Origin of the sequence: Staphylococcus rostri, assembly GCF_002902145.1 — a bacterium.
Classification (GTDB): domain Bacteria; phylum Bacillota; class Bacilli; order Staphylococcales; family Staphylococcaceae; genus Staphylococcus; species Staphylococcus rostri.
The window spans coordinates 1-57,242 of record NZ_PPRF01000004.1 but is presented as its reverse complement, the minus strand read 5'-3'; the positions used below and the strand labels follow the sequence as shown (position 1 = coordinate 57,242).

52 protein-coding genes are annotated in these 57,242 nt (G+C 39.1%); 17 read left to right on the top strand and 35 right to left on the bottom strand.

Annotated elements, in window-relative coordinates; translation table 11 throughout:
- A partial coding sequence (locus CD122_RS00810) for a Rib/alpha-like domain-containing protein (protein WP_142381165.1) occupies positions 1–3,301 on the bottom strand: 3,301 nt, incomplete at its 3' end.
- 449 nt (positions 3,302–3,750) lie between these two features.
- Here CD122_RS00810 and CD122_RS00805 point away from each other — a divergent pair.
- From CD122_RS00805 to CD122_RS00795, 3 genes are all read left to right on the top strand, one after another.
- Positions 3,751–4,878: a sugar diacid recognition domain-containing protein gene (locus CD122_RS00805; RefSeq protein ID WP_103357130.1), complete on the top strand. Its 1,128-nt coding sequence runs from the start codon at positions 3,751–3,753 to the stop codon at positions 4,876–4,878.
- A 438-nt stretch (positions 4,879–5,316) separates the two neighbouring features.
- Positions 5,317–7,347: a helix-turn-helix transcriptional regulator gene (locus CD122_RS00800; protein ID WP_103357129.1), complete on the top strand. Its 2,031-nt coding sequence runs from the start codon at positions 5,317–5,319 to the stop codon at positions 7,345–7,347.
- A gap of 468 nt (positions 7,348–7,815) precedes the next feature.
- Positions 7,816–8,214: a hypothetical protein gene (locus CD122_RS00795; RefSeq protein ID WP_103357128.1), complete on the top strand. Its 399-nt coding sequence runs from the start codon at positions 7,816–7,818 to the stop codon at positions 8,212–8,214.
- Between the two features lie 64 nt (positions 8,215–8,278).
- On the opposite strand, the gene CD122_RS00790 is transcribed toward CD122_RS00795, so the two are convergent.
- From CD122_RS00790 to CD122_RS00770, 5 genes are all read right to left on the bottom strand, one after another.
- A complete protein-coding gene (locus CD122_RS00790) occupies positions 8,279–8,662 on the bottom strand; it encodes an NUDIX domain-containing protein (RefSeq protein ID WP_103357127.1) in 384 nt (127 codons plus the stop codon).
- 49 nt (positions 8,663–8,711) lie between these two features.
- A complete protein-coding gene (locus tag CD122_RS00785; RefSeq protein WP_169926444.1) occupies positions 8,712–9,869 on the bottom strand; it encodes an FAD/NAD(P)-binding protein in 1,158 nt (385 codons plus the stop codon).
- Between the two features lie 208 nt (positions 9,870–10,077).
- The gene (locus tag CD122_RS00780; protein ID WP_103357125.1) at positions 10,078–10,959 is read right to left on the bottom strand and encodes an SDR family oxidoreductase; all 882 of its coding nucleotides are present in this window, start codon (positions 10,957–10,959) and stop codon (positions 10,078–10,080) included.
- 95 nt (positions 10,960–11,054) lie between these two features.
- Positions 11,055–12,203 carry a dicarboxylate/amino acid:cation symporter gene (locus CD122_RS00775; protein ID WP_103357124.1) on the bottom strand — a complete coding sequence of 383 codons (1,149 nt, stop codon included), beginning with the start codon at positions 12,201–12,203 and terminating at the stop codon, positions 11,055–11,057.
- A gap of 286 nt (positions 12,204–12,489) precedes the next feature.
- Positions 12,490–16,218: a putative mucin/carbohydrate-binding domain-containing protein gene (locus CD122_RS00770; RefSeq protein ID WP_103357123.1), complete on the bottom strand. Its 3,729-nt coding sequence runs from the start codon at positions 16,216–16,218 to the stop codon at positions 12,490–12,492.
- Positions 16,219–16,456: 238 nt separating this feature from the next.
- On the opposite strand from CD122_RS00770, the gene CD122_RS00765 reads away from it, so the two are divergent.
- Positions 16,457–16,663, top strand: coding sequence for a hypothetical protein (locus CD122_RS00765; protein WP_103357122.1), 207 nt, complete (start codon positions 16,457–16,459; stop codon positions 16,661–16,663).
- A 56-nt stretch (positions 16,664–16,719) separates the two neighbouring features.
- Here CD122_RS00765 and CD122_RS00760 read toward each other — a convergent pair whose 3' ends face one another.
- The 4 genes from CD122_RS00760 to CD122_RS00740 form a co-directional block, all read right to left on the bottom strand.
- On the bottom strand, positions 16,720–17,934 hold the full coding sequence (locus tag CD122_RS00760; protein ID WP_103357121.1) for a Bcr/CflA family efflux MFS transporter: 1,215 nt from the start codon (positions 17,932–17,934) through the stop codon (positions 16,720–16,722).
- A 42-nt stretch (positions 17,935–17,976) separates the two neighbouring features.
- The gene (locus CD122_RS00755; protein WP_103357120.1) at positions 17,977–18,591 is read right to left on the bottom strand and encodes a cyclase family protein; all 615 of its coding nucleotides are present in this window, start codon (positions 18,589–18,591) and stop codon (positions 17,977–17,979) included.
- Positions 18,592–19,111: 520 nt separating this feature from the next.
- Positions 19,112–19,996: an alpha/beta fold hydrolase gene (locus CD122_RS00745; RefSeq protein WP_103357118.1), complete on the bottom strand. Its 885-nt coding sequence runs from the start codon at positions 19,994–19,996 to the stop codon at positions 19,112–19,114.
- 109 nt (positions 19,997–20,105) lie between these two features.
- A complete protein-coding gene (locus tag CD122_RS00740; RefSeq protein WP_103357117.1) occupies positions 20,106–21,524 on the bottom strand; it encodes a phosphate--AMP phosphotransferase in 1,419 nt (472 codons plus the stop codon).
- A 486-nt stretch (positions 21,525–22,010) separates the two neighbouring features.
- Between CD122_RS00740 and CD122_RS00735 the strand changes: the two genes are divergently transcribed.
- The 3 genes from CD122_RS00735 to CD122_RS00725 all read left to right on the top strand — a co-directional run bounded on the left by CD122_RS00735 (position 22,011) and on the right by CD122_RS00725 (position 24,691).
- Entirely contained in the window at positions 22,011–22,721 is a 711-nt protein-coding gene (locus CD122_RS00735) for a transglycosylase SLT domain-containing protein (RefSeq protein WP_103357116.1), read from the top strand.
- Between the two features lie 369 nt (positions 22,722–23,090).
- Positions 23,091–23,948, top strand: coding sequence for a CHAP domain-containing protein (locus tag CD122_RS00730; protein WP_103357115.1), 858 nt, complete (start codon positions 23,091–23,093; stop codon positions 23,946–23,948).
- A 185-nt stretch (positions 23,949–24,133) separates the two neighbouring features.
- Positions 24,134–24,691 (top strand): M23 family metallopeptidase, encoded by a 558-nt coding sequence (locus tag CD122_RS00725; protein ID WP_103357114.1) that lies wholly within the window; start codon positions 24,134–24,136, stop codon positions 24,689–24,691.
- A 50-nt stretch (positions 24,692–24,741) separates the two neighbouring features.
- Here the strand turns inward: CD122_RS00725 and CD122_RS00720 are convergent, their stop codons facing one another.
- Both CD122_RS00720 and CD122_RS00715 read right to left on the bottom strand, forming a co-directional pair.
- The gene (locus CD122_RS00720) at positions 24,742–25,446 is read right to left on the bottom strand and encodes a GTP pyrophosphokinase (protein ID WP_103357113.1); all 705 of its coding nucleotides are present in this window, start codon (positions 25,444–25,446) and stop codon (positions 24,742–24,744) included.
- A gap of 139 nt (positions 25,447–25,585) precedes the next feature.
- Positions 25,586–26,215 carry a nitroreductase family protein gene (locus tag CD122_RS00715; protein ID WP_103357112.1) on the bottom strand — a complete coding sequence of 210 codons (630 nt, stop codon included), beginning with the start codon at positions 26,213–26,215 and terminating at the stop codon, positions 25,586–25,588.
- 126 nt (positions 26,216–26,341) lie between these two features.
- Between CD122_RS00715 and CD122_RS00710 the strand changes: the two genes are divergently transcribed.
- Positions 26,342–26,803: a MarR family winged helix-turn-helix transcriptional regulator gene (locus CD122_RS00710; RefSeq protein WP_240624096.1), complete on the top strand. Its 462-nt coding sequence runs from the start codon at positions 26,342–26,344 to the stop codon at positions 26,801–26,803.
- Between the two features lie 56 nt (positions 26,804–26,859).
- Here CD122_RS00710 and CD122_RS00705 read toward each other — a convergent pair whose 3' ends face one another.
- From CD122_RS00705 to cidR, 9 genes are all read right to left on the bottom strand, one after another.
- Positions 26,860–27,738: a hypothetical protein gene (locus tag CD122_RS00705; protein ID WP_103357110.1), complete on the bottom strand. Its 879-nt coding sequence runs from the start codon at positions 27,736–27,738 to the stop codon at positions 26,860–26,862.
- 239 nt (positions 27,739–27,977) lie between these two features.
- Entirely contained in the window at positions 27,978–29,018 is a 1,041-nt protein-coding gene (locus CD122_RS00700; RefSeq protein ID WP_103357109.1) for a ferrated catecholamine ABC transporter substrate-binding lipoprotein SstD, read from the bottom strand.
- Complete coding sequence (locus tag CD122_RS00695) at positions 29,018–29,839, bottom strand: iron ABC transporter ATP-binding protein (RefSeq protein WP_103357108.1); 822 nt, start codon at positions 29,837–29,839, stop codon at positions 29,018–29,020. The genes CD122_RS00700 and CD122_RS00695 overlap by 1 nt, the downstream gene beginning before the upstream one ends.
- Positions 29,836–30,732 carry an iron chelate uptake ABC transporter family permease subunit gene (locus CD122_RS00690; protein WP_373694269.1) on the bottom strand — a complete coding sequence of 299 codons (897 nt, stop codon included), beginning with the start codon at positions 30,730–30,732 and terminating at the stop codon, positions 29,836–29,838. The genes CD122_RS00695 and CD122_RS00690 overlap by 4 nt, the downstream gene beginning before the upstream one ends.
- Before the next feature lie 52 nt (positions 30,733–30,784).
- Positions 30,785–31,753: an ABC transporter permease gene (locus CD122_RS00685; RefSeq protein WP_103357106.1), complete on the bottom strand. Its 969-nt coding sequence runs from the start codon at positions 31,751–31,753 to the stop codon at positions 30,785–30,787.
- A gap of 443 nt (positions 31,754–32,196) precedes the next feature.
- Positions 32,197–32,364 carry a hypothetical protein gene (locus CD122_RS11845; protein ID WP_169926443.1) on the bottom strand — a complete coding sequence of 56 codons (168 nt, stop codon included), beginning with the start codon at positions 32,362–32,364 and terminating at the stop codon, positions 32,197–32,199.
- Positions 32,365–32,517: 153 nt separating this feature from the next.
- Positions 32,518–33,204, bottom strand: coding sequence for an LrgB family protein (locus tag CD122_RS00680; RefSeq protein WP_103357105.1), 687 nt, complete (start codon positions 33,202–33,204; stop codon positions 32,518–32,520).
- Positions 33,201–33,593, bottom strand: coding sequence for a CidA/LrgA family protein (locus CD122_RS00675; protein ID WP_103357104.1), 393 nt, complete (start codon positions 33,591–33,593; stop codon positions 33,201–33,203). Before CD122_RS00675 ends, CD122_RS00680 begins: the two co-directional genes overlap by 4 nt.
- Before the next feature lie 93 nt (positions 33,594–33,686).
- On the bottom strand, positions 33,687–34,598 hold the full coding sequence (gene cidR, locus CD122_RS00670; protein WP_103357103.1) for a cidABC operon transcriptional activator CidR: 912 nt from the start codon (positions 34,596–34,598) through the stop codon (positions 33,687–33,689).
- A gap of 91 nt (positions 34,599–34,689) precedes the next feature.
- Here cidR and CD122_RS00665 point away from each other — a divergent pair, with 91 nt between their 5' ends.
- Entirely contained in the window at positions 34,690–35,061 is a 372-nt protein-coding gene (locus tag CD122_RS00665) for a DUF488 domain-containing protein (protein ID WP_103357102.1), read from the top strand.
- A gap of 95 nt (positions 35,062–35,156) precedes the next feature.
- On the opposite strand, the gene CD122_RS00660 is transcribed toward CD122_RS00665, so the two are convergent.
- The 5 genes from CD122_RS00660 to CD122_RS00640 all read right to left on the bottom strand — a co-directional run bounded on the left by CD122_RS00660 (position 35,157) and on the right by CD122_RS00640 (position 39,822).
- The gene (locus tag CD122_RS00660; RefSeq protein WP_103357101.1) at positions 35,157–35,579 is read right to left on the bottom strand and encodes a universal stress protein; all 423 of its coding nucleotides are present in this window, start codon (positions 35,577–35,579) and stop codon (positions 35,157–35,159) included.
- A 234-nt stretch (positions 35,580–35,813) separates the two neighbouring features.
- Positions 35,814–36,758, bottom strand: coding sequence for a cation diffusion facilitator family transporter (locus CD122_RS00655; RefSeq protein ID WP_103357100.1), 945 nt, complete (start codon positions 36,756–36,758; stop codon positions 35,814–35,816).
- A gap of 151 nt (positions 36,759–36,909) precedes the next feature.
- A complete protein-coding gene (locus tag CD122_RS00650) occupies positions 36,910–38,085 on the bottom strand; it encodes an ABC transporter permease (RefSeq protein WP_103357099.1) in 1,176 nt (391 codons plus the stop codon).
- Positions 38,078–38,764 carry an ABC transporter ATP-binding protein gene (locus tag CD122_RS00645; protein WP_103357098.1) on the bottom strand — a complete coding sequence of 229 codons (687 nt, stop codon included), beginning with the start codon at positions 38,762–38,764 and terminating at the stop codon, positions 38,078–38,080. The genes CD122_RS00650 and CD122_RS00645 overlap by 8 nt, the downstream gene beginning before the upstream one ends.
- The gene (locus CD122_RS00640) at positions 38,761–39,822 is read right to left on the bottom strand and encodes an efflux RND transporter periplasmic adaptor subunit (RefSeq protein WP_103357097.1); all 1,062 of its coding nucleotides are present in this window, start codon (positions 39,820–39,822) and stop codon (positions 38,761–38,763) included. The genes CD122_RS00645 and CD122_RS00640 overlap by 4 nt, the downstream gene beginning before the upstream one ends.
- 195 nt (positions 39,823–40,017) lie before the next feature.
- Here CD122_RS00640 and CD122_RS00635 point away from each other — a divergent pair, with 195 nt between their 5' ends.
- On the top strand, positions 40,018–40,629 hold the full coding sequence (locus CD122_RS00635; protein WP_103357096.1) for a YIP1 family protein: 612 nt from the start codon (positions 40,018–40,020) through the stop codon (positions 40,627–40,629).
- A gap of 55 nt (positions 40,630–40,684) precedes the next feature.
- On the opposite strand, the gene CD122_RS00630 is transcribed toward CD122_RS00635, so the two are convergent.
- Together CD122_RS00630 and CD122_RS00625 are read right to left on the bottom strand one after the other, a co-directional pair.
- Positions 40,685–41,140 carry a DUF1648 domain-containing protein gene (locus tag CD122_RS00630; RefSeq protein ID WP_103357095.1) on the bottom strand — a complete coding sequence of 152 codons (456 nt, stop codon included), beginning with the start codon at positions 41,138–41,140 and terminating at the stop codon, positions 40,685–40,687.
- Complete coding sequence (locus CD122_RS00625; protein ID WP_103357094.1) at positions 41,127–41,990, bottom strand: fructosamine kinase family protein; 864 nt, start codon at positions 41,988–41,990, stop codon at positions 41,127–41,129. The genes CD122_RS00630 and CD122_RS00625 overlap by 14 nt, the downstream gene beginning before the upstream one ends.
- A gap of 134 nt (positions 41,991–42,124) precedes the next feature.
- On the opposite strand from CD122_RS00625, the gene CD122_RS00620 reads away from it, so the two are divergent.
- Complete coding sequence (locus CD122_RS00620; protein WP_103357093.1) at positions 42,125–42,787, top strand: NAD(P)H-dependent oxidoreductase; 663 nt, start codon at positions 42,125–42,127, stop codon at positions 42,785–42,787.
- A gap of 217 nt (positions 42,788–43,004) precedes the next feature.
- On the opposite strand, the gene lip is transcribed toward CD122_RS00620, so the two are convergent.
- Complete coding sequence (gene lip, locus CD122_RS00615) at positions 43,005–44,777, bottom strand: YSIRK-targeted triacylglycerol lipase (protein WP_169926442.1); 1,773 nt, start codon at positions 44,775–44,777, stop codon at positions 43,005–43,007.
- 252 nt (positions 44,778–45,029) lie between these two features.
- Between lip and CD122_RS00610 the strand changes: the two genes are divergently transcribed.
- From CD122_RS00610 to CD122_RS00595, 4 genes are all read left to right on the top strand, one after another.
- Entirely contained in the window at positions 45,030–45,215 is a 186-nt protein-coding gene (locus CD122_RS00610; protein WP_103357091.1) for a VraH family peptide resistance protein, read from the top strand.
- 179 nt (positions 45,216–45,394) lie between these two features.
- Entirely contained in the window at positions 45,395–46,855 is a 1,461-nt protein-coding gene (nagE, locus tag CD122_RS00605) for an N-acetylglucosamine-specific PTS transporter subunit IIBC (protein WP_103357090.1), read from the top strand.
- A gap of 146 nt (positions 46,856–47,001) precedes the next feature.
- Complete coding sequence (gene galU, locus CD122_RS00600) at positions 47,002–47,865, top strand: UTP--glucose-1-phosphate uridylyltransferase GalU (RefSeq protein WP_103357089.1); 864 nt, start codon at positions 47,002–47,004, stop codon at positions 47,863–47,865.
- A 17-nt stretch (positions 47,866–47,882) separates the two neighbouring features.
- On the top strand, positions 47,883–49,526 hold the full coding sequence (locus CD122_RS00595) for a phospho-sugar mutase (RefSeq protein ID WP_103357088.1): 1,644 nt from the start codon (positions 47,883–47,885) through the stop codon (positions 49,524–49,526).
- A 129-nt stretch (positions 49,527–49,655) separates the two neighbouring features.
- On the opposite strand, the gene CD122_RS00590 is transcribed toward CD122_RS00595, so the two are convergent.
- The 3 genes from CD122_RS00590 to CD122_RS00580 all read right to left on the bottom strand — a co-directional run bounded on the left by CD122_RS00590 (position 49,656) and on the right by CD122_RS00580 (position 54,219).
- Positions 49,656–52,172, bottom strand: a complete 2,517-nt coding sequence (locus CD122_RS00590; protein WP_103357087.1) for a glycosyltransferase — start codon at positions 52,170–52,172, stop codon at positions 49,656–49,658.
- A gap of 13 nt (positions 52,173–52,185) precedes the next feature.
- Positions 52,186–53,109 carry an NAD-dependent epimerase/dehydratase family protein gene (locus CD122_RS00585; RefSeq protein WP_103357086.1) on the bottom strand — a complete coding sequence of 308 codons (924 nt, stop codon included), beginning with the start codon at positions 53,107–53,109 and terminating at the stop codon, positions 52,186–52,188.
- Positions 53,110–53,580: 471 nt separating this feature from the next.
- Complete coding sequence (locus tag CD122_RS00580) at positions 53,581–54,219, bottom strand: NAD(P)-dependent oxidoreductase (protein ID WP_103357085.1); 639 nt, start codon at positions 54,217–54,219, stop codon at positions 53,581–53,583.
- A gap of 165 nt (positions 54,220–54,384) precedes the next feature.
- Between CD122_RS00580 and CD122_RS00575 the strand changes: the two genes are divergently transcribed.
- Positions 54,385–54,831: an Rrf2 family transcriptional regulator gene (locus tag CD122_RS00575; RefSeq protein ID WP_103357084.1), complete on the top strand. Its 447-nt coding sequence runs from the start codon at positions 54,385–54,387 to the stop codon at positions 54,829–54,831.
- A 44-nt stretch (positions 54,832–54,875) separates the two neighbouring features.
- Here CD122_RS00575 and CD122_RS00570 read toward each other — a convergent pair whose 3' ends face one another.
- Positions 54,876–55,616, bottom strand: a complete 741-nt coding sequence (locus CD122_RS00570; protein WP_103357083.1) for an epoxyqueuosine reductase QueH — start codon at positions 55,614–55,616, stop codon at positions 54,876–54,878.
- 114 nt (positions 55,617–55,730) lie between these two features.
- Positions 55,731–55,949 (bottom strand): YozE family protein, encoded by a 219-nt coding sequence (locus tag CD122_RS00565; RefSeq protein ID WP_103357082.1) that lies wholly within the window; start codon positions 55,947–55,949, stop codon positions 55,731–55,733.
- A 163-nt stretch (positions 55,950–56,112) separates the two neighbouring features.
- Here CD122_RS00565 and CD122_RS00560 point away from each other — a divergent pair, with 163 nt between their 5' ends.
- Positions 56,113–56,592, top strand: a complete 480-nt coding sequence (locus CD122_RS00560) for a hypothetical protein (protein WP_103357081.1) — start codon at positions 56,113–56,115, stop codon at positions 56,590–56,592.
- Positions 56,593–56,638: 46 nt separating this feature from the next.
- Here the strand turns inward: CD122_RS00560 and CD122_RS00555 are convergent, their stop codons facing one another.
- Positions 56,639–56,992, bottom strand: a complete 354-nt coding sequence (locus tag CD122_RS00555) for a DUF2200 domain-containing protein (RefSeq protein ID WP_103357080.1) — start codon at positions 56,990–56,992, stop codon at positions 56,639–56,641.
- Positions 56,993–57,242: the final 250 nt, after the last annotated feature.

The following is a 57,242-nucleotide window of genomic DNA, read 5'->3' as shown; positions in this document are numbered from 1 at the left end:
CTGTTGTACCTTCTGGAAGACCTTTTGTATCAACGTTATCTGTTAAGTCTACTGTTCCACCTTGTTCAACCACTTCTGGTGTTGCTGTTGGATCGTTTTGATCTGCTTGTGATGGGTTAACTTTAACTGGTACGTCTACAGTTTCTTTAGAACCATCTGGGTATGTTACTTCCACTTTACCTGTGTAATCGCCAGGTGTGTTTGTATCGATTGTACCGTCTGGTGTTACATCTGTAACTTTTGTACCATCTGGTAATTTAGATGTGTCAACGTTATCTGTTAAGTCATACTCTCCACCTTTTTCTACTTCTTCAGGTGTTACAGTTGGATCATTTTCATCCGCTTGTGATGGCTTAACTGTTACTGGTACGTCCACTGTATCTTTTGAACCATCTGGGTATGTTACTTCTACTTTACCTGGGTACTCACCAGGTGTATTCGTATCGATTGTACCTGTTGGTGTTACATCTTTAACTGTTGTACCTTCTGGAAGACCTTTTGTATCAACGTTATCTGTTAAGTCGTAGTCTCCACCTTTTTCTACTTCTTCAGGTGTTGCTGTTGGATCATATTTATCAGCATCTGGTGTTGGTGCTGTTACAGTGAATTTCGCATTAACTGTGTCTGTTGTACCATCTTCATAAGTGACAACAACTGGTACTGTAATTTCTTGACCAACTTGATCTGGTGTTGGTGTGAATGTGATTTCACCTGTTTTCGGATCTACTTTAACGCCTTCAGGAACATCTGTCGCATTAGGATCAAGAATAAATGGTGCTTCTGCATCTAATGGTACGTTACTTGTTTCTACTGGGTTACCGTTTTTGTCCGTGAATGTTGGTGTTACTGAACCTTCTTCACCTGCTGCTACTGAAGTATCTTCATAAGCTGGTTCGTTGATAATATTTTGATCAACAACTGCTGTGAATGAGTCTACTGCAAGTGCGTCAGATAAATCAGTTGTGCTACGGTTTGGTAAGAAGATTGCTGATGTGTATGTCGCATTCTTATCTAAGTCTGCTGGTACTGTGATTGGTACTGAACCAATTGTACCGTCTACGTTAGATACTTTAGATACTGGATCACCAATTGCGACACCATCTTTAAACCATTGGATTTGGTATTCACGTGATGGTAATAAACCGCCTGATTTAGATTCAACTGTATCGCCAGGAACTGCGAAATTCTTTTGTGAATCGTAAACTAAAACGTCGTGCATTGGTTGTGGTGCTAATGCAGCGAAGTCTTGGCCGCTACCGTTCGCTCCAGCTAACATTTGTGCATCAAAGATATCACGTCCAGCATCAGCTGTTGTGAACATGTTGTTTTGATAGTTGTTACCCCAGATTGCATAGTCGTCAATCATAGGTGCAATGTACATATAGTCAGAGTTAATGTGACGGTGTTTTTGACCAATTGTACCGTTCCATTGTAAAAGACTGCTGTGATTCACATCTTCGTCTTTCACTAATTGACCATACTCTTCATCAGTAATTGTATGAGAAATTTTCAAACCACTATTTTGTTGTGTTGCACTTACACCGTATAAACCTTTGAATGGAATGTAGTAGTTACCGTTTGAATCAACTGTACCAACTACTGATTCTGCGATATGAGAACCTTGACCATTTTCAGCTTGGTATTTTGTTACGATGTCTTGTTGTGCTGCTCTGAAGTCTTCTAAAGTGTAACCTTTATTAGCTTCTTTCCATGCGTCAAATTGACGTGTTACTTCGTCATTTACGTATGAAGCAACTACTTTAACACCAGTTGCATTTAAATCCCATGAGTCTTTCTTCCAAGCACGAGAGTCTGAACCAGATGGGTCGTTTGTTTCATACCAAACTTTACCCGTTACTTTACCGTAAAGACCTTCGTTTGGCCAAATACCGTCAGCGTTTGGTGACTCTGTCCATTGATCTTTAGGTTTCATTAACCAATCATTTTGGCTAATTTTTTCTTGAACAAGTACTTGACCGTTAACGATACGGTTAACACCTGCAGTGAAGTCCCAAGATTCGTTAGTACGGCTTGTACGTGTATGGAAACCATATTTTTGGTCACCGTGTTTAATCACGTTATATTTTTCCGGATCTGGATTTTCTACCCATGTTCTAACTGCGAAGTTACCGTCGCCAGCTAATTGGAATTTTTGTTCTTTACCTGTACTATCGATTACTGATTTAGAAAGATCAAATACATATGAACCATCTGGGTTTGTAGTTGTGTAATAAACTGGTGATACAAAACCGTCACCATTTACCCATTGTAAGTAAATTTTAGCGTTTTGTAGTGGTTCATTACCAGGAGAATTGATATTTCCGCCTCTGTAAATCCATGCTTTACCAGCATAGCTTTGTTTTTGACCTTCTACACCTGGAACGTAAAGCGCGCCATCTTGTGCTGCTTGTTGTAATTCACTATCAAACGCACGTGTAGATGTAGTTGTATCTGCTGCACGAGTTGCAGTTGTTGGTGCTGAACGGAACATAGCAGTTGATACTGGTTCCTCAGTTACAACATCTTCATTAGTTAATGCAGTTTCTTCACGAACCGCTGCTAAAGTACCATCAACGTTGTATTTATTTTGCTCATTTGCTAAATAATCAACAAGTGCTTGTTGTAACGCTTCTGGAGTTACTTCAGTTAACGTTCCGTTTAAGTTACTTGCAATTTTGTTCGCTTCTTCTGTAGAGATGTTTTTCTCAGCTGCTAAGTAATCTGCTGCTGATGTTTGATCTGTTACAGTTTTGATGTCAGTTGTAGGAACTGCTGCTGGTTGTTCTGTTGTTGTCTCTGGAGTTGTTGCAGGCGCTTCCTCTGCTGTTGCGTCTGAAGAAGGTGTTGTTTCTGTTGTTGTGCTTGCAGGTTGTTCAGCTGTTGTAGCTTCTTCTGTTGTTTCTGCAGCCGTAATAACAGATGCTGATTTTGTTGTTTCTTCTGCTGGTTGCTCAGCTGTTGTGTCAGCTTCTTCTGTTACTGCTGTTTCTTCTTTAGGAGCTTCTTCAGTTGTAGTTTCTTCCTTAGATGTGTCTGCAGTATCTACAGCTTGTTCTTCTGTTGTCGCCGCTTCTTCTGTTACTGCTGCTTCATCTGCAGGTTCCTCTTCTGTTGCAGCTGCTTCTTCTGTCGTTTTGCTGTCTAATTCTTCTGCTTGTGCATCATTGTATGCCCCAAATACTAATGTTGCCCCTACTAAAATCGAGGCTGTGCCAACTGTGAATTTGCGAATCGAATACTTGTTTTGCTTGTTTGGCAAAAAGTCGAAACGCTTTGAGTTTGTGGTCTTTTTATTAGCCATTTCATTGCTCCTTTTCAAATAGTTTATGTCCAATCTAAATGCGATTAATAAATTACATTGGACAATACAATTCAAATGCTAACATACAAATTATAATTTAATGATTCTTTATCTTATTCCAATAATCTAATCTCAATAATATTTGTTAATTTAAATTGATAGAAATATGTAATAAAAAGCGTCATCATAGGTGCGAAATGATTTGTGTATATATATATATGTAAAAAAACAGTTTTGGGCACATGCACAATATCAAAGCATAAAATATAATTCACATTTATATTAAGTTTAATGTGTGTTATATATTGTCTAGTGTAAATTAATTTTTTGGGGTAAATAAAACCGCTTAACCAAAAATTTATGTATTAATTGGACGATCCAGTCAAATCATTATGTGTAACACATCATAGAAAATGGCGATTTGGATTTTCAGAGGGAGTATTGATGAAATGGTAAATCAACATTGGGCACAAATGGTTGTTAAAAAAATAGCCACAATTATTAAAAGAAATGTACAAGTTGTTAATAAAAGTGGGCAAATTATTGCGACGTCAAACTCAGAGAGACTGGGTGAGATACATCATGCTGCACTACATTCAATTCAGCGCAATCTGCCTATTGAAATTGAAGAAGAAGATATGAACTTTTGGAAGGTGAAAACACCGGGAATCATTTTACCTTTTGAATATCAAGAGGCAACATATGGTGCGTTACTCATTGCAGGAGCACCTGAAGAAGTGCGCGAATCTTCACGCCTACTCAAAGTAACTGCAGAGTTCATTATCGAACAAGAAATTGAACGTTCTGTGCGATTCAAAAGCTCTTTATCACGTACACAAATGCTTTCCAACATACTATTCAATAAAGACATGACGACGCATAGCTACAGCCGTAAGCAAATTGTTGACTTTCTTGGGTTGAAGAACAAAGTGGCGGTCGCTTCAATTTCTATTAATACAACGAGTAAATCGAAAATTCGAGCAATCAAGAGTGCTTTGAACGACTGGCAACTCCATGATGATGATATATTAGAACTGACACCACAAGAATTGCTGTTCGTATTTAAAGCCAATGTCAATCGTGGCAAGACATTAGAAGAGTTAAAACGCTTTATTGAAAACGCGATGTTACAAGAAGGCTTTGAACGCACGCTGATTACAATTGGAGACTTTAATTCGGGGATTCAAGGACTCATTCAGTCTTACAACGAATCACAATCACTCAAAAAACTCGTTCTTTCAATGAATCATTCAGAAGGTCTCTACGCATATAAAGATTATGAACTTGAAATCATCTGTCAGAACATCCGAAAACATTCACCAGATGAAGAGGCATCACTCATCGCCAATTATAAGAAACTCGTGTCATTTGGTGGCGATAAATATCTTAATGAGACCGTTGAGGCCTACTTCAAGAATCATGGTAAACTGGTTAAAACAGCTAACGATTTATTCATCCACCGTAATACTTTGAACTATCGTATAAAGAAAATTCACGAGATTACTGGATGGGATCCTAATACCATAGACGGTATCGTTTTATTACGCATTGCGCAGTACCATTATAAAACACGCTAAACCGTCAATATGATAACAACACAAACTGGGGCAATATACTGCTCCAGTTTTTTTGTCGCATAGTATCTTATTACTTTCTTATATAAAAACAAAATGCTATAATCAAAAATCGTTTTTCATTAACTTCCTATATAAATATAGTATCCAGACTATATTTCCATCTATTGCGCACGATTAATTATCTATCATTAAAATAAGGTTCAAAACCTTGTCAAATATGTGTTGTTGCGTTTTATTTCACACTATTCTTTTCTCACTAAGTTTATGTTTTTCACATCTTTAATGTTATTTTTCAATTATTTTTTGACAAAACCAAAAAAATTGTATATATAATTTAATAGCACACATAAGATTATACGTTCATAATTTTTAGCTTTTTGAATTTGTTAGCGCAAAATTTTTCGACCATAGCTTTTATTACGTGAGGAGGTTACAACTTTGTTCCCTAAAATATATCATTTAACAGCACCTATGACGCAACCTGTACGCTGCTTCAACGGGATTATTCTTGTGTTTTCTCTCAATGAAAATACAACCGTTGTCAAAAAAGAAGGGTTAGAATATCGCGGCAAAAACTTATATTTGATTAATGAATCAGATCTCTATGAAATTCATACACAGTCTGCTTTATTATTCTATTTGCCGAGCGCGTTATTCAAAGAGCTAGACATCGATATTTTTAATCATGACTTTATCATTCAGCAATATGATGTTGTAAGAGCTGATTTAGCATTGCTATTCAAATGTTACCAAACATGCGAGCAGCATACGCATCATGCACAAAGCCTTGTCACGCATCTTCTTAAGGAAGTGACACGCAAGACGCACTCATATGCCCATTCAACTGATACGACGTTACATCATATGATTGACTACATTCGCGACCATTTACATGACCGCATTACTTTGGAAGTCTTATCTAAAACTTTTGATGTCTCGTCATCATACATTTCAACACTGTTCAAACAGAACTTGCATATGAATTTCTATGATTATACCGCTTCATTAAAAGTCGCAAAGTCCTTAGAAGCCCTCTCAATACATGATGAGAAAATTAAAACAGTTGCTGAATTATGGCATTATCCAAGTGCTACCAACTACATTATTAATTTTAAGAAATATATGGGCATCACGCCTAAAAAATATAAAGGTTTACCTTTGGATGAGCATGGTCTTAACTTGCCGAATACTGTGTCGGACGTCAATACTTTACGCCGTCTGCATATAGAATCGACGTCGGACACACATAAAACAACGGTGTTCGTTGATGATTCACGTATTAATGCGCCTGCATTCTCATTTTTTAATCTGGTAGACGTCGGACCTTACGATAATATAGATAGAATCATTAGCGAGCCTATTTTCTTTTATAAAAACCTCACGAATTATAAACTTGCTTCTTATATTTATATTAATGAGCCTATCGAGAACATCATTACAGACAATGCTCAGGAGACGATTATAAAACTTCGAAAGTTATTTCAGACGAAGATTTCTGTCGCGATCAAGTTAACGGATATTCAAAGTTACTACTATATCGTTAAAGCGATTGAAGACCTGCATTATTTAGAGACCGAGCACTTACCTATCGCACCTGTACATGATAGCAAACTGCTGTTGCTGTTAGATTTGAACGAGATAGATGTCAATGATATTAAACACATTAAGCGCAATATCTATGGCATACATATCGCAATTGCATTAGACGTCACAGACTGTTATCTCAACGGTCAATCCATTGATGATGACATCTATGCATTGAATCCTGATTTTTATACGATTGATTTTGAAAAGGTCATCCCGCATCAGAATCAGCTTAAAAAGTACCATACATTTAAAAAAGTACAATGGTCGCTCTATCAATTTTTAAATCAAAATATTAAGACGAATAAAACAATTTTCTTAAATTATGATTTACTCTATACGCCTGATATTTTAAATAATACAGCCTTGTGTTTGAAGGAATCTTTAAAAAGTCGACCTTATCTTGCTGGAGCGAGCATTACATTCACACAGCCAGCAGCACGCAAACACAACATCGCATTATTTGATAATATCGAAAATAAAACGACCTTTTATTTTCTTGGTGTGATGTTGCTTAACTTTGCGAATTATCCTTGTCATTATGGCGAAAATCATATTATCACACGTGCTATGCATAGCTATAATATACTTCTATATAATTCCAAAGCTGATGAACACGACTTTTATATTACGTTGCAAAATGAGCAGCTCCCTGCCAAAACACTCATTTCAACAGAGATATTAAACAGTGAGTACGGAGACGTTGACAGTATGATTTGTTCACGTATTAAAGATAAAAGTAACTTCCCAAATTCACTCAAGTTCAAGTTAAGCCAATACAACACGCCACACCTAAGTGTTGATGAACATAACTTTGACGACGGGGCTTATATCATCAAATTACCCGGGAAATCTGTGTCGATGATTACCCTATATACCTCTTAAAAGGAGCGTCATTATGACACAGGATGTAGGTGGGGCAACGGAAGCTTTTCAAAAAAACGAGATATCTGTCCCATTCTCATGTCCTATTGTATAAGGGTGACAAGCAGTAAAAATCGATGACAAAGCTGCATTTACTTCCGTCATCTGGGGGTTCCTTTATTTTTTTGCCGGAATTTTATATCTTAAATCCTTAAAAATATCGTTTTTCTGAGATTTTTCTTTCTGGTTTCTAAAAAATCATGTTTCGCACAACATAAACTGTCAATCGCCCTTATACCAATGGTTACATAATTTCAATAATTTCGCTCAATATTTCACAATTTAGTCATTTGCACAACAAACAATGAATAATGTTACTTTTTGTGCTTATATTTATGTCTTGGTCACTGTTACTTTTAATTAATTTTTAAATATTTTTGTTCATCCCTTTGCTTTTTCGGATATAATACGAGTGTTAGGAGCGAGTCGATGAAGAAAGAAAACAATATTTTTTATAGATTTTTTGAACGTCTAGGCAACTGGATAAAGACTGCATTTTTTATTTTAGGCGCTATCTCTTTTGTGGTGTTTCTAGCGATGGCAACAGTGATCCCGGAAATGAATCGTCACATTTACGAAGGGAAGATTGTTGAGAAGTATCACGAAAACAATGGTCTAACAACCGGAACAACCCGCTATATCGTAGTCCAGCATGGTCGTGACAAGACAACGATTGAGAACAGCGATATATTATTACACGCAAAGTTCGATAGCCGTGATATTCACGATAACTTACGTGAAGGTCAAAACGTAAAGGTCTATACGATTGGTTTCGATCTACCTAAGTATGGGATGTATCCTAACTTATACCGTGTTGAACAATCTTAAAATTGCATAAAACGCATAGATGACTGGAGCAGCCGCTTACTTAAGCGACCACTCCAGTCATCTTTTATTGTTCGAATGTTTCAATCCATTTCAGAACAGCTGGTGCAATGCTTGCTTCATCGTGAATATGAACCCAGTCAATTTCAGTAATCTCTGCATCAATTTGCACGTTAGACCAATCGATCGGTTCATGCGTACGAAATCCGTTTAATTCCGTCATCATACCTTCTTGCGGGTAAGCTGGCCCAACAACCGTTCCTATGTATTCTAGCTGATCTGCTGTTAATACCAGTTGTAACTCTTCTTCAAGCTCACGTAACAATGCCGCTTCAAGTGATTCATCCGGTTCTATTTTACCGCCTGGAAAGTATCGCTTCTCTCTATTACGTACTTGTACTAGACGTAAATAATCTCCTTTACGTTCTACTAAACACACACAGCGTATCACGTCATATCCCCCTATCATTATGTACTACAGATAGGATAACATACTGAGATTATATTGCTTTTTGCATGGTACTCTGACTTTGTACATAAACTTCTCCGATACGTTGCGCTGCCATACGCCCACCCATAATATTACGTGCAAACGGTCCTAGTTCTAAATCTGCTAACATACCAGAAACATAGAGTCGTGGTAACCATTCGAGATTTGTCGTAATAACTGGGAATCCTGCGGCCATTTTAGCATCATCACGCTGAATCAATGTGCGGATTAACGGTTGCTGCATTAAGTCTAACTTGAAGCCGGTTGCCAAATAGATACCATCGTAATTTATTTTTTCTTCTCCTATAACGATGTGATGATCCATAAGGGCATCAATCGGGTCTTGATGAATGATTAAGCGTCCGTCACTTTCTGCGTGCATGAGTTTCATATACATTTCTTTTGGCATAGAGCCTTTATGTCGCTCGCTACGGTTGACTTCCGCACGTTGTACTAAGTCTTTCTCACATTGAAAACCACGCATATTTTTCGGTCCTAACCAACCTGGGTCTGCGTCAAAGTCGAATACTTCTAATGGCTTTTTCAGCCATAGATGAATCGGTGTGTCTCGTTGTTCAGCGAGTAGCTTGATAACCAAGTGGGCAGCCGATATGCCACTACCAACAATATGTGAAGCCGTCGTTTGCGCATCAAAATCCTGTTGATGAATATGTTGAACATCAGGTTGATTGACATACATCTCTGGTATATTCGGTGTATGATGTGTCCCCATCGCCAAAACAATATGACGCCCTTTTACAACTTCATCACTACCCAACAGGACTTGCCAATAATCATCTATTTGTTCAATATCTATCGCCGTTTGTTGAATGTGACAGCTTGCCAAATTATATTCTTCTATCCAATGCGCTGTATGATCAAAAAACATATCAAGTCTTGGACGCTGATACTGACCAATCATCGCTTGTGCATATTGGTGTTGTTTCGCATACTTTTTAAGATCAAATGGCTCAGGATGACAGTGATGCACGAGTGGCGAGCGTAAATAAGGCATACTGAGTCGTGTCGTTTGCATCTTAAAGTTTCCCATTAGTGTCTCATGTGGATCTACTATCGCCATTTGTGATGCAGGTAAACCTAAATGACGCAATTGTAGTGCGATTGTCGTGGCGTGGACACCTCCACCAATAATCAACCATTCATACATAATATCGCCCCTTTACAAATCGTAATAATTACGTTTTATAATAAGCGATACATTTCGAGATTGCAAGACTGAACCTAGACTCTGGTGATGGAGAGTGGGACATAGTAATTTTAAGAATTGGGAAAGCCATAAATTGTGTCCATACCTAATAAAAAAGCCACCTACCCATAATTGGTGTAGATGACTTGTAAGTTTATATGCTTTCTTATTATACGATAGGTGCGCCGCCTGTAATACCGTATACTTGCCCTGTAATAAAGCTACCACCTTCAGAAGCAAGTAAGACATAGACATCAGCCAATTCAACAGGCTGACCGGCACGTTGTAATGGTTGATTTTTACCAAAGTTTGGAATGCGTTCTTGCGGTTGACCACCACAGATTTGTAATGGCGTCCATACAGGGCCTGGTGCCACTGCATTAACACGGATACCCTTAGGTCCAAGTTGCGCTGCCAAACCTTTCGCAAGAGACACATTACATGATTTTGTCATCGCATAGTCTAACAAGTGTGGACTTGGTTTTACCGCTTGAATTGATGACGTTAAGATAATACTTGCGCCTGCTTCAAGATAGTTTAACGCTTCTTGAATTGAATATACTGTTGAGAACACATTGACTTCAAATGTATCTGTTAACTGTTTCGGATCTAACTTTTGAATATCGTATTCAAAGCTTTGCATACCTGCATTCAATACAAGAATATCAAGTCCGCCCAATTGATCATGTGCGTCTTTAACCATTTGACGCGCGTAATCTGCATCACGTAAGTCACCAGGTAATAAAACAGCTTTCTGACCTGCCGCTTCAATGACAGCTTTCACTTCTTCCGCATCGACTTGCTCGTCAGGATGATATGCGATTGCGACATCCGCGCCTTCTTTCGCATAAGCAATTGCCGCTGCACGTCCAATACCTGAGTCGCCACCTGTCACAAGTGCTTTTTTGCCGACTAACTTTTCGGCACCACGGTAAGATGTCTCTCCACAATCAGGAACTGGTGTCATCTCACGTTGAATACCCGGATAAGGTTGTGGCTGTTGCTCATATGTGTCATGAAAATATTGCGTTAAAGGATTTTGATTTGCCATTTTAAAACCTCATTTCATTTATCAATTTTTCATTCTCAACGTATCAAAAAAACTCAGAAAAACAAAGTAAGTTGTCTTCCTGAGTTAATATAATATTAATCGATATACTTTTTACCTAAACGGTCAACAATTGCTGAAATCGCACCGTCACCTGTTACGTTTGTTGCTGTACCAAAACTATCTTGTGCCATGTACAATGCAATCATCAAGCCAATCGCTGCTTCATTAAAGCCTAGAATTGACCCAAGAATCCCACTCGCTGCCATAACAGAACCACCTGGAACACCTGGTGCTGCAATCATAATGACACCTAGCATGAAAATAAAACCAATCATCGTCGGAATACTTACAAGTGATAAGCTTGGTAGTACAATCATCGCTGCGACAGAACAGCTGACTAATGTAATAGTAGAACCTGATAAGTGAATTGTTGCCAATAACGGAACACTAAAGTCCGCAACTGGCGGTGTGACACCATTCTTTTTAGCTTGTTTAAGTGTCACTGGAATTGTTGCCGCACTACTCATCGTTCCGAGTGCTGTGAAATACGATGGCAACATTGTTTTCAATAAGCTAATTGGGCTTTTCTTATTCAAGACCCCAGCTGTAATATATAATACCGTTAACCATACCCAGTGCATGATAATCGCAATAATTAGAACGATACCGAACACTTTTAAAATGCTGACAACTGTTCCTTGCGCTGTCATTTCAGCAAAGATCGTTGCGATATAGAATGGTAAAAATGGGATAATGAGCTTTTCAATTAAAACTTCTACAATGCGTTGCCCTTCATCGATCAGTTTAATCATCGTGAATGCTTCTACTTTGTGTGCAATAATCCCGAATGCAAACGCCGTAATCAATGCTGTTAACACACCCATTAATGGATCAAATTCAAAAGAAAAGAATGGTGCAATTTCAGGTGGTTCACCTGGCACTTTACCATGCGCTGCAATCATTGGCATCAATGTGTATGATACAGTCAATGCCATTAAGCCTGCTAAGATTGTTGATGTATATGCCACACCAACTGTCATCCCTACAAGTCTACCTGAGCCTTTACCAAGTGATGTAATACCTGATGCAATAAAGAAAAAGATAATTAATGGAATCATATAGTTGATGATTTGTCCAAAAATCCCTTTCACTGTTACAAGCACTTTATTTAGAACATCAATATCCAACATCCCAATTAAAATACCTGCCACAATCCCTAAAATCAATTTTCCAATCAACTTCATTGGTTGGTCTCCCTCCGTAACCTTGTCATTGTACTCAAAAGTCTCTTTGATATATCGAGCGCTTTCAATATATATTGCATGAATTAGTATGAAAAAGCAATATATTTTTTGAAATATTTTATCTTTTTTATCAAATTAACGTACATATGACAAATACAGTTGGAACAAAACTCAAAAATTTAAAAATATGATTACAAAAAGGGAAATCAATGCTATATGTTAATATGTGTTTTCCACACGCACATATGTTAAATCACTTATGGATTTTGTTAATTGCTGCCATGAACTATTTTCCACGTTTTTGACGTCTGCGCATAAGCTGCCAGCCACCTAACGTTGTCATCGCCCCTAGCACTATCAACAATGATCCATTAACTGGATGCTGTTGTTTAGACTGACGCATATTATACGTTTTACCTGCATTAGGTATTGTAGGCTCATTATACGTCGCTTGTTGTACTGTTGACGTCGCTTCATATTGTTCATTGCTTGTCATTGTGGTTGGCTGGTCTTCGGGTGCATTCTCAACGGTTGTATTCATTGGTTTATATATCGGCTGACGATATGTTGGTGCATCTTTAACATCATTGAAACTATCATGCACTACCGGTTGATGATGTTTTGTAAGACTTTGTTGTATTGGTACGTTCACAGACGTCATCATTTGTGCGCGACTCGTATTAGTTACCAATGATGCTATATTGCCACCTTGTGTTGCCCCTAGCACAACGTCCGTATTTTCTGGTTGTTTATTGTCCTGTGTCACATTATTCGTCGTGCTATGTGACGTTGGCTTTGTATTAGCTGATGGTATGTCATCTATTTTAGGCACTTCTGGTTGGGGTTGTACTGGTTGCGGTTCGGCTTCTTTCGGTGCTTCTGGTTCTTCTTCTGTCGGTTGGGGCTCGTCTACTTTTGGTACTTCCGGTTCTTCTTCTGTCGGCTGCGGCTCGGCTTCTTTCGGTATTTCTGGTCTTTCTTCTGCCGGTTGAGGCTCATCTACTTTTGGTGCTTCCGGTTTTTCTTCTGCCGGCTGGGGCTCGTCTACTTCTGGTGCTTCTGGTTTTTCTTCTGCTGGCTGGGGCTCGTCTACTTCTGGTGCTTCTGGTTTTTCTTCTGCTGGCTGGGGCTCGTCTTCTTTCGGTATCTCTGGTCTTTCTTCTGCCGGTTGAGGCTCATCTTCTTTCGGTGCTTCCGGTTCTTCTACCGGTTGCTCGTCATCCACTTTCGGTTCTTCAAGCGTAACATCTTGTGTTGTAGCAGTATCATGCCCTAGGTTGCTGTTTTTAGACGTATTGATAGGTTCAACATCCGTTGTTGGTGTATCTGTTTCCTGTTCATCAACAACTGGTACTGCATCGTTTTGATCCAAATACGGTGCTAACCGTGCCATCAAGCGCTCACTGTCTTTATGTTGTAATGCTTGAACCGCTCGAACCAAACGATATAACGGGATACGATCGTCTTTGTCAGGCGTTGCTGTTTTGTTAGCAATCCATGTATTGATGTCTTTCTCTAACATTTCCATATATCGTCTTTCAGCATCCTGTTGTGTTTCATCATTCACGATAAAGCCTTTGTCTGTCAGCTTATAAGTTACCGTCTGCATATCGGCATCTTTCATTACGACACGTTCACCTGTCTCAATTCGTTCCACCACGCGACGCTGACCCGGTTCGCGATGCTTAATCGTAATCGTATCGCCGACTGTTAACTTGCGTATTTTTGTCAAAGCTTCTCCTACTTGATTACCAATCATAGAACGGTCTAACACAACTTGTCCCGCTTGTGTATGAATTGTCACGTGGGCATACTCATCATTAAAGTATACGTGTGGCTTTGTCGCATACTCTTGATATTTTACTTCGCCTGTCTGAGGCTGGTACACGATACGGGCAAAAAGCTCATTGCCAAGCCCTTTTAATAAAATTTGTTGAGAAACGAACTGCTGCGTTTGTTCAGTCGTTGGATATACCATTACAACTTGGTTCTCGCCATTCTCACGTACAACAAGGTAAGCGTGCTCTGGCAACATATGGTTGACTGTCTCCGGTGCAACAATTTTATACACACCTACACGCAACTGTTTAAATGTCGCAACACCGTCGTTGACAACCGCTTCAGCTACTTGATCTTTACCGTCCATTAATATCACTTTCGCATGGTCGTGCAAGTTTTGACCTTGTAAATCCAATCGTACTACTGCATCAGCATGAATACTTGTATCACTAATATCACTTGATTTTACCAATTCGTATTCGGTCGCTAAGCCTAAACGTGCGACATATTTTTGACGTTCTACCGCATCATCAATCAACATCGCTAACGGATAAATATAAGAATGATGATACGCATTCAAAGCATCTTTTAAATCACGTACCATATCAATATGATACAAATCAAAATATGGCAGACCATTAACGCCTTGTGCTGCTAACCAATCATGACTTATCCATTTCGGAACATCTACCTTCGTATGTCCTTGCGCTGCCTGCGCTCGCATTGTTTGATACATCTGTGTCATACCTTCAATGCCAGTCAGTCTCACTAGGCGCGTCATAAAGTCTAATTTCCCTTTAAAGCCACTTGCATTAAAGTGCAAATCACCTGCCAATAATCTATCGTGAATGCCTCGTTGGAATGCCTGTTGATTATCACCATAGAGCCAACCGTTCTTATTATGTTGAATCGTTTGTTCATATTGATTAGCAAATACATTATTGATAACTTCTAGCAAGTCCATACGGTTATCCTGAGCCATCCAGCCGTCATAACCGTGACCCAGTTCGTGTAACATCAACCAACCACGTTGCAAATACGGTGCAATCGACGGACTATTCGTACCCGTATGATCTGTTGACCAGTAGGCTGCACCAAAGCCATTTTTATTTGCGACAATAAAATATTTACTGCCAACGTTATAATTGACAGATGTTGCATCATCATTAAACCCTACCCACGAATTATATTTGGCAATAACATCTTCATAAAAGTCGATCATTTCGTCCAAAGACTTAAAGGCGCCTTCGCTCGTTTGTGTTTTCATCGACATAATACGCGCTCGATCGATACGTGGGATTAACATCGCATGATGCTCGCCATTTACATACGCGTATGCTGCATCTTGATCCAGCCACTGCTGTTCGAAAGCAGCCTGGCTCTCTCCTTTGCGATATGTCGGCAATGCTACATCTCGTTGATGTTCGACATAGTATGCGACAATCGGTTGATACGCCAAACCACTCGGCATATACATAAAAGCTGCACTGTCTATCCCTGTTTCAATCGTTACCCATTCGCCTGTTTTTGGTACGACTTGGCTTTTGTTATATGCGCCATCGTTGGTCATGAGACTCACACGCAAATCCGTCAACTTCTCTGGCCCCGCTTGATGGATGTACAGTTTCGTATTTGCCGGCACAATAATCCCTAAGCTGTCTCTCGCTTGATACGTCCCCCGCTGAATACCAACCGATTGTGTTTGCGGTGCATTTTGCATGACTGCTGCTCGTTTTTGATAAATACGTTGAACCTCACCGTCTACAAGTTGCTCTCGTACTTTTGGTGCCGTCTCCTCTAATAATGCCGGTGTGTCATTCGCTGTTACTTCATTTGCTGCACGAAACATGGATGATGATTGAGACATAGCTGAATATACGTGTATGTCATCTCTCTCATCTGTTATTGATGCTTGGTTTTTTAATTGGGTTTCAACTGGTGTTTTTTGATTTTCTTCAACGTTCTCTAATACCGTTTCATCTGTTACGATGCGTTCATTTTCTACTGGTTCTTGTTGTGTTACTTCTGTTTCTGGTGTTATCACGCTATGACTTGCTTGTGCTTCTGCATTTGATGGTGCATCGACTTTTGCCGTCGATTGTAGTTGTCCTTCCTGTGCTTCTGATGCGTGTGCTTCAGTCGCAGTACCTACTAAAAGTAAAGTTCCTAATACAACAGATACCATGCCAATGTTCAATTTGCGCAATCCAAAGTGATTTTTCCGTTCAAACAACATGACTTTTACCTTCTTTCTGTCACCAGTTACTATTAACCCATAGCATCCCCACTTATAGTTTACCAAATACCCCAATTAAAAAGAGCAAAACTAAATAATGTTCAAAATTTGTTTTATATTTAGGTAAAATTTAGAATGATACGCCAAAAGTTTGAGTCAATTTCGCTACTCTAGCCTAATGTAAATGGATAAAACATCACGTAAAATGGAGGAACCTCATAGAAAAGGAGTAACAGTGATGCGTCTTATTGCAAAAGCAGTACTGGCAATTGGTCTTATGGTGCTTGTTGCCAATTACTTAGCGCAAGGCCACCCATTAACGATTGTGGAAAGTAAAGATTATCTTATGGCACAAGAGCCTGTGCAACAGTTTTTGAATAGTAACATACTGCAAGCAATTGAAGATTTTGATTTAGAGGACGTTATACCTTCTGATTTCTTTTAAAATAAACAAAAAGCCGTGCATTTTGACAGAGACATCAAAGTACACGGCTTTTGATTTTATGCTTTATTTAAAATAGGTTTTAGTAAAATACGTGTTAACAATAGTAAAGTAAGTAATAACACAATCGTTGTGATAAGTACAATGCTATATGGCACAACACTTTCTGGTCCTTGTATACCAATCAGTGGCGCAACAGAACTACCCAAGACGAATTGGAATAAACCGAGTAAGCTTGACGCACTACCGCTACCACCTGTACGTGCTTGCATTGCGAGTGAAAATGCCAATGGCCCAATTCCTGTCACGGGTGCCACACATAACATGAAGCCAACGATAAGTACTGGTAAAGGTAAATGTAACAGTAAAACAACGACGACTAATCCCGCACCAATCACTTGGACTACAATCAATCCCGCTAACACATTCAATTGATCGAAAAAGCATAATAATACGTTCGCAACTTGACTCGAGATAATCAGCCCAATGCCTGTCAGTACCATTAACATACTAAAGTTTTGTGGCGATAAGCCGTACACATTTTGCGTAATAAAGGGTGCACCTGCCCCATAACTGAAAATCATCACATACGTTACACCTTGCAAGAACATCGGCACTAAAAAGCGCGGTGTCTTCAACAAACGTTTAAAGTCTTTGAAAATGTCTCTAAAGTTGTCGTGCGCCTGATGTGTGGTATTGAGCGTCTTCATTTTTGGATGCGTTAAAACTGCGATAAACATCACCGCACCAATCACAGCTAACGCGATGAAAATCGCTCTCCATTCTGCTACTGTTAAGATGAATGCACTTACTAACGGCGCTAAAATTGAAATAATACCGTTAACTACCATTAATGCTGTAAAGAAACGACTCAATATTTCCCCTTGATACAATTCGCCAACCGTCGCACGAGCGATAACAATCGCACCGCCCCCTGCAAGACCTTGAATGAGTCGTGCGGCGATAAATAAGCTGATACTACTGCTGAATGCACTCGCTAATGATGCTAGCATGACTAATGCTAAGATGGATAAGACAAGCTTTTTACGTGGTACACGGTCTGCAATCACACCGAAAATGAATTGTCCGAATGCAATCCCAATCATCGCTATCGATAATGTCAACTGTACTTGTGACGTAGACGTTCCAAGCTCTTTTTGAACCAATGGTAATGCGGGACTATACATATCTGACAACATCGGTCCAAATGCTGTCATTGCCCCTAATAAAATAATAAAGGATAAATGTGATAAATCTATCTTTGTCTTTGTCATATAACGTTTCCCCATATCTTTCAATAATATTAAAGCTTCATTTTACTTCTTGGCAACAACCGCTCGTAAATAGGCGGCATCTGCACCTTTAATTTTTAATGGCATGCCGATAAAATGATAATGCCCTGTAGAAACTTCATCTAAACATAAGTTTTCAATGTGATACATATGATGTTGCACTAAGCGATGATGATTATCTAAAGTTTCTGAGTCTAAGACATCCACAGACGGCACATCAACACCTAAAACATGCACACCTAACTCTGCCAAATAATCAATCGCATCCGTCGTCAACACTGTAATAGACGTTGGAAATACGGTTGGATCTGATACATCACGTGTCTTAATCAATACAATCGTCCCTTCAATCGAACATTGTTTCAAGTCATCACGTGTAATCGTTGTCGTTTCCGTGAACGTCAAGATGGTCGCATCACCGATAAGTCGCTGAATATCCACTTGTTCCATCGTCCAACCGTCATTCGCCACGTGTCGCGCCGCATCCATATGCGTACCAATGTGATTGCTTCCTGATATTTCTGCAATGTTCGCACTACCATTCTCATCTTTTGTCGAGAAATAGCGTAACGCAAAGGGTGTATCACCTGGCCACGGTGCAATCTCTTCAGACAATGTATGCGTAATATCAATCCACATCATATTCCCTCCTTATGTCCAAACATCTTTACCTATAAGCGTAACCGTCCTAGCAATTATTGACAACATATAATTTCATAAATAATTCAAAAATCTTACTTTTATAATAATTGTCGATTTCGTGCGGAGCTGAAACATTCTATTTAAGTTTGCGTATTTATGTAGAAGGCAGTAGCTGACTAGCGCGAAAATACATTTTTACAACCTTTCTCAAACCCACTGCCCGTCCTATCTTTTTGTGCCTTTATGCTTAAAAAAACTGTATATCATTGCTATAACACCTAATAATATGATAACGATGAATGCAGACATATTTATTATCGCTTTGCTTCTCTCGTGACTATTACAAAAGCCATTCATTGTAACAATAACAAGCACAACTATTACCATTGTGGTTATCATATTATAAACTTTTTCCATCATATCCTTCTTCTAATAAACTTTTCCATTCAAAAAGGCGCTACAACGCTTTATAGATTTCTTACAATCTCGTTGTAACGCCTATCTCATCACATGATGTTTACTCAGCGGCCATATCAAGCCATTCGTTAATATTCGATTCAATACTTTGTAATTCGCCATCATGCGGTTTATCCAACACACGTAAAAAGTCTAGATGCCCCACTTCCGGATAAATCACACTGCGCACATTTGCACCAAGTGCCTCGAACTTCTCCATCGTCTCTTTAGAGTCTTTGTTCGGGAAAATCACATCATCTTCCCCTAAAAGGAACAAGACATCAGGCATCTCAGCAATCTCATCCAAATCATCAAGATAGTCGGAGCGCAATGTGTACAATAAATCTGTTACCATCGCATCGACCGGCGCAAAATACTCTGTAAAGTTGAATGTATTTTGATGTTTTTTAGAAATACCTTGATCTAGCACTAACTCGGGGATACTTTTAATCATGCCATCTTGGTTGTCACTGTTCATATCCTTGACCAATTCCATCAATAACTTGGAAATGCGCAGTTCTTTGAAGTCAATCTTTGCGGCACTGTTCAAATACACGAGTTGTTTGATTGGCAATGTATTATAACCGGCTAATTTTGTCGCAATTAAACCACCCATTGAATATCCGATAATCGCCATTTCTTGGATCTTCGCTGTTTGTACAATTGAAGTGAGCGCTTCATTAATTCGTGTCGCATAATCTACAAGGCTGTGTGACATACGTTCTAAGCCTGTACTCTCACCACGTCCGGGACAATTGATAAAAATCAAACGTACGCCGTGTAAGTATTTTGCGAACACTGTCATAATTTTATAATTCATAATCGCACCATGAATCAACACAACAGCACGATCCGACGTGGTGTCTCCCATCGTCACGACTTCGAGTTGTGCATCGTCGTGATTTGCTAATGTCATAAGCTTTTGTTCATAATTATTGAGTGACATAAACTAACCTCATACCATTCTATATATAATCTGTTCACGATAAATATATTACATGTATATATTATAGTAGAAATACGTCACTTTGAGAATGCTACTGCAGCTGTAATTTTTAATATTGTTTGACGCCCCACAGTTTTTCTTCACATTTTTGGATAATATATTTCAACACTTGAATACGTGCTGTTTTCTTATGATCTGCCGGTACGATGAGCCATGGTGCATGTGCTGTATCCGTCTTAACAATCATGTCGTGACTTGCTTCTAAGTACACATCCCATTTCTCACGATTACGCCAATCTTCATCGGTAATCTTCCATTGTTTGTTTGGATCTTGTTGGCGATCTTCAAAACGCTTAAGTTGTTCATCTTTATCCAGTGACAAGAAAAATTTCAAGACAATGGCACCGTCATGCGTCCACATCTTTTCAAATGTATTGATTTCATCATAGGCACGTGACCATTCATCATGCGTCGCAAAGCCTTCCACACGCTCTACTAGCACACGACCGTACCAACTGCGGTCGAAAATACTAATGTGCCCACTCTTAGGCATCACTTTCGCAAAACGCCATAAATAATGATGGTTTAGCTCTACATCTGTTGGTGCACTTGTTGTGTTCACCTCATAACCCGTTGGATCGAGCAACTGACGCACACGCTTAATGTTACCGCCTTTACCTGCAGCGTCCATGCCTTCATAGACGAGCACTAACGGAATCTTGCGTTCATAAAGCGCAAATTGTAATTCACGCAAACGCATTTGTAGTTCTTCTATAACAGCTTCGTACGTACGCTTTTTAATTTTTGTCGTTGCTGGATTGAACATATCCGTTTCAAAGCCTTCAGTAAAATGGCCATCAACTTCACGTACACTTTGTTCTTTGCGTTTAATTGCTTTTTTCAATCGTTTAATGAGATGGTTATACATACGTTCAACGGCAACTTCACGTTCTGTATAATCGATAACTTCCCAACTTTTATCTAATAACGGTGTAAACGTCTCTTGATATACATCTGCCGGCACAACGCCTTCATACTCTTGCGCTTTCCAGTTCGTTAATGGGTTATCTTTCATCTGCGCAATGTGTTCTTGACGCTTTTCTTCATCTATATTGATGTAATATTTAATGACTTCATGTTGATCATCAACTAACATTTTTTCGAATGCTTGAATATCATGGTATAAGTGGTCGTAATCTTTCAAGACTGCTTTCTTGATGTGATGAACTTTGTAATCAATATAGTGTGCATACCAGCTACGGAAATAAATGTTGATGTCCCCTTTAGATGGCAATGTCTCCCAGAACTTTTGTAAAAATTGATAGCGCAAGTCTTCATCCGACGGTGTCTTAGTTGCGATAAAATGCGTATACTTTGCGTCTAACGTGAGTAACAATTCATTAGCAAGGCGCGTCTTACCAGATGCTGGCACACCTTCAAAAACAATCATTACTGGGATCCCGAGTGCGTGTGTTTTACGTGTTAACTCTGCTGCTTGTAACTGTAGTCGTTCGATTTTTTCGTTCATATTTTCACCCCTGTTACTTCTATTATACTGAATCAAAATTCGTCTTATCAATGTTGAATCGTAAAATATCATTGGTTAAAAAAAGTGTGAGATTCCCTTTTTTCTACTGTCTGATAGTAATGAAACAATGAAAACAAATAGCACCTTTTTAACAAATGCCCAACAACAAAACCCATTTTTCACAGGTTTTTTGCATTACAGTTCAAATGTAGCGCGTAATATTTGTAATATAACGGATTTTTAAGCTAACAGAACAAAAAGCCTTTCATATAATGCTTTCATAATACGTTACATGTCTATTTCTTACCCACATTTATATAACAGGAGTGTTACAAAACCATAAAATGTAATCATACTGTAATGTTTTGTTACTTGATGTACATTTACAAATACATTTTTCGTTGGTAGAGTGTGGTTGTTGAATTTTTTGAAACAACTTTTGAAAATGAGAGAAAATAAGGAATTATTATGGAGGACTTATTTACTATGAAAAAAACATTATTAGCTTCATCATTAGCTTTAGCAATCGGTGCAACAGGAGTTGCTACACATACAACTGACGCTCACGCAGCAGAAGAACAAATTAACAAAGCAGAATTAGCGCAATTAGCTTTAAATAACGACGCTTCATTAAGCGAACATGCAATCCACGCTGGTGCATATGACTACAAATTCACATTAGACGGTGTGAACTACCACTTCTGGTCAGACGGCGTATACTTTGGTTATGAATACAATGCAAACGGTATGACTTCAATGGCTCAACCAACTGAAATTGCTGACGTAAACAACGTAGCTATGACACAATCTGAGTCAAATGGTGCGTCATACGTTCAAACACAACAACAATCTTATTATTACCAACCAGCTGCTCAAGCTGCACCATCTTACAACTACAACACGAACCAAACTTCTTACAGTGGTGGTAGCGTAAGATTAGCTAACGGTAACACTGCAGGTGCTTACGGTTCACGCGCAGCACAAGAAATGGCAGCACGTACTGGTGTTTCTGCATCAACTTGGGAAGCAATTATTGCTCGTGAATCTAACGGTCAATTAAATGCATACAACCCATCAGGTGCTTCAGGTTTATTCCAAACTATGCCAGGTTGGGGTCCAACAAACACTTATGAGCAACAAATCGCTGCTGCTACAAAAGCATACAATGCACAAGGTTTAAGTGCTTGGGGCTTCTAATCTAACTTTAACAACTTAAAAAGAGTCTCGTGTTAGAGGCTCTTTTTTTATGGGGGTTCATCCCCCACTTTTATATGTATTATTTCGAGCGTAACATTAATGACGAGAGTGAAATGCACTTCAAAACGTTTCACTTGTCGTCACTTTTATTTGAGCAAATTTGTCACACGTCACTTTCGCACATAGGATTATGACGCATCTTTTAGCAAAATAACAGCCGGATATAGAATGAGTCAGCACATTGTCTTTTATTTCAATTATGTTACATTCAGACGTAAAAATGTTTACAACTATTCAATTCGGATATTTTATATGCTATGATGCTTTCAGACAATATGAAAAAGAAACGACAGAGGAGACTTTTTAATCATGAAAAAATTAACTACTGCTACAATCGCTACTTTAGGCTTAGTTACATTCGGTGTTGCAACAGCAAACGACGCATCTGCTGCTGAGCAACTTAACGTTAATTCACAATATACAACTACATACTCAGAAGTTACTGGAGATTACGTAACTGTTGACGAGAACGGTAACAAACACCACACTTTAGATGGTAACTGGGACCCATCAATGTTCAACAACGAATCTTACAAATTCTGGGAAGTTGACGAGAACGGCACATACAACTACTATTACTACACTAACGATGCTGTAGATTACAGCTATGCAACTGAATACAACACTGTTGCTACACCAGTTGTAAACAACAGCTATGACTACAATACACAATCAACTAACTATGTAGATGCTGTACCTTACGCATACACAACTACAAACACAAACTATGCACAACAACCTGTTGCTGCACCAACTAACAACAATGCAAACTACAACTACACAACAACAACGACTACAACTACTACATCAGCACCAGTAGCAACTGGCTTAACATATGGTAAAGGTGGTCAAGGTAACCTTTACACTGCTGGTCAATGTACTTACTACGCTTATGAGCGTTCAGGTGGTCGCGTTGGTTCACTTTGGGGTAACGCAAATAACTGGGCAAACGCAGCGCGTTCAGCTGGTTACACTGTAAACAACACACCTGCAGCTGGTGCTATCATGCAAACAACAGCTGGTGGTTACGGTCACGTTGCTTACGTTGAAAGCGTAGGCGCTAATGGTTCTGTAACAGTTTCAGAAATGAACTACACAGGTGTTGGTAAAGTAAGTTCACGTACTTTATCTGCTGGCCAAGCAGCTGGATACAACTACATCCACTAATTTGGATAATATATATTAAAGAGAGTGATTCGTTCACTCTCTTTTTTGTTTACCCTAAAACTCGTTTAATTATGCATTTTCCTACAAACCATTTGCTTGTATCCTATGACACATCCGTCTACAATGGTACTCACCAACGTACGATAATCATCGTTTTGGTCATTACAACAAATAAAGGAACACTCATGAAACGCTTATTCAAAACAAATTTTTATATAGCACTATTCGCCATTGTACTCTACTTTGGCTATACGCATTCGCAACAATTTTTAAAACCAGCTTCTGACTGGTATCAAGACAAAGGACGTCACCTCTTACAAATAGATCGTCAAACGCAACCATTTGGTCGTTATAAAAATGGGCTGTCATTTAATGGTGACAATCGGCATTATGGTGTCGACTATCACCTACCAGAAGATACCCCTATTCTTGCCGCTTCTAATGGTGTCGTAACACGTACTTTTCAGAATCAGTACGCCGGAAAGATTATTGAAATACGTGAAGATAACAATACCCATTATCAATGGTACGCACATCTCAATAATTTCAATGTTGAAGCCGGTCAAGTGGTAAAACAAGGCGATGTGATTGGCAAATCAGGCAACACGGGCGAATATACTACTGGACCTCATTTGCATTTTCAGCGTATGGAAGGTGCTATCGGCAATGCGAATGCGATAGACCCTGAACCCTTCGTTGAGACGCTGCCAGATAAACAATACAGCCTGTTTCGTATTAAATGATGACAAAAACCCCCCTACCAGCATATCTACACTGCTGGAGGGGGTTTCCGTTATTTCTCATCATCATGCTGAATATCTAGATGCACACGTTGCATTTTAGCTTCGACACTCGCGATATCATCTGCACATTCTTTTAACAAATCACGATAACTATCTGTGTTTTTAAACGATTTATAATGTAGCTTATGTTCTAAGCTCGCCCACATATCCATACCAATTGTGCGTAATTGGATTTCCACTGGCGTTTCAACCACGCCGTCTGTTAAAAATAATGGGACGGTTACAACAAGATGCAGACTCATATAGCCATTTGCTTTCGGCGTTTCCACATAGTCTTTACGTTTCAACAGCTTAATGTCCGATTGTTGTAACAATAATCTTTCAACGGTGTAAATATCATCTAGATAGTTACACACAACACGAATACCGGCAATATCATGAATGTTCTCTTTGGCTGTATCCGCAGTCATTGGCAGTCCTTTACGTTTGAGCTTTTGGAGTAAACTCGGTAACTTTTTGACACGACGTTCCATATGATGTATCGGATTGTGTGCTGTTTTAAGTTGAAAATCTTCATCGAGAATACGTAATTTCGTACTAATCTCTTCCAATGCGGCACCATAAATATGTTCTAATTCGACAAATTGTAAGACTTGTTCAAAACCGTCTGTAATATCGGCACTTTGTTCTGTGTATGCTTCAATTTCTTTTTTCAAGTTTTCAATGTTAAGCGGTGCTGTTTTTTCAACAAACATCTGACTCACTCCAAACTATTATGTATTCTTCTTTAGCTTACTATTTAATGCGATAAGATGGAAATTTCTTGACCTTGTTATAAAAAAGCCACTAGCTGATTCCTTCAATCAAGCTAATGACTTTGAATGGTGACATTTCTTAGTGATAACTGCGAATTTTATCGACTGGTAAGCGTGATGTGCGTTTACCTTCTTCTACGCCTTTACCAATTGCAACGATGACTACTGGTACATATCGTTCTGGATCAAGGCCGAATGTTTCAGCAATATGTGCATGGTCAAAGCCACCAATTGGGTTTGTGTCATAACCAAATTGACGTGCAACTAACATCAATTGCATTGCTGCTAAACTACTGTCTACTTTAACAATGTCGTTCATTTGCGCTGGCGTTAATTGTTTATACATATCAACAAAACGACTCACAAGCTCTTCTTTAATATCTTGTGGCATAAAGCCTTGCTCTACAGCCGCACCATAAATATCTTCAGCAAGTTCATAGTTCAACATATCACCAAAGATAACAATCATCGCTGCAGAAGTATCGTTTTGACGTGTGTTAAATTGTACAAGTGGTCGTAACTTGTCTTTACCCTCTTCTGATTCTACAACGACAAAGCGCCATGGCTGCATGTTGATTGAAGATGGTGCTTTTGTTGCTTGACGCAGGATTTCATCCATTTCGTCGTGTGGGATTTTAACATTCTCATCAAACACTTTGACAGAACGTCTTCCCATTAATATATCTTTAAAATCATTATTTAATGTCATGCTAATTACTCCTTTTCTCATTTTAAAATAAATCAAATCAAATGCAATTCAATTATATTTTATCATTTATACCCATTCAAGTTATAAGTGTTATACTAGTAATAACGTTAAGGAGGAGGGATGACCGTGATTCATAATCATAGACAATTACAACGACAACTTTGCTTCCTATTTTATGTTTCTTCCAAAGAAGTCATTAAAAGTTATTCCGCACATCTTAAAGGCTATGATCTCACCTATACAGGCTACATAACACTCACCGCATTCGGTGATGATGAAGTCCTCAATATCAAACAACTTGGCGCACGTATCTATTTAAACTCTGGCACGCTAACACCACTTATTAAAAAACTTGTCTCAAAAGGACTCATTACCAAAACACGAGATGCTGAAGATGAACGTAATTTGAAACTCGCACTCACACCATCCGGAAAAGCACTCAAGCACCAACTACAGAATATTTCACCCTGTGTCGCAAAAGAAATGATCATCGACAAAGAAGATGCTGAAACACTCGTGGATATATTAGATCGCTTCGTTCGACAAAATTTTCCATATACGCTAACAACACCACAAGATGATAATTAACAAAAAGCATTGTAACCGGTATGTCATTGGTACCTGTTACAATGCTTTTTATATGCTTAGAACTTCTCCCAGTATTTGCGGAATAAGTGTGATACCGCTATATGCATTGGCGCCTGTACGAGACGGTAAAGGCCCCACGGTAATCTCGGGACAAAGTCATGCAAACCGATGATACATACTGTTGAACCCTCGCCAAGACGACGCATTTCAAAGCGTGGCTGGCGTGCACTTGTGCCGACTAACAAACCACCTGTAATGTTCATAATGACACTTGTCGTGCGATGACTATGTTCCGCATGCTTCATTTTAATCAATGGTATATTGAACGGTGCTAAGAGAATCGTAAAGTGTTCACCGTCATAAACACCGTTCACGAGACGACCGTGTAACGTTCTTAAAAACCGTCCATAGAGCGATAAAGCACCTTCCATTGTAATCCCAAGTGGAATGTTCAGCGCTTGAATTGAGCGCACTGAGTGGACGTCTTGAGATACTTGAGACAAGATGTTCTTACCACGTTGCCAGCTTTTAGTCTGACGCGTTTCATACGATACGGGTAGTGCATAGGCTTCAAATCGCTCCTGCATCACTTGTGACGGTTTTGATTGAATGACTAAAATTCGGGACACAGATGATTGATCAAGTGCAATCGCCAAGTTTTCGTATATTAGTCTTGCGCTATCATATCGATTGGCTTGTGTCAGTGTAGTATATGAGTGTATCGGTTCGCCAATAATGACCACAAAATCCATATTTGTCATTGCTTGTTGAACATCAGCTAGGTCGAATAAATCAACGGTTAAAGACGTTCCAGCTGTCTTTTGTGTCACACCTGGTGCTACTTGAACATAGATATCATGTCCGTCTGCCAATAACTTCTCGACGTAGCGTTTCGTATAAGGCTGACCATCTGTTAGGACTAAAACTTTTACCATTTGTCTCACACTCTCATTTTTTCTCTGAATTACCATCATTATAACAAAATAATCGTACAAGCTCTCGACTAATTATTCAACAAGTAACATTCATTCTCGCACCTTTTGATATTGAATATAGGAAAGCGACCAATTAAACAACCGCGCTATTCATATAAGTACTTCTATTCATCCCTCTAGTCCAACCTATCCACCACAAATAAAAAGGGGCAAGACGCGATTGTCCTGCCCACTCTGTATTACTTATCTAATTTTAAACCTTTTTCAAGCTCGTCTACTTGTTTCATTGTTGTTGTTACTGAACCAGATGCGAAGTACCATAACTTCGGATCTACTTCTACAACTTCATCGTTCTTAATCGCATTAACATCTTTGATTACGTCGTTACCAAGTACTTGTTTCGCAGTTGATTTACCACCAATTGCTTGACCGCGGTCCATCGCAAAGATAATATCTGGGTTTTTCTCACTCACATATTCATTTGTTACGTTTTGACCGTGACCGCTTGATTTTACGTTATTGTCTGCAGGTTTGAAACCTAATGTATCATAGATAAAGCTACCGAAACGATCACCAGCACCGTATGTTGATAATTCGCCTTCATTCACTAATAAGTACATTGCTTTTTTGTCTAAGCCTTTTGTTTTTTGCTTCATGTCAGCAATTTTCTTATCCATGTCTTCGTTTAGCTTTTTCACATCATCTTGCTTGTCGTAGATTTTACCAAGTGTTTCAGCGTTCATTTTCATTGAATCTACATAGTTGCTGTAGTCTGCACCCATGTATACAAGCGCTGCTTTTGGTGCTGCTTTCTTCAATTTATCAATCACTTGTTGGTTTGCTGTACGTGATGATAAATAGATAACTTCTGGTTTTACTTTTGCTACTGCATCATAGTTTACTTCTTTCAAGCTACCTGTGTTTTCGTATTTGTCTGCTTTGTAGTCTGATAAGAAATCAGGTAATGATGCACCGTCTTCACCTTTTGGCAATGCTGCAACTTTGTCTTCTAAACCAAGTTCTTTCATTGTGTCTAATGTACCATAGTCAAATACAACTGCTTTTTTAGGGTTTACTGGTACTTTCACAGTGTCTTTGTATTCTTTATCGTCGCTACCGTCTTTCGCTTCACCTGAAATCATGAAGTCGTTTTTAACTTCGACTGTTTTTTGTTCGCCACTGTCTTTGCTTTCTGACTTCTTGTCACTATCGCTGTTATTACCACACGCTACTAATACAAGCATCATTGCTAAAACGACAAATAATCCTAACTTTTTCATTATTTTCCTCCTGCTGTTTCAGTAAATGTTTTATTTTGAATCTGATGATACATACAAGGTATTTCATCAAAGTAAATACAGATTTGCTGACCACGAATTGTTTCGATGCGAACATCCATTTCATACAGCTGTTTCAAGACGGCGGAATTGATCACTTCACGTTTGTCTGCCGCTTTTACAAGCTTACCGTCTTTTAGTGCTACAATGTCATCTGAATACACAGACGCAAAGTTAATATCATGTAAGACGACGACAATCGTTTTATTGTGAAATACAGCCAACTCTCGCAATGTCTGCATAATTTGAACGGAATGTTTCATATCCAAGTTATTCAATGGTTCATCAAGTAAAATATAATCGGTATCCTGGGCAATCGTCATTGCGATATAGGCACGCTGACGTTGACCACCAGATAGCGTTTTTAAATAACGATGACGGATATCGTCAAGTTTAAGCAGTGAAATCGCTTCGTTAACCTTCTCTTTGTCTTCTTTCTTCAGATACCCTTTTGAATACGGAAAGCGTCCAAAGTTCACAAGCTGTTCTACCGTGATATTTAATTCTGTATGATTCGTTTGTTTGAGAATTGAAAGTTGTTTCGCCAAGTCGCTACTGTTGTAGTCCTCAATGCGTTTCCCTTCAACTTGGATATCACCTGAATCATAATCATTCAACCGACTAATTGCTGACAACAAGGTACTTTTCCCTGCGCCGTTCGGTCCGATGAGTGAGGTGAGTCGCCCCTTTTGAACATCGACATTGATATCCGTTAAAATCTGTTTGCTGTCAATCGTTTGGTTCAACCCGCGAATACGGATCATGCTGTCGTCCTCCTTCTCATCAATAAGTAAATGAAGTAAATACCACCAATTAAGTTAATCAAGATACTCACTTGTGTCGTTGCTTCAAAGAGATTCTCTACGATCCACTGTGCTAAAAATAAACTGATCCAGCTAATACACATCGTTGCTGGCAACATATATTTGTGTTCAAATGTTTTCATCAACTCGTGCGCCAAGTTCACCGTCAACAAGCCTAGGAATGTAATCGGCCCAACCAATGACGTCGCAATCGCTACCATCAAAGCAACGATAATTAATAAGAAACGTGTCAATTGATTATAATTAATACCTAGATTAATCGCTTGTGCACGACCGAGTAACAAGACGTCCATATATGGCAACATCCATATCGTAATGAGCAGTAAAATAACCAATATCGTACCGCATATCATTACCAAGCGTGGATTGGATGCATCAAAGTTCGCAAACATCGCACTTTGAACGACTAAAAAGTCCTCTGGGTTAATGAGTAATTCTAGAAAGCCTGTCAAACTACGGAAAAACGTCCCGAGTATTACACCAATTAACAAGATGAAATAGACGGAGAACTGACCGACTCTAAAAATACCTTCAAACAACAAGAGCGCAAAGACAATCATTGCGACAAGCGACAATGTAAAGTTCAAGTAAAAGTTTGTGATAAAGACGGAACTCGTTCCGAATACAAACAAAATCAACACTTTACTGAACAGATAAACCGCATCTAAACCCATAATGGACGGTGTTAACAAACGGTTTACTGTAATCGCTTGGAATACGACAGTCGAAGCTGCAATCGCTGCCCCAACGAGTATGATCAAGATGAACTTTCTCAATCGACTCATGAATTGATATTCAAAAATTTCATAGTCGATGCCAATCAAGAGATACATCGCAGCCAAAATTACTGTGACGCCACCTAAGATTAATAACTTTTGTAAAGGTTTATTGGACATAATGACGTCGCCCCCTTACTAACATGACGATAAAGATAAGTGTGCCAAACACACCAATCGTTAAGCCGATATTAATCTCGTATGGATATACAATGACACGACCTAAGATGTCTGAGAACATGACGAATATCGCACCTAGTAATGCAGTATGCGGTAATGCATGTTTTAAGTGATCACCTCGAAAGATGGATACGATGTTCGGCACAATTAAACCTAAAAACGGTAATGTACCAACTGTCACAACAACCAATGCTGTAATCGTTGCGGTAATAAACAAGCCAATGTTCATAATGAGTTCATAGTTCAAACCTAAGTTCTTACTAAAGTCACGACCCATGCCTGCAATAGTAAACTGATTGGCAAAAATATATGTAAGAATCAGTAGCGGTACGCTTAGATATAAAATCTCATAACGACCACTCGTGATAATGGCAAAGTTACCATTCAACCAGTTACCAATACTTTGGACGGCGTTCGTACGCAAAGCAAGAAATGTTGAGAAACTAGAAATAATACCGCCCAACATGATCCCGATTAAAGGTACGAAGATGACGTCTTTGAACTTAATACGTTGAATCATTTGAACAAAGAGGAATGTTCCTGCGAGGCTGCATACCACTGCAAACGCAAGCTTAACAAGGATGTGCTGAGACGGGAAAAAGAGCAATGAGATTAAGATGCCAAGTTTCGCCCATTCCATCGTTCCAGCTGTTGTAGGACTCACAAATTTGTTCTGCATCATTTGTTGCATAATCAAACCTGCGAGCGCTAACGTACTTCCTGATATTAAAATGCTGACCGTTCGTGGTATACGACTTGCGAACAAAATATTGAGTTGATGTTCATCAAGTGAAAAGATTGCGTGAATTGGCACGCTACTTACACCAATAAACAAAGAACACACAGTCAGAACACAGAGTATTGCAAACAACACATAGCCATTCATTAAATAACGCATCACTCTGTCTCCTTTTTTAAAAACAAGCAATGATAACGACAACGCAATTGAAAATCATTATCAATTAAATTTTAGCACCTTTACTTGCAATTATCAATTGAATTTTTTGAATAAAATTATGAAATTTAATATATAAACCTTTATATCGTTTAGGGAGCTGGGACATTAATAGAAACATTCAATTTAATTTTGAGTATTCATGTAGATGGCATTGGCTAACTGATGTCTGACTACGCTCTTGGCTGGTCACACACCTTCTCAGCCTTTCAGGGGTGGGACAATGGAATCTTTTTTGATAAATGAGATTCCTGTCTCACTCCCAATTGATTTCAAAGTGCATGATTGATGCTTGTTGTTCTCGCTCGTATAGAACCAAAAAAACGTAAGATTGTACAGTTGATGATGTTCATCAATATCTGACAATCTTACGTTTATATATGACATTAACCTCGTCCAACAAATAACAACATTAAGAATAACGTTGTTAACACTGCTGCCACAATCATAGTATTCGTCGCTTTATTACCTGCACTGTTATTTTTTAATGCAAGGAGCGCCACAACCCAACTTACGACAACTGCAATTGCTAATATAATCAACAATACGTTCATGTTGACCATACACCTCCATTAGTGTCTTTCTGCACGCTTATCTTACCACAAAATCATACATATCTGCGTAACAAAATACCTATTGTTCATAGGTAATATACAGCAAAAAACGCCACGGCATCTTGGGGGAATGCCATGACGTAATGAATAGAATTAATAGAATAACATTAACAATACTGGAAGCATAACTGAACTCAATACGGCTGATAAGATCATACCGATAGAGCTGAATGCACCAGACTCTAAGTCCATTTCTAGGGCTCGGGCAGTCCCAAAAGCATGAGAGGCATTACCGAATGTCATACCACGCGCAATGGCAGACTCGAAATGCGTCATACGGATGAGTAAGGCACCTAGCATACTTCCTAATAAGCCAGTTGCGATGATGAACATAATCGTCATTGTGTCCTCACCGCCGAGTTGATGTGACACTTGAATGCCGACAGCTGCAGTAATTGAGCGGGGTAGCAATGTCACAATTTCTTCACGATGATAACCGAGTAGTTTGAGAGAGAAAAAGATCAGGGAAAAGTTCAATACTACCGCTGTTATCACACTCATAAAGATGATTTTAAAGTTTTTAACAATCTTATGTCTGTTTACATACAAGGGATATGCCAGGCATACCACAGTAGAGCTCAGCAAATGATTAATCCATTTACCGCCAACCATGTAGGTATGATAGTCTATGTGAAATAGAAGGAGTATGGCTATCACACCGAGAGACGCTATCAATGCGGGGTTCAGTATTGGCGTCTTGAACTTGTTGTATAACTTCTTCGCAATGACAAACATTACGATTGTGAGCGCAATCATTGTAATAGTCTGCAAAGCTGTCATATATGTCGGTGGGGTCCTTTAGAGAATACTTTACCCATCGTCATTTTTTCAGCCACTAATCCTGAAGTTAATGCGACGAGTAGTGTTCCTATAACAACTAAGGCAAAAAATACAACAAAGTTCATATCGATTTCAGTGATAACATCCATCACACCTATCACGGATGGAACGAAGAAAAATACCATTGTCGCGAGTAGGAAGTTTGCACCATCTTTGACCCACGCCACGCGAACAATTTTAAGTTGCAGTAAAGTATAGAATAAAATCAATCCTACAATACTCCCTGCAAGAGGGACATGGAAAAATGATTGCAGCCAGTTACCTAAGCGTGTGATACCGTAAATCAGGGAAATTTGCCATATCACATTCATATACTTAATTGCTGTCATCCTACTCACCTCTCTTCGTTTCGATAGGTTTATTATAGACCCTATTGACTCATTATAAAAATACAGCTTTTTCATACAACCTATTACTTTTTGTTATAGGTCATCTTCCTCAGTCTTTGTTAACGGCAGGTGAATATTCAAATAATCTAAAAATGTTTCTGTGGCGTGATTGAGTGGCGTGTCTTTCTTCCAGATAACACCCATCTCCCAGTGTAATGTCTCGTCTTCCAACTGAATCACACGAATTTCATCATTTTGACGGATGATGCGACCAATTGTCTCAGGCAAAATTGTAATGCCCATTTTAGCAGTTAACAAATGCTCGATGAAATGCCATTGCGAAATACGTGATACGATGTTCGGTACGAAGCCAGCTTTGCGTGACGCTTCCACAATACGATCGTTTAAGTAGAAATCTTCATTGAACAAAATAAAGTCTTCATTTTGTAGCTCCAACAAGGAAATGGCTTGCTTGTGCGCCAAGCGATGAGAGCGATGCATAATCACTTCAAAACGTTCCGCATAAAGAGGAAACGCATCAAAACGCGTACTATCTACCGGTAATGATGTGACACCTAGATTAATATCCCCATTATGTATCTGTGCCTCAATGGTTTTACCACCATTCTCAATCAAGCTAAAGGTTACATTAGGATATTGTTGGTGAAATAAGCCCAACACTTGCGTAAAACGTGCCATATCCATAATAGCGGATAAGCCAATCGTAATATGCCCCGTCTCTACATTCACGATACTCTGTATTTCATTTGGTAAGTTTTGATACAGCAACAAAATCTCAGACGCCTTATCATAAAACACCCGTCCAACATCCGTTAAACTTAATTGCCGTTTTGTCCGGTCAAACAGCGGTTCGCCTAACTCTGCTTCCAATTCTTTAATTGCCTTACTAATCGTTGGTTGCGCAATATATAACGTTTGTGCCGCACTGGTCATACCCCCTTGCTTCACAACTTCTACAAAATACGTCATTTGTTTAATATCCATCTCAATCCACCTCACTTGTGACTATTGTATATCATATACTTTATAATAAGGGCATAACATGCTTTATTTTTATGCTAAAGGAGTTTTTGATATGACACTTAAACTTGAACGCATCTATCATAAACAACCAAGTGAAGGTATACGGATTTTAGTTGATCGCGTATGGCCACGCGGTGTCGCTAAAGCCGATGCACATTTAGATCACTGGCTCAAAGACGTAGGACCTACACCAGCGCTCCGAAAATGGTTTGCCCATGACCCACAAAAGTTCGACACCTTTCGAGAAAAGTATATGATTGAACTACAACATAATGACACACAGCATGCAGCGTATCAGCAATTGGCGGACATTGTACAAACAGCTGATCAAGACGTTGTGCTATTGTATGCTGCGAAAGATACAACTTATAACCATGTCGTTATCTTACGTGAATGTTTAGAAAACGGCATGATTAAAGCGTAGTAACATCTACAATCTTGAAGGTGTTACTACGCTTTCTATTTGAGAATTATTAAAAAGAGGTTGGAATTTACATCCCAACCTCTGAATAGCTATTATTATTTCACGATAAGCACTGGAATGTTTACACGTTTTGCAATTTTATGTGTTACGTGTCCTAATACGTGCTTAATGTCCATTTCAGAACGTTTATTACTCATTACAACCACGTCGTAGCCGCCTTCTTCTACTTCAGCGACGATTTCTTTTGTTGCTGAACCAGTCGCAAACTTCACTTCATAAGATAAGTTTAATGCGTCCAACTTATCTAAGAATGGTTGTAGTTCTTCTTCTTTCTCTTTCACAACCTCATCAAAATGCTTGCCTTGATAACGCACATAGTTCGCAAGCTCTGTTTCAGAAACGACGTTAAAAACGACAATTTTACTTTGTTCATCCGCTTGTGACAGCTTTACAAGTTGATCCGGTACGTTATTAAAGCTATTACCAAAGTCGTATGGTACGAGAATTTTGTTATACATAGCAATGCCTCCTCAATTGTTACGTGCTCTATATGATGGCGCTAACCATTGAATCTTATTGCCTACCTCTATCAACTATATTTTAACATTTTTAAAACGCTTTCACAAATTTGCCCAATGCTTGTGAGGAACCATTGGAACTCAAAACAGGTCGATAATTTGAAAAATACTGGGGGATGGTACAACGAAATCTTTTTTTAAATGAGATTCCTGTCCCACTCTCCAGTATTTTTGCTATTGTGCTTCTCGTACGTGTTCAAAATATTGTGCATCCAGATGATTGACATCAAGATGTTCAATTTGCAGTGTTGTATGTGATAAATGATAGTCTTCTTTAAGCAAGCGCTCTAACTGGTTGATCGTCTGATAGGCGTCTTCACTATTGCGACTTTCCAACACGACATGCGCACTTAATGAATGGTGGTCTGTTGTAATCGACCACAGATGAAACTCATGTACGTCTAATACGCCTTCAACAGCTGTCATCGCTGCAATAATTTCGTCAATGTCCAAACCTTCTGGCACTGCCTCCATTAATATTTGCCATGTATTGCGCATAATTTTATAACCGCCGCGCAGAATAACGAGCGCAATAATCATACTTAAGATTGGGTCAATCAATTGAATGCCTGTAAAGTGAATTAAAATGACCGCGACAATCACGCCGACTGAGTTCAATAAATCTCCCATAAAATGCCACAATGCACTTTGAATGTTAATGTTATTTTCTGTTTTCAGTGAACGTACAAGAATAACCGTCAAAATAATATTTACGAGCAAGCCGATTGTTGCGACACCCAACATTAAGTTGCTATCAATCGGTTTTGGATAAATCATGCGGATAATCGCTTCGTAAAAAATCCATAGCGAGATGACGACGAGTGCCAATCCATTTAAAAATGCCGCTAATATTTCTAAGCGTAAAAAGCCAAAGGTATAGCGAGATGTCGGTGGACGACTTGCAAAATAGATGGCAATCATAGACAGACCGAGTGCCGCGACATCACTCAGCATATGGAATGAATCAGACAGTAATGCCAGTGAGTTCGAGACAAGTCCACCTACAAATTCCACAATCGTAAAGATTAACGTAATAATTAATGAGAGCCACAACGTCGACTTAGAGTGCGTCTGTTGTTTGCGATGCTCTACATGATGAAAATATTGATGTCTTGCCATAGTCATCGTCTCCTTTATTCATTTTCACTATACTACAACAAGGGAGACATAACGTCGAATGTGACTCGTACAATTATGTGTCAAAAGCACAACGATAAATAAAGAGAGCGCACCCCATGATGAGTACACTCTCATTAATATATTATATTCGTTATTTAATAATGTCGATAAGTTCTTTCTTAGATGCTGAACGTGCTGGAATCCAACCGAATACCACACCGATAAGGGTTGAAACGCCGACTGCCAGCAAGATAGATCCGACACTGACGGCACTCTTGATATATTCTGGTGTCAACGCATCAACTAATGACGCAATTAAAATACCGAGAATCAATCCGATGATACCACCAATAAGACAGAGAATGACACTTTCGATTAAGAATTGGAACTCGATATGACGACTTTTCGCACCGAATGCACGACGAATGGCGATTTCTTCAGTACGTTCTGCAACGGAAATATACATCACGTTCATAACACCGATACCGGCAATAAAGAGTGAGATACCTGCCACTGCTGCAACGAAGTACGTAATCGAGTCAAAGATTTTACCGATACTCTTCATCATTTCTTCTAAATCTGTATATTGGTATTCACCAAGTCCAGCAGCCGAGCCACTACGATTCAGCTTATCAACCACTTTATTAGCAATTTTCTTTTTGTTTTGTTTCTCATCAAACTTAATCTCTAACTGTGGCGAACTTGGTTTAAGATGTGGCAAATAATGTTTCACCGTACGTGTTGGGATGTTTACCAAATTTTGAATTTGTGCATCATTTGCAATCCCTACCACTTCAAAACCCATGCCATCAATATAAATCGTTTTGCCGACCGCATCGCCTTTGAAAAGTTCATCCGCAACTGTTGATGAAATTGTCGCTACACGACTTTCCATCATATTATCATCTTCAGTAAAGCCCTTGCCTTCACTTGGACTTGTCAATGACTCCTTTTTGACAATTGAAATCTCTGTCTCTTTCTTCTGAGTACGCGCTTTAGACGACAAGCCAAATGTGTCATCTTCTTTAACACGCGCATCTTTGACACCTTTCACTTGGCGGGCCAACTCAATATCACTATCAGTAAAAGGGTCTTTGCTTGGTGCATTAAAATCTTTCGCATAGTAGTTAATCAATGCCGCACCTTTAGACGCACCAGCATTACTGAATTCTTCGTTCGCAGACTGTTTAAAACCATTACCTAGTGACATAATCGTAATAACCGCAGCAATCCCAATAATAATCCCAATCATCGTGAAAATGTTACGACGCTTGTTTTTCATAATGGACAGCAGTGAAACATGAATGATATTCGCGAAACTATTCATGTTGATTCACCTCTTCTCGTTGGATGCGACCGTCTAGAATATGAATGACACGGTCTGCTTGTGCTGCCACTTTCGGATCATGCGTAACGATAATCATCGTCGTCTTACGCTCTTTGTTCAACTGCAAGAATAAATCCATAATATCTTGAGATGTTTTAGAATCCAGTGCCCCTGTTGGTTCATCGGCAATAATAAACTTCGGCTGATTGACGATCGCACGCGCAATCGCGACACGTTGTTGTTGACCACCAGATAATTTGTTTGGCACAAGATTTTCCTTATCGTATAAGCCCACTTGATGCAAGATGTCGATGACGCGTTGCTTACGTTCACGCACGCCTAGCCCTGCATACAATAGCGGGATACTGACATTTTCCAAAATGGTGTTGTTTTGGATTAACTTGAAGTTCTGGAAGACAAAGCCTACTGTTTCATTTCGAATCTCCGCAAGCGCGTTGTCCGACTTTTCTTTGTAGCTGGCGCCGCCGAATAAATAGTCGCCCTCATAACCTCTGTCGATAAAACCTAGAATATTAATCAACGTACTTTTACCCGAACCAGACGGCCCCATAATGGCAACAAATTCACCCGCTTCAATGCGCAAGTTAATATCCTTCAATATGTGATTCGTTTCGTTACCGTTTTTAAAGTGTCGATTGACATCTACTAGTTCTATCATTCAGACACCTCAACTTTTTTACCGTCTTGCACCTTACTGTCAGGGTTTTTGATGAGCTTGTCGCCTTTCTTCACACCTTTTTTAACAATCAACGTGCCATCTGCTTCATCATATTCCACTTTAACTTTGTGTGCTTTGCCTTGCGCATCAACAACATACACATGGTCGTCTTTCGTTAAGACCTCTTTAGGTAACTTCAACGTCTCCTGTGGAATATCCGCTTCAACTGAGTAACCATTGCGCACTTTAAAGTCTAAGTCACCAATCATCACTTCATACTTAGACGTTTCATTCGCATTGTCACCAGATGGACTGTTTTGAACTGGATTGTTCGTCGTTAATGACGTACTACCTTCTTCACCTTCTCCACCACCTGCTTGTGCGCTTACACCTGCGCTACTTGCTTGTGCGGCACTACCGTCTTCCTTATAGCTTGTTGGCAACTGGCTAATTTTAACAATCTTACCTGTTCCTTTTTTACCAGTACTATTCACTTGAATGTTGACTTTGTCACCAACTTTAATTTTATCTAAGTCATATTCTGATACGGTTGTTTGAATTTCAGGTTCATCCGAAATCAATTGTAAAATCGTCTCACCATCGCCTACATTGGATGTATTCTCAAGTGATACTGTACCTGGGAATGTCGCGTATACACTGTTGTTCACTTGACCGTCATAGCGATTCAACTGCTGCCATGCTTTGTTAATCGCATTTTGATCGCCCTGTTCTTGCGCTTGATTCACTTGATCAACGAGTGATTGACGTTGTGTGCCATCAATCGCATAGTTAATAAGCGGTGTGCCCTGTTGCACGTATTGACCATCTTCCACTTGTACACTTACAAAGTCGCCGAGTTGTGAATTATTTTGGTATGTTTTAATCGTATGTGGCGATACCTTTCCTGTCACGCGGATTGGTTTCTCCTCTTTCACTTGATATGTATCGTAACCATCTTTCTCCGTTTTATCGTCACCAAATGCTTTGACTGCCAATGCAATGCCTAGCAACAGCACAAAACCGACAATCGATAAAATAATGAGCGTACGCTTTTTCAACTGTATAACCTCCTAATTATTATCAAAAAATAGTCATTATGAACTGCCATAAACTTCTCAACATCTAAAATATGAATTACACTACATTCCCTATACTAGTTATAACGTACATTTGTATACGATTACAAATAGTTTCAGAAAATTTTTTTGAACAATGTTATAATGATTTTATTCTTTATAAGGAGTGTTTAATTAATGGATTATTCTAAACCGTTACATATTGAGAGTTTTACACAGCAACGTTTCGAACCAAAAACCGGTCTGAAAATGCTAATCTTTTTAGTGCTAGTCGTTGCAACTGTTGCCATCACTGGCTTGATTTCAGATTTTGCAGCACTCACTTCAGAAAGCCAAGGTATTCAAGGTGCCGATGCTGAACAAATTGCAACTTTTACAAAATATGGCGCTTTAATTGGTAGCTTTGTGGGTGCGTTTATATCAATTGGTTTTATCTTCCTTGTATTTTTGATTATTGATAAAATCTTCAAATCTGAAACACGCCCAAAAAGTATCTTTGCTGCGGTACTACTACGTGCAATTGTTATCTATGCCATTCACGTTGTTGCCCTAGTCATTCAATGGATTGCAGGACTCGATCCACTACAAGTGAGTATTACATCACTCAACGCCTTTGCTCCAGATAATGATGCGTTAGGAGTTATCAACCTTGTAACACTTGTTTCTGCGTGGTTATTCGGTGTAACACTCCATTCAACAATGCATATTAACAAACGCTGGTCATGGATTTTCACAGGCATCTACCTTGTATTATTCATCGGATTCCCATTGATTTTTGCACTTATTTAACAAAGAAATGAACCCCAAGATAATGGCTTGTGTCATCATCTTGGGGTTTTTGTAACTATTTTTTACGTAAACGAATAACACGTTTAATTAATAACCATAGAATATATATTAATAATATAGTAAGTATGACTGTTAATAGATAAGGTGGTAAATAGAGTTGCCCTTGTGAAAGATAATACACATTTGTGACAAACAATACCCAAGCACCCAATTCAACAAGAATGAGTACAACTGCCATTTCTTCCTTATGCTTTCTCGGATGTTCTTCGTTTTTCCCTTTAATATTGCGCTCCAACACCGGTAAGTAATGTATCAATAATGTAATAACACCCCAAATCAACATAAAAATCAATGGTAATGACCACAAAGATGCTTTTGACCCATATTGATCAGGTGTTCCTAAATAGCCATAATGTGTACCAACTTGATTTGGAATATGACCATAGACTGTCATCAAATAAATTACAGCACCCAGCCATAATACCGGTATGAGTAAATTAACCTTTTTCATCAATAATGCCTCCCATTCTTTCTCTCACTGCTGATAAATATACTGTGCCAAACTTCACGAGATGCACGAGTAACAAATAGAGTTCATAAAATTGAATGCGGTAAAACGCACCGTCTTTAAGTGGATACGCGCGATGATAGGCTGCATAAAAGTCTGATGAAAATCCACCAAACACTTTGGTTGCCCCTAAATCGAATTCACGATCTCCATAAAGCGGTGATGGATCAAATAATGCAGGCGTACCATCAGTTAAAAACATATAATTGCCTGCCCATAAATCACCATGTAGCAACGATGGTTCACTTTCATGTGCTTTCAACGTGCGACTCATGATGGCATACACTTGTTGAAATTGTTGTGCATCACGCGCAGTCCATAGACCTTCCTCTTCTATACGTTCTACTAAAGGATCGATACGTTGATGTAGAAACAAATCGTGCCATAACGTTTGCCACTGGTTATCAAAACTGATCGTGCTCCCTTTATAAGGTAAGTCAAAACCAAACTGACCATTCGGACTTTTCACTCGATGTAGCTGTGCGACAAGTTCGCCCAAGTCTTGTTGGCTACCCGTGACCCCTTCTGCTAAATAACTCAATAGTAAATACGCATCGCCATCGATACAACCATTTGCGATCACTTTAGGTGCCGTTATCCCTGCTGCTTCAAACGCTTTAAGCCCTGCAATTTCTGCCGCATAAAAATCAGCAGAGCGTTGCGACTGAATGAGTAAAAAATAGGTCTCTTGCGCGGTCTCAACACGAAAAGCTTGATTCACATCGCCACCACTCACTGGCGTCATTGTTCTGATTTCATCGACTGGCAACTGTTGATACCATTGTTGTTGCATATTCTAACCCCCTATCAACTCTCTTAACTGTAACATACCCTATCACATGCCCGAGCAATCAGATTGATTTGAAAGTCCTATGCGTTTCGCTATACTTAATTTATGAATAATATATTAAAAAGGAGCGCTATACTATGACTGATAAACGTCAACAATTATTAGACACATTCAACTATCGCTTCGCATCAAAACGCTTTGATGCCGACAAAAAAATTGACGACAAAGACTTCGAAACCATCTTAGAAACAGGACGCCTATCACCAAGTTCACTCGGCTTAGAACCTTGGAAATTTCTCGTTGTCCAAGATCCAGAGTTACGCCAAGCACTGAAACCAATCAGCTGGGGCGCCCAAGGTCAACTTGATACAGCTAGCCACTTTGTGATTCTGCTAGCACGTAAAAATGTTCGTCCAGAGTCACCTTATTTCCAATACCATGTCCGCGAAATCAGACATATGTCCGAAGAAATGGTTTCTGCAATGGTCGAAAAAACTGCCAACTTCCAACGCGACAACTTACGCGTCTATGAAAGTGACCGTGCATTGTGGGACTGGGCAAGTAAACAAACATACATCCCACTCGGTAACATGATGACTGCCGCAGCCTTTTTAGGCATTGATTCATGCCCTATCGAAGGCTTCCAATACGAAAATGTTGCCAAAGTTCTTGCTGACAGAGGCTACCTAGATACAGACGAATTCTGGCCATCTGTTATGGTCGCATTTGGCTATCGTGACGCAGAACCTTCACGTCCGAAAACACGCCGTCCTGCTGAAGACGTCGTACAATGGATTTAGGAACGAGGTTGTGAGAAAAGCGGTTAGGAATCGGGCAGAACCCGAGCACTGCACAAAATCGCTTTTTGATTTTGTTAAAGTGCGGCAGTAGCTGATCGTGATTCCTGCTTTTTGAACACTGACATCACGATGTTGCGAAAGACCTGCTTTCCTTCCAACCAACACAAATAAAAGGATATGACCCATTCACGCCTCGACGTGAATGGGTTTTGTTATCTTAAATCGTCTGACGCTCTGCGCTTTCAATACGCATCAAATAGTCAGCAATTTCATCATAAAAGTCAGTCAGTTGCTTGGCACTATGCTTGGCATCTAACGTATCATTGCCGATAAAGTCGCTATGATCCCAACCACTCATTGTTGGCATCACTTGCCACACACCTTTTTGTAGTGGTGCATCAGCCGTTACATCCACATGTGCTTCTCCTGTTGGATGCTGTGCCGAAACAACAGACACTAAGCCGTCATTTGGACGCCAGATTTCTTCCATGACAGAACCAATCAAGTTGCCCGTCAACACGTGCGCAAATGCCATACCGAAATCAATCATATGCTTACCAGATAATACTTTATGTGTTGCTTGCCCAGTGAATGTTTTATAGTAAATATTTGGATTCACCGTCGTCAGTTGATTTAACTTCTCAGCCCCAGTCGTCGTAAGATCATACAACGCCGTATCTTCAGAATCCCATAGCTGACTTTGCGCAACACGCTTACCATATTCAATAAGCGACTCGCCCTCTCGCTGCTTAAATCCCCAATGATGCATACCTAGATCTAGTGTGCCCGCATGATTACCAAATGTACGCGTTAATCCGTATAACAAATGACGAATAAACGGCGTATTACCTAACTGATCTGCGGCATGCGTGCCATTATGTGGTGTTGCAATGGTAGTAATCGACGACACCATGTTGTCATGACCACCTTGGTACAATGGACTTAGCGTACCACCGTGTTGCTGTTGATATGCCAACTCTTCTTGATTTCCATTGCGTAAATAGTGTTCCAATAGACGAATCGTTTGTCCCCCCATACTGTGACCTACTAAATGAATCGGCTTGCCAGGTTGCCAGTCTGGATAGATGCCTTTATACGTCTTACCATAACGTTCATGTCCATACTTCTCAGCATGCGCTGCACCGTAATCCGCGCGACCACCTACGATATAATGATACAAATCGACGACACGTTCATGGTTACTCGCAATGGCACTCACACTGGCCTCATACATCTCATAGCCTTTATTACGTAGATATTCTTGTAAGTTCGCTTTCGTACCACCCCAGTAGTTGATACCTTTAGGCGCTACATCACCTACAAGCCCCATAAACCCATGAACAAACACAAAAGGATGTTTATTAAGTGGCTGTTCTGGATTCGCTATCTCAACTGGAGATGCTGCTTTACGTAAACTGCGTGCTTCTGTCTGATTATCAGCAACTTCTTTCGCCTCGGTTAACTGGGTGTCTGTATGTACTGTCTCTTTTTCAGCCTTATTCTCTTCAGCTACATTTGTGTCATGATGCGTTAACGCTTTGTCCGTCACTTTAGGTGCTTCTGTCACAGAAAGTTCCGACTGTGCATCTTGAATCTTCGGCATAACTGTTGTCTTATCCACTGGCGCATCAACAGTTGTTGGTGCTACATCTGTTACATTATGATTATTGTCACTTTCAGTTAGTGCTTCACGCGCTTCCGTTTTAACTGGTTGCTCATCCAACGATGGTTTTGTATCAACAACTTCGCTTGGTTGTTGAACTGTCACATCTTTTGCTACATGTGATAATTCAGGTTGTGCATCTTCAACTTGTGCTGTCGCTGACTCAGCTACTTTTACGACCTCCGTTGGTTGCCCCACATGCTCTGGTTGTCCCTCTGCTGCTTGTACGTCTTGTCCACCCACTACAAAGAAACAAGTTGCTACAACGACTGACGCTGCTCCGTATACAGACTTCCTAATAGAAAATACATGCTTGCGATTGTTCATATTCTCATCTCCTAACTTTGTATAAAAACGCTTACACATAATATAGCAAATTCAATAATCAAAAAAACAAATATTCCCTAACTGTATTGTTTCAATGCGTAACTGTTTATAATTGCAACATATCACACGTATACTATTACCAACTTGCCTGCATATTCATTACAACTTCAACCGCAAGACCGATGTTAACGTTCTCAAAAATAGGTATACTTAAATTGTAAACAAAGAAAAAGCAAAATAGGAGTGAGTATGATGCGTTTAAAAGATGTCATTACTGGTGCATATCACGACTTATTAAACATGAAGATTAATGCTAAAAATGTGATCATCACAGCTTTAATTACATTTTTTGCTAGCTCTATGATGTCACCGTTTTTAGGTATTCCAGTTGGCCTATTGTTTTCAGGATGGCTCATTGAAAATAAATTGAACGACTAATAAAATAAACCTACATGAACATGGTACACTAATACTATGTTTATGTAGGTTTTTTCTTGTTGGAACAAATTTTTAAATTAATTACAAAACGATATTCAATTGCATAAAACACTATTATATAATAGTACAAACAACCTATGTCTTTTCATTAAATATATATATAAGGAGAGGTATTCATTATGCTTAACTATTTACAACGCATTGGTCGCTCACTCATGCTACCAGTTGCTGTGTTACCGGCAGCAGCCATTCTTGTAGCGATTGCTAATATTATCGCTGCCACAATCGGGCAAAACGCCGCTTACGCATTTTTCTTCAACGCGGGTATGGGCGTTCTCGAAAATCTCGGCCTACTTTTCGCCATTGGTGTTGCGATTGGTATGGCAAAGAAAAACGATGGTGCGACAGCGCTTGCTGCCATCGTCGGCTTTTTAGTAGTCGATAAATTGTTAGATCCAGAAAACGTTGCTATTTACTTAGGGATTACAGAAAAAGCCGTCAATCCCGGTTTTACTAATATCGGCTTCGGTAACGTCTTTGTTGGTATCGCCGTTGGTTTGATTGCCGCATCTTGCTACAACAAATTCTCATCAGTCGAACTCCCTGACGCATTCGCCTTTTTCAGCGGGAAGCGTCTTGTACCAATCATGACGGCATTGTTCTCAGTTATCTTTGCATTCGTACTTTTATTCATCTGGCCGTTCGTCTACAGCGCACTTGTTGCATTCGGTAAAAGCATTATCGACCTTGGTGCAGTCGGTGCAGGGATTTATGGTGTTGCTAACCGATTGTTGATTCCGCTCGGCTTACATCATGCATTGAACGCTGTATTCTGGTTTGACATTGCAGGTATTAATGATGTCGCAAACTTCCAGTCACAAACAGGTACGAAAGGCATTACAGGTCGCTATATGGCTGGCTTCTTCCCAATTATGATGTTTGGTATTCCAGCTGCAGCACTAGCGATGTATCATACCGCACAAACGAAATATCAAAAACAAATTGGTAGTATTATGTTCGCTGGTGCTATCTCAGCATTTATCGTTGGTATTACTGAACCTATCGAATTCGTCTTTATGTTTGTTGCACCGTTATTATATGTCGTGCACGCACTGTTAACAGGGTTATCACTCTTCATTGCCGCTCTCTTCCATTGGACAGCAGGCTTTGCATTCAGTGCTGGACTAATTGACTTTGTGTTATCGCTTATCAATCCTTTTGCGAACCATCCATTAATGCTGGTCGTTCAAGGGCTGGTATTCTTTGTTCTATACTATGTGCTCTTCCGCTTCCTTATTGTGAAGTTCAATCTCAACACACCAGGACGTGGTACAAACATTCCTACTTCACAGGTGGCAGACACGACGGATATATCATCTGAATCATCATCAAGCAAATATACGCAAACAGCTGCGACAATAATCGAAGGGCTTGGTGGCAAAGAGAATATCACATCACTGACAAACTGCGCGACACGTTTACGCCTTGAACTCGCAGATAATACAAAAATGAACGAAGCGCAAATTAAGTCTGCCGGCGCTGCTGGTGTATTGAAAAATGGTCAGCATGCTGCTCAAATTATTATTGGAACACATGTCCAACAAGTCGCTGACGAAATGGAACGACAATTAGAACAATAAAACACAATTATTATGTTAGAATATAAATAAGCGACACTATTTGTTTTATGAGTACAAGGATTAGATTTCCAAAAATAATATCCCTCATTCCAATTCATATGATAATACAAGTAAAAATGAAAGATAATTAGAGAAAGGTGAACGACGTGACGATTAAAAAAGCAATTATACCAGCAGCGGGATTAGGTACACGATTTTTACCCGCTACGAAAGCAATGCCAAAGGAAATGCTGCCAATATTAGATAAGCCGACAATTCAATATATTGTTGAAGAAGCAGCAAGAGCGGGCATTGAAGACATTATTATTGTGACAGGGAAACATAAACGTGCGATTGAAGATCACTTCGATACACAAAAAGAACTTGAAACAACACTTTATGAAAAAGGGAAGTTAGAAATGCTTGAAAAAGTTCAATATCCAACTGACCTTGCGAATATTTTCTATGTCAGACAAAAAGAACAGAATGGACTCGGTGACGCCATTTATACCGCGAAACAATTTATCGGCAATGAACCTTTTGCTGTGCTGCTTGGCGATGATATTGTTGAATCTGATACGCCTGCCATTCAACAGTTGATGGCGCAATACGACAAAACGGGTAAATCTGTGATCGGTGTTCAGACAGTTCCAGAATCTGAAACACATCGTTATGGCATTATCGCACCACAATCACAAGATGAACGTTTATACGACGTCGCAAAATTTGTAGAAAAACCAGAACAAGGTACGGCCCCATCGAACCTTGCTATTATGGGAAGATATGTCTTATCACCGAAAATCTTTGACTACTTAGCAACACAAACAGAAGGTAGCGGTGGCGAAATTCAATTAACAGATGCCATCGAGCGTTTGAACCAAGATGATAAAGTTTATGCGTATGATTTTGAAGGTACACGTTACGATGTTGGAGAAAAAATTGGTTTTGTGAAAACAACGATCGAATACGCGTTGAAACACGATGATATGAAAGACGAAATCAAACGTTACATTCAATCATTAGAGCTATAAGCAAGGAGGCGAACAGTGTGAGAAAACAGTGGGAAGCAAAATTATCCGAAAGCCTGGTTGAACCTTTTTATAATATGCAATCTGAACAAGAAATTGCAGAAGGCTTTTCAGATGTCTTAGCTTTTGGAACGGCTGGTATTAGAAGTACATTCGGCATTGGTCCGGGTAGTCTTAACAAGTTCACGATTCAAAAGTTTGCGTTAGGCTTATCAAAATATTTAAAGCAACTGACTGCACATCCTAAAGTCGTGATTCACTTTGATACACGTCATCTATCCAAAGAATTTGCGGTTGAGATTGCTAAAGTACTCGGTACGCACGGTGTATCCGTTATTTTGCCAGACACGTTTAAGTCAACACCTGAGCTATCATTTGCTGTACGTCACTTGCAAACGACAGCTGGTATTATGATTACAGCGAGTCATAACCCTAAAAATTATAACGGCATTAAAGTCTATGCGCCCTATGGTGGTCAACTGTTAACAGAACCTTCAATGGCACTCAGTCAATACATTGATGCTGTTGAAGACCCGTTGAATATCCCGACAACTGACCTAGCAGAACTGCAGGCTCAAAATATTGTTATACCATTTGACGACGAGACGACAGAAGCCTATCAACAAGCTGTTAAAGATTTAGTAGGCACTTTACCAGAGACGTCTATCAAAACGGTGCTTACAAGTTTACACGGTACAAGCTTACCTTTATTGGCAAATATTTTAAATGACTTAGACTATACGAATTATGTGATTGCGACTGAACAATCGACACCGAATGGCGACTTTCCGACTGTCCCTATCGCTAATCCGGAAGTGGAAGAAACTTTTGATATAGGTAGACAATTGGCTGAAGAGGAAGATGCACAATTAGTGGTTGCGACAGATCCGGATGCCGACAGACTTGGTATTGTTGAGCGATATGAAGATGGCACAACACGCTATTTTAATGGAAATGAAATTGGCTTATTACTCATTAAATTAAGATATGAGCAATTAAAAGACGAAACACCTTTATATATGATTAAATCGGTTGTTACAGGGGCATTGAGTGAGAAAATCGCACAATCATTAGGTATAGAAGTCGTTAATGTCTTAACAGGTTTTAAATATATTTCAGATCAGTTAAACCAATTCGCACAACAACCAAAGCAGCTACTCCTAGCCTATGAAGAAAGTCATGGCTACTTAGTCCAAGACTTCTCAAGAGATAAAGATGCGCTACAAATTGCGACATTACTTATCAAATACAAAGCACAACTGGCACAAGACAATCGAACATTGAAAGATGTGTTAATGGCGATTTACGACACTTATGGACACTACCAAGACCGTACACTTTCACCGACATTTGCTGGCGCAGAAGGCAAAGCAAAAATTCGTGAAATCATGCAGCACTTTGAACAGCTTAACACGATTAACATCGACAACTTGACGCCATTGTCTATTGAAAATTATCGAACACGCGAAGCATTCAATGTAAACAATGGGCACATCGAAAAAATCGACTTACCACAAACCGATATGATCAAATTTATTTTTGAAGAAGGGTTTATCGCGGTAAGACCTTCTGGTACAGAGCCAAAAATGAAACTTTACTTTTCATTAAATGTTGACGACTTAGACAGCGTCATCAACGACTTTCAAACACAATTTGGATTATAAAAAATAACGGCCACAACATCACACGTTGCGGTCGTTATTTTTTGACTGTAACTAACTTGCCGGGGTGAGAAAACTGAGATTCCTGTCGCTCTCCCCTATGCCTACATCAATCTCTCACATCATCACATCTTAGCGTAATAATTTATAAAATTGTGCTAACGCTTGTGCATTATGTGCCTGCACATCAAATTTTTCATATGTTGGTACTTCATTATTCATAAATTCAAGAATACCGCGTCCTACATTTTCAGGTGTATTCTCTACTAACATACCGTATTTCCCTGAGTCTAATACATAACGGTTTGCCGGAATATCCGATGCCAGTACTTTTGTCCCAATGGTCATCGCTTCTAATAACACCATTGATTGGCCTTCATAATGTGAAGAAAGCACGAATAAATCACATTGCTTCATAATGTTGAAAGGATTGCTTTTTTGTCCGACAAGATACACATGATTATCCAGTTTCAATGAACGAATCAAGTTTTGCAATTCTTTTCTCAACGGCCCTTCTCCTAAGATATACAACTTCGCATTCGGATTTTGTCGCGCAACATCCTTAAATCCTTTAATAAGAATATCAAAGCCTTTTTCAGGAGATAAGCGCCCCATCGCCATTACTTTGAAGTCATCGTCGTTGAATTCAATACCTTTAATTTGATTATTTTGCAGAATCGCAAGTACTTTTTTATCGTGATTAATAAAGAAGCCATTTTCATCATTTTTAAGTTTTTCAATGCGTGTAATATTGATAGTATTCATTGCTGACGTGAATTTTCGACTGATATTCGGCTGACTCAAATTATGCATATTCAACTTAGATGTTTCCTCAGAGACACTGACAAGGTAATCAAATTGCGGATACATCGAAATGACACCTTTCAAGTTCACATAATGCGGTCTCTTACCATTGACTGTTCGATTCATATCGCTTTGAATATCACTGTGTAAGAAAATCAACTTCTTCTTAGACTTTGTACCTAGTAGGATTTTTGACCAGAACATTGAGTAACCACTAAAGTCAATTACATAATCAAACGTCGCGTTACCAAAGATTTTTCTAAATTCTCGTTCATATACCGCCGTTGGATATAATGTCTTTTCTAATTGAGATTGAATACCTCGATTTTTAACAAACGTGTTTTGATAAGTCTCCTTCGTCGTCGCCAATAACGGCCCTTTTCTCAAAATAATACGTACGTTATCATTCACATTCGCTAAGTTATTTAATATTTCATCATTCGTCGTTTGATTCAAGAAAATCGTCACATCATATTTATCGTAATCCAAGTTCTCCAGCAAATTAATTGCCGATGTCGTGATACCATTATTCTTCATACCACCCGGATACATTAAAATATGTTCTTTCGTACTTTGCGCTTCAACTTTCTGATTACTAAACATCGCTTCAATAAGCTTTTCTGTCACATGCCCATCGTCATATGAGACATACAGCTTTTTAAAGTTCGCATAATTATCTTGATAGTTCAACGTGTTATTTTCCGCTTTGTGGACTTGGACAATTAAATCTTGCAAATTATCAACTGATGGCCCTGGTAATGCATCCACATCAATGTATAGACCACGATTACGCTTATAATCTTCATAATCAGGTGCATAAAAAATAATCGGATTATCCGTCACTAAATAATCAAAGAAAATACTTGAATAATCTGTTACCAATAAGTCAACAACACTTAATAATTCATTCGTATCAAAAGTATCCGGCACTAAATAAGGTAAAATGCCTTTGTGTTGTAAAGCCATCTCATAAGCAAATGGATGCACCTTCACGAGCACTTGGTAAGATGTATTATCTTTCAATCCCATCACCATTTGGTAAATGTTTTCAATACTATCTTCCGGATTATTGACGTCTTCACCTCTCCAAGTTGGCGCAAATAACAACACTTTTCGTTCATCAACGCGAATACCTTCCGAGCTCAAATCACGAACGACATTCTCACGTTGACTATTCAAAGTTAAGTCAATACGTGGATAGCCCATTTCCATAAGGCGACCATTATAAAGCCCTTCTAATGAAAATGCACGATTAAAGATTGATGTTGTGTGTGCATTCGGGCTCACTAATATATCCGAACTCAAAAAGTTTCTAATTACGTTTTGTGAACCTAGCAAGTTATCCTCAATATCAAGTCCCATTGCTTTAATCGGTGTTCCGTGCCATGTGTTTACATAGACTTGTTCTTCTTTTTTCGCGAAATATCCCGGGAATGTTGCGTTATTTATCAAATATTTCGCTGTCGTTAAAACGTGTAAATATTCGTCACTTTCTTTGACAACAAATTGTACATTATCGTAATGATGATATTTCCTTTCAAACGTATCCTTTTTTTGTTCCGTATCCACTACCCAGAAATGCGTAAAACCGTTATATTGTTCATTCTTTAAAAGCTGTAGAAACACTGCGTACGGACTATCCGTCATACTTTGGCCGTCTCGTGACTGATAGACGATATGTGTCGGCACAACCTTGTTCTTTTTATAGTACTCCGCATACTTCGTTACTTTATTGACATGTTCACTTCGCAATCTCGCTCTAAGTGGTTCAGAAGCAAACTTATATTTTCTTTTAATCTGATTCAATAAAACTTTCGTCACTTTATTCAAAGTAGCGCACCTCATTCTCACATAATCTTTAACTATTTAAATATTCTTCTAAACCGCTATTAATCGTATATTTCGGTGTGTAACCCATTTCTGTAAGTGGTGTAATATCCGCAACAGAATGCTTCACATCACCTTTTCTCGCTTCATCAAATTGATAGTCAATCGTCTTATTATAGCTTGCTTCAAACGCATGGAAAATATCTTTTAACGACGTTTGTTTACCCGTTCCAACATTAAGCACTTCGCCATTCGTACGATCGTTTTCAATCACATGCACAATCGCATCCACTAAGTCTTTAACGTAGACAAAGTCTCTCGTTTGTTCGCCATCTCCGAAAAACGTAAAGGTTTCATCATTTTCAAACTTACGCTTCATAATCGAAATCACACCTGAATATTGCGAGTTCGGATCTTGTTTCGGACCATAAACATTAAAAAAGCGCAACGCTGTCGTCGGTAAATCATACAGATGATGGTACATCTTCGTATATTGTTCTCCCGCGTACTTTTGAATCGCATACGGCGACTCTGGTTGTACGATGCTCTGCGTTGTTTTTGGCAACTCTGGATTATTACCATATACTGCCGCAGAAGAAGCGAAGATAAACTTTTTAAGTTGGCTATTATATTCACGGTTGGCTTCTAAAAGATTGACCGTCGCATTAATATTCACTTCATTCGACATCAAAGGTTGGTTTACCGTATCAACAACGCTAACCACTGCCGCAAGGTGAACCACAATGTCAAATTGATGGGTTTTGACAATGTCTGTTACTTTATTAGCTTCACGAACATCTATTTCTAAAAAATGTGCTTCATCTATAAACGGAATATTTTCTCTATAGCCACTTGCTAAATTATCTAATACAAATACTTCGTGTGACTTTTCATAATAATAGTTCGCAATGTGTGAGCCAATAAAGCCGGCTCCACCAGTTATTAATATTTTCATGTTATTCCAGTCCTTTAAATATATTTTGAAATGACGAACAACATTCTCATATAACGTCTGTAATATGATATCACTCAGCAAAAGGCGATACAATAAGTTCCATTGGGCGTGGGATAGGCGTCAAAAGATTCCATTGTCCTACTCTCGAAAAGGTTAAGTAAGTTTGAAAAAAGCTTGTAAAAGCATATTTTCATACCAATCAACTTCTACCCCTTCTACATGAAATCTCAAACTTAAATTAAATGTTTTTATTAATGTTCCAGCCCTGCAAGAATCTTTCGAAAGCAAACATATTTTGCTTATTAAATCCACCTTATATGACGTCATTTTTCACTCTTGTATCCTTCTATTTTACCATTAATCTCTCTAATAAAAAATTTTTTTAGCAGTATAAACATAATAAAAAGCTACTTATCTTTAATTTAAAAATAAGTAGCTTAGATATGATATATTTCGTTTCTTCTAATATAATTATTCAGCTTCGCCCACAACTGTAAAGCGTGTATTCACAAATTGACCTTGTTCTGCTTCATCAACAATCGCGATCGCGTAGTCTGCATAGCTGATGTAGCTGTCCCCTTTTGCGTTCACAATGACATGGTCTTTACCTAATTGGTATGCGCCTGTACGCTTACCTTCATAGTCAAAATCGGCAGCCGGACTCATAAATGTCCATGTCACATCTTTTGTATCATACATAACTTCTAAAACACGTGCTGAACCTTTAGCTGTTGGTAAGAAGATTTCAGGGAATTCTGGTGTGTCCATAAGTTGTGTTGTTTTATCTTCATCCACGTATAAACTACCTGCACCACCGACAATAATAATTCTAACATCTGTCCCTTTAACCGCTTCATTCAATGCGATACCTGCATCCACATGTATTTGTTCTTCACCAAGCGTTGCACCAAACGCATTAATGATCACATCAAAGTCTTTAACATCTGCTTGTGTTAAATCGAAAATATCTTTCTCTAACACAGCGACATTTTTGTCAGTCACTTTTGCTTTATTACGTACGATTGCTGTCACATCATGTCCTTTTGCTACCGCTTCTTTTGTAATTAATTGACCTAACTTACCACTTGCACCGATAATACCTAATTTCATTGTATATTCCTCCTGACAGTTACCTGTAATCATTTCGTTTACTTGTAATCATTATAGTTACAGGTAAGTGCGTTGTCAACAAATAAAACTGCTTTGTTCCTAAACATTTATACGTTATACTTGTAACTAATGAGATTACATGCTTGAAATGAAAGGAGGTTCGCCATGTCTATCAGTAGTAGATTTTCAATCGGCATTCATATCTTAACTTTAATAGATGCGACGACAGATGAAGTGGCATCGTCGGAATATATCGCGGGCAGTGTTAATGCGAACCCAGCAATGATAAGAAAGATTATGGGCATGCTAAAAAAAGCAGGATTGATTGATGTCCGTCCAGGTGTCGCTGGGGCGCAGCTTGCTAAAGATTTAACAGACATCACACTATTAGACGTATATAAAGCCGTGAATGCTGTGAAAGATAACACCTTGTTTAATATGCACGATAACCCTAATCCTAACTGTAATGTCGGCCGTAATATTCAAGCGACCATTGAGCCTATCTTCAATATGGCACAAAACGCCTTAGAACAAGTATTCGCAAATATTACAATTGCCACGATTGTTGAAGATGTCCAAGCGCGTGAAGCTGCTAGAACTTTAACGGAATAAAATGCGAAAAGCACCGCCTAGAATGTAGGGGTGCTTTTTGTATGTTATGATTCTACGGTTTCTTTATCCGCAAGTGCATCTAAAAATGCTTTCGCCTGCTGATTCACTTCTTTAAAGTCAATGCCTTGTTGCTGTGCCGCAAACACACAACCACAGTAACATTGACGGAAAATGTTGTAGTCGTTGCACATCGTGATGGAACGTTCATAGCCCTTGTTCTTTTTGAAATCACTCGGCAAGTAGTTCACATCATAAAGTTGTTGGACGTCCAAGCCAATTTCGTTAATTAATTGTGCATTCTTTTTCGGCGACAATGTAATGGCACTACCGAAATAGTCGTAGCCTAATTCGACAGCCGCTTCTGCCACCATTTCTAAACGCATACCGAAACACGCCGAGCAACGTTCTCCACCTTCTGGCGCATCGGTCAAACCACGTGTTTTCGCCATTTTCATAAATTCATGTGGCTTGTATGGCGCTTCAATATATTTTACGTCAGCCCCTGTCCGTTCGTTAAAATCTTTCACAAACTGCTCTTGTACGCGTGCACGACGCAAATACTCATTTTTCGGATGAATATTTGGGTTGGCAAAATAAATCGCAACATCGGCATGCTCTGTTAAAAACTCTAATGTATACGTACTACAAGGTGCGCAACAGCTATGTAATAAAATGCTCGGGCGCTCTTCATTACGTGTCCAATTGACAATCATTTTGCGCAACACTTTATCGTAGTTGATTTTCTGATTTTTCATTTTCTCCAATATAGTATCTGCTTGAATCATAGTATCCCTACCCGCAATAAAATAGTCATTATAAATACGACGCCTCCCAACTTGAGTAGTAGGAGACGCCTTGTACAGGTGACACATGCTCACATCTGTGATTATGCTGGGTCGTCACTTAGCGTCACCAAATTGCATATAAATCGCAATCGCTCGTTTAATGTCCGCTAAATTCAATTGACCAAGACGAGAGCCTTCACGAAACCACGCTAATATCTCATCGGACGTATGAAGCTCCTTAGGAAATTTTGAGTCTACATGAATGCGTCTCGCCAAATCACCTAATGGGGTATCATCACCAATGTAAATTTGCATATATTCATAAAAGCTCAAGTTATACTTCACCTCATTTACGAGCTATGCAATATTATATCATAATCTCACAATGATACTTGTCAATTTTTAAACGTGGCACGAGTTCCCCCAATGCTTTACTTGTATTTAACTGACAAAACGCTATACTATGTTTAAACAACACTTTGAAGAGGTGCGCAACATGCAAAAACTAATTAACATCTTTGTGATTGTCTTCATTTTAATCGGCATGGTATTTTTCGGAGCTAAGGCCATGAGCAGTGATTATCATGCGCCGAAAGAAGAACAGTCGTCTCAGGTAAAACCTAAAGAAGCGAAGAAAGACAAAGATAAGAAAGAAAAAACAAAACCTAAAAAAGCGAAGGAAGCAGAAACGGAAACTGAAGAAACACCTGTGTACGATCCTAACGTGTCACAAGAAGCACAAGTACCCGTAGAACAAACTGAAGTTCCAGAATCAACAGAGACGGTGGAAGATGTTCAACAGCCTGACACATCATATACACCACCGGTACAGCAAGCACCTGCATATACGAATCCACAAACATATGTCCCGCAACAAGCACCTAGCCAAGCGGAACAATCGTACAATACAGTCGATAACCAAAATGGACAACAAACAGACGCATTAAACAACGATCAAATATATAATGCCAATTAATCATAGTAAAAGCCCTATTGGATAGTACGTCCAATAGGGCTTCGTGTTATTTATGGTTACGGAATATCTTGTCTAACGCCTTACCTCTCGCTAGTTCATCAATCATCTTGTCTAAATAACGAATCTCTTGCATCAGTGGTTCTTCAATGTCTTCTACACGTACCCGACAAATCACACCCGTAATTTTTTTACGATTTGGATTCGGTTCCGGTGCTTGCTCAAAGAATGTTCTGAATGACGTCTTTGCCTCTAAATGTTCCGCAATTTTTTTATCAGTATAACCCGTCAACCAACGAATAATGGTATCCACTTCTTCTTTCGTACGCCCTTTTTTCTCAGCTTTGTTCACGTAATTCGGATATACATTTGCTACTGGCATTTCATAAATTTTATGTGTCATATAGAACCTCCTATTATCGTCCGTTCTTATTGAAAACGCCATCTACTCTCATTCTAGCAGATGGCGTGTGGTATCCGTATCATATAACTTTATTGTTCGTGTACTTCTATTGTAACACGATTAGATGTATTTAGCGCGAGGTTAGGACAAAAGCGTTTAGGATTTGAGCAGAACCGAACGATGAGCAAAATTGCTTTTTGATTTTGCCGAAATCGTGGCAGTTCTGTCGAAAATCCTGCTTTTGGGACAC

What these genes read in the sequence shown, in the direction of transcription:
- CD122_RS00805 (WP_103357130.1), top strand. Translation starts at nt 3,751, where the DNA reads ATGGTAAATCAACATTGGGCACAAATGGTTGTTAAAAAAATAGCCACA.
- CD122_RS00795 (WP_103357128.1), top strand. Translation starts at nt 7,816, where the DNA reads ATGAAGAAAGAAAACAATATTTTTTATAGATTTTTTGAACGTCTAGGC.
- CD122_RS00785 (WP_169926444.1), bottom strand. Translation starts at nt 9,869, where the DNA reads ATGTATGAATGGTTGATTATTGGTGGAGGTGTCCACGCCACGACAATC.
- CD122_RS00780 (WP_103357125.1), bottom strand. Translation starts at nt 10,959, where the DNA reads ATGGCAAATCAAAATCCTTTAACGCAATATTTTCATGACACATATGAG.
- CD122_RS00775 (WP_103357124.1), bottom strand. Translation starts at nt 12,203, where the DNA reads ATGAAGTTGATTGGAAAATTGATTTTAGGGATTGTGGCAGGTATTTTA.
- CD122_RS00770 (WP_103357123.1), bottom strand. Translation starts at nt 16,218, where the DNA reads ATGTTGTTTGAACGGAAAAATCACTTTGGATTGCGCAAATTGAACATT.
- CD122_RS00765 (WP_103357122.1), top strand. Translation starts at nt 16,457, where the DNA reads ATGCGTCTTATTGCAAAAGCAGTACTGGCAATTGGTCTTATGGTGCTT.
- CD122_RS00760 (WP_103357121.1), bottom strand. Translation starts at nt 17,934, where the DNA reads ATGACAAAGACAAAGATAGATTTATCACATTTATCCTTTATTATTTTA.
- CD122_RS00755 (WP_103357120.1), bottom strand. Translation starts at nt 18,591, where the DNA reads ATGTGGATTGATATTACGCATACATTGTCTGAAGAGATTGCACCGTGG.
- CD122_RS00745 (WP_103357118.1), bottom strand. Translation starts at nt 19,996, where the DNA reads ATGTCACTCAATAATTATGAACAAAAGCTTATGACATTAGCAAATCAC.
- CD122_RS00740 (WP_103357117.1), bottom strand. Translation starts at nt 21,524, where the DNA reads ATGAACGAAAAAATCGAACGACTACAGTTACAAGCAGCAGAGTTAACA.
- CD122_RS00735 (WP_103357116.1), top strand. Translation starts at nt 22,011, where the DNA reads ATGAAAAAAACATTATTAGCTTCATCATTAGCTTTAGCAATCGGTGCA.
- CD122_RS00730 (WP_103357115.1), top strand. Translation starts at nt 23,091, where the DNA reads ATGAAAAAATTAACTACTGCTACAATCGCTACTTTAGGCTTAGTTACA.
- CD122_RS00725 (WP_103357114.1), top strand. Translation starts at nt 24,134, where the DNA reads ATGAAACGCTTATTCAAAACAAATTTTTATATAGCACTATTCGCCATT.
- CD122_RS00720 (WP_103357113.1), bottom strand. Translation starts at nt 25,446, where the DNA reads ATGTTTGTTGAAAAAACAGCACCGCTTAACATTGAAAACTTGAAAAAA.
- CD122_RS00715 (WP_103357112.1), bottom strand. Translation starts at nt 26,215, where the DNA reads ATGACATTAAATAATGATTTTAAAGATATATTAATGGGAAGACGTTCT.
- CD122_RS00705 (WP_103357110.1), bottom strand. Translation starts at nt 27,738, where the DNA reads ATGGTAAAAGTTTTAGTCCTAACAGATGGTCAGCCTTATACGAAACGC.
- CD122_RS00700 (WP_103357109.1), bottom strand. Translation starts at nt 29,018, where the DNA reads ATGAAAAAGTTAGGATTATTTGTCGTTTTAGCAATGATGCTTGTATTA.
- CD122_RS00695 (WP_103357108.1), bottom strand. Translation starts at nt 29,839, where the DNA reads ATGATCCGTATTCGCGGGTTGAACCAAACGATTGACAGCAAACAGATT.
- CD122_RS00690 (WP_373694269.1), bottom strand. Translation starts at nt 30,732, where the DNA reads ATGTATCTCTTGATTGGCATCGACTATGAAATTTTTGAATATCAATTC.
- CD122_RS00685 (WP_103357106.1), bottom strand. Translation starts at nt 31,753, where the DNA reads ATGCGTTATTTAATGAATGGCTATGTGTTGTTTGCAATACTCTGTGTT.
- CD122_RS11845 (WP_169926443.1), bottom strand. Translation starts at nt 32,364, where the DNA reads ATGAACGTATTGTTGATTATATTAGCAATTGCAGTTGTCGTAAGTTGG.
- CD122_RS00680 (WP_103357105.1), bottom strand. Translation starts at nt 33,204, where the DNA reads ATGACAGCTTTGCAGACTATTACAATGATTGCGCTCACAATCGTAATG.
- CD122_RS00675 (WP_103357104.1), bottom strand. Translation starts at nt 33,593, where the DNA reads ATGACAGCAATTAAGTATATGAATGTGATATGGCAAATTTCCCTGATT.
- cidR (WP_103357103.1), bottom strand. Translation starts at nt 34,598, where the DNA reads ATGGATATTAAACAAATGACGTATTTTGTAGAAGTTGTGAAGCAAGGG.
- CD122_RS00665 (WP_103357102.1), top strand. Translation starts at nt 34,690, where the DNA reads ATGACACTTAAACTTGAACGCATCTATCATAAACAACCAAGTGAAGGT.
- CD122_RS00660 (WP_103357101.1), bottom strand. Translation starts at nt 35,579, where the DNA reads ATGTATAACAAAATTCTCGTACCATACGACTTTGGTAATAGCTTTAAT.
- CD122_RS00655 (WP_103357100.1), bottom strand. Translation starts at nt 36,758, where the DNA reads ATGGCAAGACATCAATATTTTCATCATGTAGAGCATCGCAAACAACAG.
- CD122_RS00650 (WP_103357099.1), bottom strand. Translation starts at nt 38,085, where the DNA reads ATGAATAGTTTCGCGAATATCATTCATGTTTCACTGCTGTCCATTATG.
- CD122_RS00645 (WP_103357098.1), bottom strand. Translation starts at nt 38,764, where the DNA reads ATGATAGAACTAGTAGATGTCAATCGACACTTTAAAAACGGTAACGAA.
- CD122_RS00635 (WP_103357096.1), top strand. Translation starts at nt 40,018, where the DNA reads ATGGATTATTCTAAACCGTTACATATTGAGAGTTTTACACAGCAACGT.
- CD122_RS00630 (WP_103357095.1), bottom strand. Translation starts at nt 41,140, where the DNA reads ATGAAAAAGGTTAATTTACTCATACCGGTATTATGGCTGGGTGCTGTA.
- CD122_RS00625 (WP_103357094.1), bottom strand. Translation starts at nt 41,990, where the DNA reads ATGCAACAACAATGGTATCAACAGTTGCCAGTCGATGAAATCAGAACA.
- CD122_RS00620 (WP_103357093.1), top strand. Translation starts at nt 42,125, where the DNA reads ATGACTGATAAACGTCAACAATTATTAGACACATTCAACTATCGCTTC.
- lip (WP_169926442.1), bottom strand. Translation starts at nt 44,777, where the DNA reads ATGAACAATCGCAAGCATGTATTTTCTATTAGGAAGTCTGTATACGGA.
- CD122_RS00610 (WP_103357091.1), top strand. Translation starts at nt 45,030, where the DNA reads ATGCGTTTAAAAGATGTCATTACTGGTGCATATCACGACTTATTAAAC.
- nagE (WP_103357090.1), top strand. Translation starts at nt 45,395, where the DNA reads ATGCTTAACTATTTACAACGCATTGGTCGCTCACTCATGCTACCAGTT.
- CD122_RS00590 (WP_103357087.1), bottom strand. Translation starts at nt 52,172, where the DNA reads ATGAGGTGCGCTACTTTGAATAAAGTGACGAAAGTTTTATTGAATCAG.
- CD122_RS00585 (WP_103357086.1), bottom strand. Translation starts at nt 53,109, where the DNA reads ATGAAAATATTAATAACTGGTGGAGCCGGCTTTATTGGCTCACACATT.
- CD122_RS00580 (WP_103357085.1), bottom strand. Translation starts at nt 54,219, where the DNA reads ATGAAATTAGGTATTATCGGTGCAAGTGGTAAGTTAGGTCAATTAATT.
- CD122_RS00575 (WP_103357084.1), top strand. Translation starts at nt 54,385, where the DNA reads ATGTCTATCAGTAGTAGATTTTCAATCGGCATTCATATCTTAACTTTA.
- CD122_RS00570 (WP_103357083.1), bottom strand. Translation starts at nt 55,616, where the DNA reads ATGATTCAAGCAGATACTATATTGGAGAAAATGAAAAATCAGAAAATC.
- CD122_RS00560 (WP_103357081.1), top strand. Translation starts at nt 56,113, where the DNA reads ATGCAAAAACTAATTAACATCTTTGTGATTGTCTTCATTTTAATCGGC.
- CD122_RS00555 (WP_103357080.1), bottom strand. Translation starts at nt 56,992, where the DNA reads ATGACACATAAAATTTATGAAATGCCAGTAGCAAATGTATATCCGAAT.